Origin of the sequence: Pseudomonas sp. 14A, from assembly GCF_018132745.1 — a bacterium.
GTDB classification, from domain to species: Bacteria; Pseudomonadota; Gammaproteobacteria; order Pseudomonadales; family Pseudomonadaceae; genus Aquipseudomonas; species Aquipseudomonas mercuritolerans.
In genome coordinates, this window is the sequence record NZ_JAGRQJ010000010.1 from 401469 (window position 1) to 459139 (window position 57671).

Sequence of the window (57671 nt, forward strand, 5' to 3'; positions counted from 1 at the left end):
TGACGCAAATGGCGTCGACCAGCTCCGGCGGCGCTTCGGTGCTGACCCTGCGTTTCAGCCTCGACATCAACATGGACGTCGCCGAACAGCAGGTGCAGGCCGCGATCAACGCTGCGACCAACCTGCTGCCCACCGACCTGCCGGCGCCGCCGGTGTACAACAAGGTCAACCCGGCGGACACCCCGGTGCTGACCCTGGCCATCACTTCGAAAACCATGCTGCTGCCCAAGCTCAATGACTTGGTCGATACGCGCATGGCGCAGAAGATCGCCCAAATCAGCGGCGTCGGCATGGTCAGTATCGCTGGTGGCCAGCGTCAGGCGGTACGAATCAAGGTCAACCCCGAAGCGCTGGCGGCCAACAGCCTCAACCTGTCGGACGTGCGCACGCTGATCGGTGCCTCCAACGTCAACCAGCCGAAAGGCAACTTCGATGGCCCGACCCGGGTGTCGATGCTCGATGCCAACGATCAACTGACCTCGCCCGAGGACTACGCGAATCTGATCCTGACCTACAAGAACGGCGCGCCGTTGCGGCTCAAGGACGTCGCGGAAATCGTCGATGGCGCCGAGAACGAGCGTCTGGCCGCGTGGGCCAACCAGAATCAGGCGGTGTTGCTGAACATCCAGCGTCAGCCGGGCGCCAACGTTATCGAAGTGGTCGACCGCATCAAGGCCTTGCTGCCAAGTATCACCGACAACCTCCCGGCCGGCCTCGACGTCACTGTGCTCACAGACCGCACCCAGACCATCCGTGCCTCGGTCACCGACGTGCAACACGAACTGCTGATCGCTATCGCGCTGGTGGTCATGGTCACGTTCCTGTTTCTGCGCCGCGCCAGTGCGACGATCATTCCCTCGGTGGCCGTGCCGCTGTCGCTGATCGGCACCTTTGGCGTGATGTACCTCGCCGGGTTCTCGGTGAACAACCTGACGTTGATGGCGCTGACCATTGCCACCGGTTTCGTGGTGGACGATGCCATCGTCATGCTCGAGAACATTTCGCGCTTCATCGAAGAGGGTGACAGCCCGATGCAGGCCGCGCTCAAGGGCGCCAAGCAGATCGGCTTCACCCTGATTTCCCTGACGCTGTCGCTGATCGCCGTACTGATTCCGCTACTGTTCATGGCCGACGTGGTGGGGCGCCTGTTCCGCGAATTCGCCATCACCCTGGCGGTGGCGATCCTGATTTCCCTGGTGGTGTCGCTGACCCTGACGCCGATGATGTGCGCGCGCCTGCTCAAGCGTGAACCGCAGGAACACGAGCAAGGCCGTTTCTACCGCGCCAGCGGTGCGTTCATCGACTGGATGATCAAGGAATACGGGCGGATGCTGCGCTGGGTGCTCAAGCATCAGCCGCTGACCTTGCTGGTCGCCATCGGCACGCTGGCGTTGACCGTATTCCTTTACGTCATCGTGCCGAAGGGTTTCTTTCCGGTGCAGGACACCGGCGTGATTCAGGGTATTTCCGAAGCGCCGCAGTCGATCTCCTTCGCGGCGATGGGCGAGCGGCAGCAGCAACTGGCGAAGATCATTCTTGAAGATCCGGCGGTGCAGAGCCTGTCGTCCTACATTGGCGTCGACGGAGACAACGCCACGCTCAACAGCGGCCGCTTGCTGATCAACCTCAAGCCCCACGGCGAGCGCGATCTGACGGCCAGCGAAGTGATCGCACGCCTGCAACCACAACTGGACAAACTGGTCGGCATTCGGCTGTTCATGCAGCCGGTGCAGGACCTGACCATCGAGGATCGGGTCAGCCGCACCCAGTACCAGTTCAGCATGTCCTCGCCGGACTCGGAATTGCTCAGCCAGTGGAGTGGCCGTCTGGTCGAAGCCCTGGCGCAGCGTCCGGAGTTGACCGACGTGGCCAGTGACTTACAGGACAAAGGCTTGCAGGTTTATCTGGTGATCGACCGCGACGCCGCATCGCGCCTCGGCGTGTCGGTGGCGAATATCACCGATGCGCTGTACGACGCCTTCGGCCAGCGGCAGATTTCGACCATTTACACCCAGGCCAGCCAGTACCGCGTGGTGCTGCAAGCCCAGGCCGGGGAGAAGATCGGCCCGCAGGCGCTGGATCAGATTCACGTCAAGACCACCGACGGCGCGCAGGTACGCCTGTCGAGTCTGGCGCATGTCGAAGAACGTCAGGCGCAATTGGCGATCACCCACATCGGCCAGTTCCCGGCGGTGATGATGTCGTTCAACCTCGCGCCGGGCGTGGCGTTGGGGCATGCCGTGGACATCATCGAGCAGGTGCAGCAGGACATCGGCATGCCGGTCGGCGTGCAGACTCAGTTCCAGGGCGCGGCGCAAGCGTTCCAGGCTTCGCTGTCGAGTACCTTGCTGCTGATTCTGGCGGCGGTGGTGACCATGTACATCGTGCTGGGCGTGCTCTACGAGAGCTACATCCACCCGATCACCATTCTCTCGACCTTGCCGTCGGCAGCGGTCGGTGCCTTGCTGGCGTTGCTGCTCAGTGGCAACGACTTGGGCATGATCGCGATCATCGGCATCATCCTGCTGATCGGTATCGTCAAGAAGAACGCGATCATGATGATCGACTTCGCCCTCGACGCCGAACGCACCCAGGGCATGGCCCCGGCAGAGGCGATCTATCAAGCGGCGCTGCTGCGCTTCAGGCCGATTCTGATGACCACACTGGCCGCGTTGTTCGGCGCGGTGCCGCTGATGCTGGCCACGGGGTCTGGCGCGGAACTGCGTCAGCCGTTGGGTCTGGTGATGGTCGGCGGTTTGCTGGTGAGCCAGGTGTTGACGCTGTTCACCACGCCGGTGATTTACCTGGCTTTTGATCGGTTGGGGCGGCGTTGGACCAAGCCTGTCGCGGGAGAGGTGGTGTGAGCGGCGTGGTGAAAGCAGCTGCAAGCTGCAAGCTTCAAGCTGCAAGAAAACAGCAGCCTGCGCGCGCAGGAACAGCTTGTAGCTCGCAGCTTGCAGCTTGGAGCTCGACGCTATGAACCTCTCCGGCCCTTTCATCAAACGCCCCGTGGCAACCATGCTGCTCTCCCTGGCAATCATGTTGCTCGGCGGGGTCAGCTTCGGTCTGTTGCCGGTATCGCCGCTGCCGCAGATGGACTTCCCGGTGATCGTCGTCCAGGCCAGTCTGCCGGGCGCCAGTCCCGAGGTGATGGCTTCGACGGTGGCGACGCCGCTGGAGCGGTCGTTCGGTGCAATTGCCGGCGTCAATACCATGAGCAGCCGTTCCAGTCAGGGTTCGACGCGGGTGATTCTGCAATTTGACCTCGACCGCGACATCAACGGCGCGGCGCGGGAAGTGCAGGCGGCGATCAACGCCTCGCGCAATCTGCTGCCAAGCGGGATGCGCAGCATGCCGACCTATAAAAAGGTCAACCCGTCGCAGGCGCCGATCATGGTGCTGTCGCTGACTTCGGATGTGCTGGAAAAAGGCCAGCTCTACGACTTGGCCTCGACCATCCTCTCGCAAAGCCTGTCGCAAGTGCAGGGCGTCGGTGAAGTGCAGATCGGTGGCAGTTCGCTGCCGGCGGTGCGCATCGAGCTCGAACCGCAGGCGCTGAACCAATACGGCGTGGCCCTCGACGATGTGCGCAAGACCATTGCCGACGCCAACGTGCGCCGCCCCAAGGGTTCGGTCGAGGACGGCGAGCGCTTGTGGCAGATCCAGGCCAACGACCAGTTGGAGAAAGCCAAGGATTATGAGTCGCTGATCATTCACTACGCCGACGGCGCCGCATTGCGTCTCAAGGACGTGGCGAAAGTCAGCGATGGCGTCGAAGACCGTTACAACAGCGGTTTCTTCAACGACGATGCGGCGGTGCTGCTGGTGATCAACCGTCAGGCCGGCGCCAACATCATCGAGACGGTCAACGAGATCAAGGCGCAGTTGCCCGCGCTGCAAGCGGTGCTGCCGGCCAGCGTCAAACTCAATCTGGCCATGGATCGCTCGCCAGTGATCAAGGCTACGCTGCATGAAGCCGAGATGACCTTGCTGATCGCCGTCGCCCTGGTGGTGCTGGTGGTGTACCTGTTTCTGGGTAACTTCCGCGCCTCGCTGATCCCGACCCTGGCGGTGCCGGTGTCGCTGGTCGGTACCTTTGCGGTGATGTACCTCTACGGGTTCTCGCTGAACAACCTGTCGCTGATGGCGCTGATTCTCGCCACAGGTCTGGTGGTGGACGACGCCATCGTGGTGCTGGAAAACATTTCCCGGCACATCGACGAAGGCGTCAAGCCGATGCAGGCCGCGTACCTCGGGGCCAAGGAAGTCGGCTTTACCCTGCTGTCGATGAACGTCTCGCTGGTGGCGGTGTTCCTGTCGATCCTGTTCATGGGCGGGTTGGTCGAAAGCCTGTTCCGCGAATTTTCCATCACCCTGGCGGCGGCAATCGTGGTGTCGCTGGTGGTTTCCCTGACGCTGACACCGATGCTCTGCGCGCGCTGGCTCAAGCCGCACACGCCGGGCCAGGAAAACCGCCTGCAACGCTGGAGCCACAAGACCAACGACTGGATGGTCGGCAAATACGCCACCAGCCTCGACTGGGTATTGCGTCATCGCCGTCTGACCTTGTTCAGTCTGCTGCTCACCGTTGGCGTCAACATTGCGCTCTATGTGGTGGTGCCGAAAACCTTCCTGCCGCAACAGGACACCGGCCAGTTGATCGGTTTCGTGCGTGGCGACGACGGTCTGTCGTTCAACGTCATGCAGCCGAAAATGGAAACCTTCCGCCGCGCCGTGCTCAAGGACGAAGCGGTGGAAAGCGTGGCCGGGTTCATCGGCGGCAACAACGGCACCAACAACGCCTTCATGATCGTGCGCCTGAAGCCGATCAAGGAGCGCCAGCTTTCAGCACAGAAGGTCATAGAACGCCTGCGCAAGGAAATGCCCAAGGTGCCCGGGGCGCAGTTGATGCTGATGGCCGACCAGGACCTGCAATTTGGCGGCGGCCGCGAGCAGACCAGTTCGCAATACACCTACATTCTGCAAAGCGGCGATCTTGCCGAGCTACGCAAGTGGTTCCCGAAAGTGGTCACCGCGCTGCGTGCGTTGCCCGAGCTGACTGCCATCGATGCCCGCGAAGGTGCCGGGGCGCAGCAGGTGACGCTGATTGTCGACCGGGATCAGGCCAAACGCCTGGGGGTCGACATGAACATGGTTACCGCCGTGCTCAACAACGCCTATAGCCAGCGGCAGATTTCGACGATCTACGACAGCCTCAACCAGTACCAGGTGGTGATGGAGGTCAATCCGAAATACGCCCAGGATCCGGTGACGCTCAAGCAGGTCGAAGTGATCACCGCTGACGGTGCGCGGGTGCCGCTGTCGACGTTCGCCCATTACGAAAACAGCCTGGAAAACGACCGGGTCAGCCATGAAGGCCAGTTCGCATCCGAAAGCATTTCCTTTGACATGGCCGAAGGCGTGACCGTAGAGCAGGGCAGTGCCGCCATTGAACGGGCGATCGCCAAGGTCGGCCTGCCGGAGGATGTGATTGCGAAAATGGCCGGCACCGCTGATGCTTTCGCGGCCACGCAGAAGAGCCAGCCGTTCATGATCCTCGGTGCGTTGCTCGCGGTGTATCTGGTGCTCGGTGTGCTGTATGAAAGCTACATTCACCCACTGACCATTCTTTCGACCTTGCCCTCGGCCGGGGTTGGCGCGTTGCTGTCGATCTATGCGCTGGGCGGCGAGTTCAGCCTGATTTCCCTGCTGGGGATCTTCTTGCTGATTGGCGTGGTGAAGAAAAACGCCATTCTGATGATTGATCTGGCGCTGCAACTGGAGCGGCATGAGGGCCTGTCGCCGCTGGAGTCGATCCGCAGCGCCTGCCTGCAACGCCTGCGGCCGATTCTGATGACCACGCTGGCGGCGATCCTCGGCGCTTTGCCGTTGCTGCTCGGCCGCGCCGAGGGTGCGGAAATGCGCCAGCCGCTGGGCCTGACCATCATTGGCGGCCTGGTGTTCAGCCAGGTCCTGACCCTTTACACCACCCCGGTGGTTTACCTCTATCTCGACAAGCTGCGCCATCGTTTCAATAAATGGCGTGGCGTGCGCACTGACGCCGCTCTGGAAACTCCGCTATGACTGACCGTTCGCTTATCCAATTGGCCACCGTCCGCGGCTCGCGCCTGTTGAGCCTGTCACTGTGTGTGGCGCTACTCAGCGCCTGCGCCGTCGGCCCGGACTACCAGCGGCCGCAAACTGCCGAAATCGCTCAGTTCAAGGAAGCCGAAGGCTGGCGTCAGGCCAACCCCAGCGACTCGCTGGCTCGTGGCGCCTGGTGGGAGTTGTACGGCGACCAACAGCTCAACGCCTTGATCGAAAAACTCAACAGCTCCAACCAGACCGTCGCCCAGTCCGAAGCGCAGTTTCGTCAGGCGCAGGCTTTGGTGCGCAGCGCGCGTGGGGCGTTTTACCCCAGCGTCGACCTGAGTCTGGGCAAGACCCGCTCGAGTCAGGGCACCGGCAGCAGCAGTTCGAGCCTGAGCAGTTCCTCAAGCGGCATCCGCGACACCTACAACGCGCAACTGGGCGTCAGTTGGGAAGCGGACGTGTGGGGCAAGCTGCGCCGTGGACTGGAGGCGGATGAGGCCAACGCCCAGGCGAGTTTTGCCGATCTGGCGGCGATGCGCTTGAGCCAGCAGTCGGAGCTGGTGCAGAACTACTTGCAACTGCGGGTCATCGATCAGCAGAAGCGTTTGCTCGAGGCCACCGTTGCCGCTTATGAACGCTCGCTGAAAATGACCCAGAACCAGTACCGCGCCGGAGTTTCCGGGCGTGATGCGGTGGCGCAGGCGCAAACCCAGTTGAAAAGCACCCAGGCCGATCTGGTCGACCTGATCTGGCAGCGTGCACAGTTTGAAAACGCCATCGCCGTACTGACCGGCGAAGCACCGACCAACTTCAGCATTGCCGAAAGCCAGAGCATCCCGAATCTGCCGCAGGTACCGCTGAGCTTGCCTTCACAACTGCTGGAACGCCGTCCGGACATCGCTTCGGCCGAGCGCTCGGTGATCGCCGCCAACGCCAACATCGGCGTGGCGAAAGCCGCCTATTACCCGGACCTGACCCTGAGCCTGAGCGGCGGCTACAGCAGCAGTACCTCGAAAAACCTGATCAGCCTGCCGAACCGTTTCTGGTCGGTCGGCCCACAGCTGTCGTTGCCGCTGTTCGACGGTGGCATCCGTTCGGCCGAGGTCGACCGCAGCGAGGCGGCCTACGACGAAACCGTAGCCCGCTACCGGCAGACCGTGCTCGACGGATTCCGCGAGGTGGAAAACTACCTGGTCCAGCTCAAGGTCTATGAAGACGAAGCGGCGGTACGCCAGGAAGCGCTGGATGCCGCCCGCGATTCCCTGCGCCTGACGGAAAACCAGTACAAGGCCGGGCTGATTGCCTATATCGACGTGGTGGTGGTGCAGGCCACGGCGCTGAGTAACGAACGTAGTGTGCTTAATATTCTGCAGAGTCGATTGATTGCCAGCGTGCAACTGATCGCCGCACTGGGCGGCGGCTGGGATGGGCAACTGGACGTCAGTGATAATCGCTGAACCTGTGGGAGCGCGCTTGCTCGCGAAAGCGGTGGGTCAGTCGAGCGAGATGTTGAATGTGCCGACGCATTCGCGAGCAAGCTCGCTCCCACAGGGATTCGCGTTCGAAGGGTGAAGTGTGGCTGGACGCTGAAAATTGTGCGAGCGAGCCTGCTCGCGAAAGCGGTGGGGCAGGCAACTACGATGGTGGCTGTGCCGGCGCCTTCGCGAGCAGGCTCGCTCCCACAGGGATTCGCGTTCGTATGATGAAGGGTGGCTGGACGCTGAAAATTGTGGGAGCGAGCCTGCTCGCGAAAGCGGTGGGTCAGGCAACTCGATGGTGGCTGTGCCGACGCCTTCGCGAGCAGGCTCGCTCCCACAGGGATTCGCGTTCGAAGGGTGAAGGGTGGCTGGACGCTGAAAATTGTGGGAGCGAGCTTGCTCGCGAAAGCGGTGGGTCAGGCAACTAAGATGGTGGCTGTACCTGCGCCTTCGCGAGCAGGCTCGCTCCCACAGGGATTCGCGTTCGTATGATGAAGGGTGGCTGGACGCTGAAAATAGTGGGAGCGAGCCTGCTCGCGAAAGCGGTGGGTCAGGCAACTCGATGGTGGCTGTGCCGGCGCCTTCGCGAGCAGGCTCGCTCCCACAGGGATTCGCGTTCGAAGGGTGAAGGGTGGCTGGACGCTGAAAATTGTGGGAGCGAGCCTGCTCGCGAAAGCGGCGGGTCAGGCAACTACGATGGTGGCTGTACCTGCGCCTTCGCGAGCAGGCTCGCTCCCACAGGGATTCGCGTTCGACGGGTGAAGTGTGGCTGGACGCTGAAAATTGTGGGAGCGAGCTTGCTCGCGAAAGCGGTGGGTCAGGCAACTACGATGGTGGCTGTGCCGACGCCTTCGCGAGCAGGCTCGCTCCCACAGGGATTTGTGTCTGGCGTGAGACACTTTCACAAGGTGTGCTTAAAGCCCACCGCAGAGCCTTGTAGGACGATCGAACAAGCGTTTCATCGGCTTGATGGCAATTTGGTTACTTTGTCAGTGCGTTCTTCCGCGCAATCAGTACAATCGCCGCATTTGCCCGACCGAGAATGGAAGCAGTACGGTTTCGGCTTGTCACGAGAACGTCCATGCTCATCGGCAGCTATTCCTTCACTTTGGTTTTCATCTCGTTGTGCGTGGCCATTCTGGCTTCCTACACGGCACTCGACCTGACCGGGCGCATCGCCACGGCGAAAGGCCGGGCCGTGCATTTCTGGACGGCGGGCGGGGCGTTGGCGATGGGCGTTGGCGTCTGGTCGATGCATTTCATCGGCATGCTTGCCTTCAAATTGCCGATCGACCTGGGCTATGACTTCGCCCTGACCGCGTTGTCATTGCTGATCGCGGTGCTGTCCTGCGGTTTCGCCTTGTGGCTGGTCAGCCAGCCGAAGCTGCCCCTGGCGCAACTGGCCTTCGGTGCGCTGATCATGGGGGCGGGCATCAGCGCCATGCATTACACCGGCATGGCCGCGCTGCGCATGACCCCGGGCATCGATTACGACCCGACCCTGTTCAGCGCCTCCCTGCTCATCGCCGTCGGCGCTTCGGCAGCGGCATTGTGGATTGCCTTTCGCCTGCGCCAGCAATCGCCCTATGTGCGACTGATTCGTGCCGGCGCGGCGGTGATCATGGGTGTGGCGATTGTCGGCATGCATTACACCGGCATGGCGGCGGCGCAGTTTCCTGACGGCAGTTTCTGCGGCGCGACACTCAATGGCTTGAAGGGCAATGGCCTCGACAGTCTGGTCGTGGTCACCACGCTGGCGGTGCTGTCGATTGCCCTGTTGACCTCGATTCTCGATGCCCGCCTCGAAGCGCGCACCGCTGATCTGGCGCACTCGTTGACGGTGGCCAATCGCGAACTCACCCAACTGGCCCTGCACGATCCGCTGACCAGCCTGCCCAATCGCATGTTGCTCGACGACCGCATCAATCAGGCAATCAGAAAAGTTGAAGAGCAGGGCGGCTGCTTCGCCTTGATGTTCATCGACCTCGACGGCTTCAAACCGGTCAACGACGCATTCGGCCATCACATGGGCGACCAATTGCTGCGCGAGGTCGGCGCGCGTCTGCGTGAAGACTTGCGCAGCCAGGACACCCTGGCGCGGATCGGTGGTGATGAGTTCGTTCTGCTGGTGCGTTTGAGCGAGCCCAACGATGCCTTGAGCCTGGCCGCGCGTCAGGTCGGCCTGATCGGTCGCACGTTCCGCGTCGCCGAGCATGACCTGCAGATTTCCGCCAGCGTCGGCATCGCCCTGTATCCAGGCAACGGCGCCAACGCCCAGGAACTGCTGATGAACGCCGACGCCGCGATGTACCACGCCAAGGGCGGCGGCAAGAACGGCTACAGCTTCTTCGATGCATCGATGAACACCAACGCGCGCAAGCAATTGCAACTGTTGCAGGACCTGCGCGCGGCCATCGAGCACAACCAGTTCTGCCTGCATTACCAGCCCAAATTCGACGCCGCCAATGGCCGTCCGGTCGGTGCCGAAGCGCTGCTGCGTTGGAAGCATCCGCTGCATGGCATGTTGATGCCGGACAAGTTCATTGATCTGGCGGAGAAAACCGGGCTGATCATTCCGATGGGTGAATGGGTCCTGAACGAAGCCTGCCGGCAGATGCGCGAATGGTACGTGCTCGGTTACACCGACTGGCGCATTGCCGTAAACCTCTCGGCGTTGCAGTTTTGCCATGCCGGGCTGGTGCAAAGCGTGGCCAAGGCGCTGGCCACCCACCATTTGCCGGCCAACAGCCTGACTCTGGAAATCACTGAAACCACAGCCATGAGCGACGCCGACGCGAGCATGACCGTGCTGCAAGAGTTGTCGGACATGGGCGTCGACCTGTCGATCGACGACTTCGGCACCGGTTATTCCAGCCTGATGTACCTCAAGCGCCTGCCGGCCAATGAGCTGAAGATCGACCGCGGTTTCGTCCGTGATCTGGAGCACGACAGCGATGATGCGGCGATCGTCTCGGCGATTGTTGCGCTGGGGCAGGCCCTGGATCTGCGGATTGTCGCCGAGGGTGTCGAGACCGGCGCGCAACAGGATTTCCTCACCAAACTGGGCTGTGATTCGCTGCAGGGCTATCTGCTCGGCCACCCGATGCCGGCGGAGCGCTTCATGCAGGACATCGTGCGTGGCCAGCGGCTGGCGGTGGTCTGAGGGATCGAGTCATCGTTCTTCGCGAGCAGGCTCGCTCCCACAGGGGATGGCGGCAACACCATAGAACTCATGCAAAAGCCCTGAATGGCGGTTATTCTTGGCCCCGACTGTTACGTGTGCACGTGGGGGAAGGCCAGCATGGATAAAGTCATTGTCATCACCGGTGGCGGGCGCGGAATCGGCGCGGCTACGGCATTGTTGGCAGCCGAACAGGGCTACCGGATCTGCATCAACTACCAGTCGGATGAGCAGGCCGCACACAGCGTACTCGAACAGGTTCGCGCCTTGGGCGCCCAAGCCATCGCGGTTCGCGCCGATGTCAGTATCGAAGACGAAGTGATCGCGATGTTTCAGCGCGTCGACGCCGAACTGGGCCGGGTTACCGCCCTGGTCAACAACGCCGGCACCGTCGGGCAGAAGTCGCGGGTCGATGAAATGTCCGAATTCCGCATCCTCAAAATCATGAAAACCAACGTGCTGGCGCCGATCCTCTGCGCCAAGCATGCGATCCTGCGCATGTCGCCCAAACACGGCGGGCAGGGCGGCAGCATCGTCAACGTCTCCTCGGTCGCGGCACGCCTCGGTTCGCCGAACGAGTACGTTGATTACGCCGCATCCAAAGGCGCGCTCGACACCTTCACTATCGGTCTGTCGAAAGAAGTGGCGGGCGAGGGCATTCGCGTCAATGCCGTGCGTCCGGGTTACATCTACACCGACTTCCATGCCCTGAGCGGCGACCCGGATCGGGTCAGCAAGCTCGAATCGGCGATTCCCATGGCCCGGGGCGGTCGGCCGGATGAAGTGGCGGAGGCGATTGTCTGGTTGCTGTCGGACAAGGCGTCGTATGCGACCGGGACGTTTGTTGATTTGGGGGGTGGGCGGTAAACCGGTGGATTTGCAGTGTTAAAGCCGGCCTCTTCGCGAGCAGGCTCGCTCCCACATTGGTTCTGTATTCACAAATCAACTGTGGGAGCGAGCCTGCTCGCGAAGGGGCCAGCCCAGACAACACCTATCCGTCAAAACGACCGCACAATCCGCCCCAACGTCTCCATGGCCTTTTCCGATTCCTCGGTCCATGGGCTGCCGTAATTCAAGCGAATGCAATTTCTGAAACGCTGGGTCGGTGAGAAAATCGGCCCCGGCGCGATGCTGATGCCTTGCGCCAGGGCCATCTGAAACTGAGACGTTTGTGAATTTGGAAGGGGCGGTAGCTCTAAAAAGTGAAGCCAATACACGGTAGCACCTAAAGAATTAGCTCTATCCTATAGACGCATGCCGCTTGCTGGTCGCGCTGGAGGGGCGCTAAGTCCTCACTCATACCCATTAATGTGATTAGACTTATAGATCAAATTTAATATCTCAGCGATTCTTTTCTCGAGGTCGAGCACATCCATGTCCGTTTTTCGAAGGCTGATTGCGTGAGCGATTTTCACTTTGTCTACTTTGTTGTGAATTTGTTTATCTTGTTTCTCAAAAGGTAGCACATGGTCGAATTGCCCTGTAGCCAACTGCTTAGAGAAAGAACTGTAAACCTCTCTGAGCGCTACTTCCATTTTTGGTTGGGGGATGTAATTTTCTATTTCTCGACCAGTAGTGATCCAACAAATTCCGTCATGTTTCTTGATTTCCTCTTCAATGCGGAGTTTGGTTTTGTTTATTGAGTCGGTGAAGGCGGTTTTATCACTATCAATAACAAAGGCTATATTTTGATTAAGTTTGCGAACTGCGATCAGCGCTTTTACGTCATCATTGATATCATCATCGCGATCACTATGTAGATGACTCAGGAGACGGCCGCCATAGAACATAATTGAATAGTGAACTCCTTCGATGAGTTTGTTGTCTTTTTCGGTTATCCAATGATTAAGATATAGACGGTCTGATGGCCCTTCCACCCATAGTATGCAGTTTGTTTGAAGTAAGTCGGAAGCTTTGTATCCAAGGTCCTGTAGTAGGCCGTGTTTCGATGAATTGCAATTTGTTTTGGCTATTCTTGTTGTGCCGTCAATGTTTGTTACATGAAAAATTGCTGCGTCCGGGGTGTCGATGATTGATGCAGAATGTGTTGCGATAAAGTACTGGTTCGACGTTTCAGTTTGCAGGTAATTGATCAGGCGTCTCTGCAAAGCAGGGTGTAGATGAATTTCTGGTTCTTCAATACAAAGGATTTGGTGTTCCAGAAGTGTGCAAAATGTAGCGAGCATCACAACCTCATGAATTCCTGTTCCGAGAGCGGCCAATGGGAAAGCTCGATCATCTATGTGGACCAATATTTCACTTCGATCATGAGGTATTTCAATTTTTGCATCATTTTTTCCAAGAACGCTTCTCAGAAAGTCATTGATCTTATCAAATTCATGATGTCGATTTTTTCCGTGTTTTGCTGGGTTCTGTAGCTGAGCTATTTTTTCAATCAGTCCTTTGCCCGAGTAATCATCAAACTCTGCTCCGCTCGGTGATACTTGGCGAATCGCTGGAATGATGTTTGCTTTGGGAAGATTGATTTTTGAGCGTGAGAATAGCCTTTGAATAATAAAGGAGAACTGATGTTCGCGGAGTTGTGCTTGGTTGCCACCAAAATGTCCGGTGATAAATCTCAAGGTTTCACCGTGTTTTTGGATGTGTTCAATGTCGCTGAGGGAAATGTCTATGTCTGTAAAAAGATTTTGAGCTTTTGATGTTGTGGTTCCTTTTAGCCAAATCAGCTGTTCATCGGCTATTAGTTTTTCTGTTATGGCATTGATAATCTCCATTGTGGCATTATCTTGTGATAAGGCAGGGTTTTCAATCACGGCTTCAATAAATTGGGTCTTTGTTATACCTAAGTTTGACTTGATTGCTGATGGGTTGCAGTCTATGTTTAACTCGTTTCCAGCCGAATTAAACGAAATGTCAGGGCTGCTTCCGAAGTTTATCTTTGTGAAAGAATGAACGTGTCGGGAAATGAAATCTAGGATCGTTGATTTCCCAGAGTTATTAGCTCCTATGAAGAAATTGAAACGTTGGAAAGGAGCGATCGTTTGCAGTTCCTCTCCTAAGCCCTTGAACCCCGACAATTGGAGCCCCTTAAGGTAAATACTGTCTGTCTTGGTTTCCGATCGCATCCTGCTTTCCATCTTTGGATATAAGGGAGCTCAATACATGAGTGACTGAGATGATGGCTATATGGTATCGGTCAGCGCAGGTCTATGCTAGGCAGAGCTTTAAGAGAAACCATCAAAACGACCGCACAATCCGCCCCAACGTCTCCATGGCCTTTTCCGATTCCTCGGTCCACGGGCTGCCGTAATTCAAGCGAATGCAATTTCTGAAACGCTGGGTCGGCGAGAAAATCGGCCCTGGCGCGATGCTGATGCCTTGTGCCAGCGCCATCTGGAACAGCTTCAGCGAATCCATCTGCTCCGGCAACTCCAGCCACAGAAAGTAGCCCCCCGCCGGCTGGCTGACGCGGGTCTGCGCCGGAAAGTAACGGGCAATCGCCGCGAGCATTGCGCTCTGCTGTTCTTCCAGGGCATAACGCAGTTTGCGCAGATGCCGATCGTAGCCGCCGTGTTGCAGATAATCGGCAATCGCCGCTTGCGCCGGCATCGAAGCGCACAGCGAGGTCATCAGCTTGAGCCGTTCGATCTTCTGCGCGAAACGCCCGGCCGCCACCCAGCCGATGCGATAACCGGGGGCGAGACTTTTGGCGAACGAGCCGCAATGCATGACCAATCCTTCGGTATCAAAAGCCTTGGCCGGTTTTGGCGCCTGTTGCCCGTAATAAAGCTCGGCGTAGACGTCGTCCTCGATCAACGGCACTTGATGCTGGCGCAGCAGTTCGACCAGTTCCTGTTTCTTCGCCTCGGGCACGGTCGCGCCCATCGGGTTCTGGAAACTGGTCATGCACCAGCAGGCCTTGATCGGATGGCGTTCCAGAGTTTGCGCGAGCACGCCGAGGTCGATGCCGTCACGCGGGTGCACGGGGATTTCCACGGCTTTGAGCTTCAGGCGCTCCAGCACTTGCAGGCAGGCATAAAACGCCGGGGCCTCGATGGCCACCAGGTCACCGGGCTCGGTCACCGCTTGCAGGCACAGGTTCAGCGCTTCGAGGGCGCCGTTGGTGATCAGTAGCTCTTCCATCGGCAGCATCAGCCCGCCGACCATGTAGCGCAGGGCAATCTGTCGGCGCAGTTGCGGGTTGCCCGGCGACATGTCGGTAACGACCATGCGCGGATCCATCTCCCGCGCGGCGCTGGCCAGCGAGCGCGACAGGCGTTGCAGCGGGAACAGGGTCGGGCTGGGGAAGGCCGAGCCGAACGGTACGGTGTTGGGGTCCTTGATCGAGTCGAGTACCGAGAATACCAGCTCGCTGACGTCGACTTCGGTGGATTCGTTGACCTGGCTGCTGATCACCGGCTCGGAAAATGTGCTCGGTGTATGGGCGTTGACGAAGTAACCGGAGCGCGGCCGGGCGCGGATCAGGCCGCGGCGTTCGAGCAGGTAATAGGCCTGGAACACCGTGGACGGGCTGACGCCGTAGGTCTGGCTGGCGTACCGCACCGACGGCACCCGCTGGCCGGGGCCGAGGACGCCGGAGCGGATCAGTTCAGCGATGTCGTCGGCGAATTTTTCGTAGCGTTTCATCGGTGGGCCTTGGTGGACGTGATTTTGTGGGGTGTCAGGGAAGGAGCCCTCACCCTAGCCCTCTCCCAGAGGGAGAGGGGACTGATTGGAGGATGCTGATGAAATATGCCGACCTGACAGTGCTTTGCCGAATCCACAATCGACTCGGTCTTTCACGTCGATGCATAGCGACAGACACCTCGGTCGGCTCCCTCTCCCTCCGGGAGAGGGCTGGGGTGAGGGCAGCAGTGCCAGTTCCTCAACGATTCATCGGCGCCACAAACCGGCTGTTCGCCACGCTGTATACCTGCGGCTCGTCACTGTCTTCAATCCTGAAACTCAACGTCTGCGAACTGCTCGCCGGCCGCTCGGTGGTCATCGCCACCGACACCGGCACATCGACAATCTCCCCGGGCGCCAGGCTCAATGCCGTTTTGCCCTGCAACGCAAACCCGTCGCCATCAACCAGACTCAACCGGTAATCCTGCCGTTGCTGAGTCTTGTTGATCACTTTCAGCGAATAAATATTCTCGATCTGGCCTTGAGCGTTCTCGCGGAACAACCCGCGATCCTTGGTCACGTCCAGCGACACCATCGGTCGCTCGATCAATGCCAGCGCCAACGCGCCGATCATCAACAACAACACCGCCGTGTAGCCAATCAAACGCGGACGCAGCAGGTTGGTCTTGCCGCCCTGCAATTCGCGCTCGGAACTGTAGCGGATCAGGCCGCGCGGGTAATGCATTTTGTCCATGATCGAATCGCAGGCGTCGATGCATGCTGCGCAGCCGATGCATTCCATTTGCAAGCCATCGCGGATGTCGATGCCTGTCGGGCAGACCTGCACGCACAACTGGCAGTCGATGCAATCACCCAGGCCGGCTTCGACCGGGCGCACGTCACGCCTGCGCGGACCCCGGTTTTCGCCGCGTGCGGCGTCGTAGGCAATGGTCAGCGTGTCCTTGTCGAACATCACACTCTGGAACCGCGCATACGGGCACATGTGCATGCACACCGCCTCACGCAGCCAACCGGCGTTGATGTAGGTGGCGGCGGCGAAGAACAGCACCCAGAACAGACTGACGCCACCGATCTGCAGGGTCAGCAGCTCTTCGGCCAGCGGCCGGATCGGGGTGAAATAGCCGACGAAGGTCAGGCCGGTCATCACGCTAATTGCCAGCCACAACGTGTGTTTGGCGGCACGCCGCGCCAGTTTGTTCAGGCTCCATGGCGCCGCTTGCAGTTTGATGCGCTGGTTGCGCTCGCCTTCGGTGATCTTCTCGCACCACATGAAGATCCACGTCCACGAACTCTGCGGGCAGGTGTAACCGCACCAGACGCGACCGGCAAACACGGTGATGGCGAAGAGTCCGAACGCAGCAATGATCAGCAGGGCCGAGAGCAGAATGAAATCCTGCGGCCAGAACGTCGCGCCAAAGATGTGGAATTTGCTTTCCGCCAGATCCCAAAGTACGGCCTGCCGACCGCCCCAGTTCAGCCACACGGTGCCGAAGAACAGCACAAACAGAAGTCCGGCACCGCTCATACGCAGGTTGCGGAACAGGCCGGTGAAACTGCGAGTGTGGATCTGCTTGTCGGTGGATCCGGCGGTCGCTTTCAGTGGGCGCGCGGGTACGCTTTTTATCGTTGGCGATGCTTCTACGGTTCGGACGGGGATTTGCTCGCTCATGTTCGTTCGCTCATCAGCCTCCATCAGGCCGATGCACTATGAGCGGCGATCTGTTTGCAGAACAGACTCAGGTTTGGCAATAAAAAGCGGATCAGATGAGGTTTGACGCAATGCCTGCGACAACTTGAAGCAACCTGCCAGGCAAGGCGCAAACGCCTATTGCAGGCGTCTGCGACGGGTGTTGATCGAGATCAATCAAACCACCGAATCACTGTCATCGGCCTTCAGATGTTTGCGCCCGTCCTTGGCCCCGGCGACGGTCAAGGCATCGGCTTCTGCTTCGGTGATGTAGGTACGTTTGCCTTCGATTTCCACGAACGACATGGCTTTGTCGCTATCGGTCAGGACTTCGAGTGTGTCGCAGATGCGAATTTCCTCACCATGCTCGACGGTAAAAAAACACACTTTCTGCTCGGGGTTGGATTCATCGATTCGAACGGGCATGGCGGCAGTCCTTGTTCCAGGGAGGTCTGCATATTAGGAAGCGCAGCGCGCGGATCGTTCTGCGCAACCGATTAATGGTCGCTGTTGTCCATCGCTTATCAAGCCAATAACAAGGGAGGCACGATGGAAGACTGGTGGGATGAAGTGTGGTCAACCTTGCAGGCCGAATTTGCCGACATCGGCGACGCCTCGCAAATGACCCGAATCACCGTACGCCTGGTGATGGCGGCGATTCTTGGCGGGATTCTCGGTTTCGAGCGCGAACATAAAGGCAAGGCTGCCGGGGTGCGCACGCACATGCTGGTGGCATTGGGTGCTGCGCTATTCGTTTTGGTGCCGCAGACCTCGGGCGCGGAGTCCGATGCGATGAGTCGGGTATTGCAGGGCGTGATTGCCGGGATCGGTTTTCTCGGCGCCGGGACCATTCTGAAAAATCAGCAGGGCGACGAGGCGCATGTCAAAGGCCTGACCACGGCGGCGGGCTTATGGATGACGGCGGCGATCGGCGTGGCAGCCGGGCTGGGCAAGGAAGCGACGGCATTGCTCAGTACCATTCTGGCGCTGGCGATTTTCAGCGTGATGCCCTACGTGGTGAGAGTGTTCGAAAAGGATGTCGACAAGAACGACCACCTCTAGCTAATCACTCGGTCCCGTGTAGGAGCTGCCGAAGGCTGCGATCTTTTGATTTGCATTGCCGCGCGGCAAAGAGATCGCAGCCTTCGGCAGCTCCTACAGGGATGGCACGCAGACATGCCAATGTCAGACGATCACCGGCGGCATCGTGCTCGGTGGCTCTTCCTTCGGTGGTGGCGTGGTGCCTGGCGGCTCTTGCTCGGGCACCGGCGGCGGCTCGGTGTCCGGCAGGGTGGGTTTGTCGATGTTCGGATCGGGCGTTTCCGCCGGGATCGGGATGCTCATCAGGTGACCTCCGTATGGCACATGGCGTGGGACGTGCTTAAGTGAGTTGACCCGGCCACGGCAAATTCGATCCGCAGGTTTGTCTTGTTAATTTCATCTGAACTTTTCCCCGCGCCGGTTGCTCGGAACCTAAGTGAGTTCATGACAGGGCCGGCGCTTTGTCGCGAATACTGTTCCGGCACAAGAGCGTCCTTGGGGCGTTAAGGAGAGATGCTCAATGACTGCTGAAAGACCTTCAGAGCTGAGTTACAACCCGCACATGCCGCTGTCGCAGGCGTTACTGCTGCCACGTATCGTCATCGAAAACACCATGCCGACTCTCGACGGCGGCCAGTTCGCCGCCAAATCGATTGCCGGGCGCGAAGTGGTGGTGACCAGCAAAGTGTTTGCCGACGGCCATGACAAGCTCGCCGTGCGCATCCGCTGGCGCGAGGAAGGCCAGGAAACCTGGCAGACCGAGGTCATGTCCGATCAGGGCAACAACACCTGGCAAGGTCAGTTCCGCCCCGAGGAGCAGGGCCGCTACCTGTATTGCATCGAAGCGTGGATCGACCATTTCGCCAGCTTCCAGTACGAACTGGAAAAGAAGCACAGCGCGGCGGTGCCGGTTTCTCTGGAGCTGCAGGAAGGCCGCACGATGGTGCAACAGGCCGCCGAACGCAGCGAAGGGCAGCTCAGCGAGCAGCTCGCGGCGCTGCACCATGAATTGTCGGGCCTGCTCGAAACCGAGCAGGTCGCCCTGTTTCTGCACTCGCGCAGTGCAGAGCTGATGGCTCAGGCCGATCACCGTGCCTATCTGAGCATCAGCGCCGAATTCCCTATGGACGTCGAGCGCGAACTCGCCGAGTTCGCCAGTTGGTACGAGCTGTTTCCGCGCTCGATCACCGACGATCCCCAGCGTCACGGCACTTTTAACGACGTGCACTCGCGTCTGCCGATGATTCAGGACATGGGCTTCGACGTGCTGTATTTCACGCCGATTCACCCGATCGGCCGCGCCCACCGCAAGGGCCGCAACAATTCCCTGACCGCTGGCCCGGACGATCCCGGCAGTCCGTACGCGATCGGCAGCGAGGAGGGTGGCCACGAAGCGATTCACTCGCAACTCGGCACCCGTGAAGATTTCCGCCGTTTGGTGGCCGCCGCCGCCGACCATGGCCTGGAAATCGCTCTCGACTTCGCCATCCAGTGTTCCCAAGACCACCCGTGGCTCAAGGAACATCCGGGCTGGTTCAACTGGCGCCCGGACGGCACGATCAAATACGCCGAAAACCCGCCGAAGAAATACCAGGACATCGTTAACGTCGACTTCTATGCACCGGACGCGATTCCGAGCCTGTGGGTCGAGTTGCGCGACATCGTCGTTGGCTGGGTCAAGGAAGGCGTGAAAATCTTCCGCGTTGACAACCCGCACACCAAACCGCTGCCGTTCTGGCAATGGCTGATCGCCGATGTGCGCACGCTGTATCCGGAAGTGATTTTCCTCGCCGAGGCCTTCACCACGCCGGCGATGATGGCGCGTCTGGGCAAGGTCGGGTATTCGCAGAGCTACACCTATTTCACCTGGCGCAATACCAAGGCCGAGCTGGCGGAATATTTCACCGAACTGAATCAGTCGCCGTGGCGCGAATGCTACCGGCCGAATTTCTTCGTCAATACCCCGGACATCAACCCGGCGTTTTTGCATGAGTCGGGGCGTCCCGGTTTCCTCATTCGCGCGGCGCTCGCGACTATGGGCTCGGGGCTGTGGGGCATGTATTCCGGTTTCGAATTGTGCGAATCGGCGCCGGTGCCGGGCAAAGAGGAATACCTCGACTCGGAGAAATACGAGATTCGTGTCCGCGATTTCACCGCGCCCGGCAACATCATTGCCGAGATCGCCCAGCTCAACCGCATCCGCCGGCAGAACCCGGCGCTGCACACCCATCTGGGGCTGAAAATCTACAACGCCTGGAACGACAACATTCTGTACTTCGGCAAGCGCAGCGCCGATGGCAGCAATTTCATTCTGGTCGCGGTCAGCCTCGATCCGCATAACGTGCAGGAAGCGAATTTCGAACTGCCGCTGTGGGAAATGGGCCTGCCGGATGATGCCACCACCCATGGCGAAGATTTGATGAACGGCCATCGCTGGGACTGGCACGGCAAATATCAGTTCATGCGTATTGACCCGGCGTATCAGCCGTTCGGGATTTGGCGGATTACAGCTTCGTAACATTTGCACCGCACTTGTGGAGAGGGGATTTATCCCCGCCGGGGCGCGCAGCAGCCCCTTTTTTCAAGCTGCACCGCGTTAACAATTTGCGACTGCTGCGCAGCCGAACGGGGATAAATCCCCTCGCCACAGGGGCTCATCACTGCGAGTCCCTCGGTGTATCAGAGAATTTTTCAGGAGTTCCACATGGCGAAGAAACCCAAGGCAGCCGCCTTCATCAAAGACCCGCTCTGGTACAAGGACGCGGTGATCTATCAGGTTCACGTCAAATCGTTTTTCGACTCCAACAATGACGGGATCGGCGACTTTCCCGGGCTTATCGCCAAACTCGATTACATTGCCGACCTCGGCGTCAACACCATCTGGCTGCTGCCGTTCTATCCCTCGCCACGTCGCGACGACGGTTACGACATCGCCGAATACCGTGGCGTGCACAGCGACTACGGGACCATGGCCGACGCCAAGCGCTTCATTGCCGAAGCGCACAAGCGCGGGCTGCGGGTAATCACCGAGCTGGTCATCAATCACACCTCCGACCAGCACCCGTGGTTCCAGCGTGCGCGTAAAGCCAAGCCGGGTTCGGCGGCGCGGGATTTCTACGTCTGGTCCGATGACGACCAGAAATACGACGGCACGCGGATCATCTTCCTCGACACCGAGAAGTCCAACTGGACCTGGGACCCGGTCGCCGGTCAGTACTTCTGGCACCGCTTCTATTCGCACCAGCCGGATTTGAACTTCGATAACCCGCAAGTGATGAAAGCCGTGTTGTCGGTGATGCGCTACTGGCTGGACATGGGCATCGACGGCCTGCGCCTCGACGCGATTCCGTACCTGATCGAGCGCGACGGCACCAACAACGAAAACCTGCCCGAGACTCACGACGTCCTCAAGCAGATCCGTGCCGAGATTGACGCCAACTACCCCGACCGGATGCTGCTGGCCGAGGCCAATCAGTGGCCGGAAGACACTCAGCTGTATTTCGGCGATACCGATGCCGCAGGGGTCAATGGTGATGAATGCCACATGGCCTTCCATTTCCCGCTGATGCCGCGCATGTACATGGCGCTGGCGCAGGAAGATCGCTTCCCGATTACCGACATTCTCCGGCAGACCCCGGAAATTCCGGCGAATTGCCAGTGGGCAATTTTTCTGCGCAACCACGATGAGCTGACCCTGGAAATGGTCACCGACCGTGAGCGCGATTACCTGTGGAATTATTACGCCGCTGACCGTCGCGCGCGGATCAACCTCGGTATTCGCCGTCGTCTCGCACCGTTGATGGAACGCGACCGTCGCCGCATCGAACTGCTCAACAGCCTGCTGCTGTCGATGCCCGGCACGCCGACCCTGTATTACGGCGACGAAATCGGCATGGGCGACAATATCTACCTCGGCGACCGCGACGGCGTGCGTACGCCGATGCAGTGGTCGATCGACCGCAACGGCGGTTTCTCCCGCGCCGATCCGGCCAGTCTGGTACTGCCGCCGATCATGGATCCGCAGTATGGCTATCAGTCGGTCAACGTCGAAACCCAGTCCGGCGATCCGCATTCGCTGTTGAACTGGACGCGGCGCCTGCTGGCCGTGCGCAAGCAATCGAAAGCCTTCGGCCGTGGCACGTTGAAAATGCTCTCGCCGGCCAACCGTCGCGTGCTGGCTTATACCCGCGAATACACCGATGTCGATGGCAAGCACGAAATCATCCTGTGTGTGGCCAACGTTTCGCGCAGTGCGCAAGCGGTCGAGCTGGACCTGTCGGCGTACGTCGGCATGGTGCCGGTGGAAATGCTCGGCGGTAATGCGTTCCCGCCGATTGGCCAGTTGAATTTCCTTCTGACCCTGGCGCCTTATGGCTTCTATTGGTTCGCACTCGCGGCGGAAAACCAGATGCCGAGCTGGCACGTCGAACCGGCGCAGAGCCTGCCGGACTTCACCACGCTGGTGCTGAAAAAACGCATGGAAGAACTGCTCGAAGCGCCGTCGCGCAACACGCTGGAGCAAAGCATTCTGCCGAGCTGGCTGCAGAACCGTCGCTGGTTCGCCGGCAAGGATGCGGCGATCGAGAAGGTCAATCTGGCTTATGGCGTGCGTTTCGGTGATGCCCAGCATCCAGTGCTGCTCAGTGAAATCGAAGTCACCAGCGCTGGCCAGACCAACCGTTATCAACTGCCGTTCGGCTTCATTGCCGAAGACCATGTCGGCCCGCCGTTGCCGCAGCAATTGGCGCTATCGCGTGTACGCCGTGTGCGTCAGGTCGGCCTGATTACCGATGCATTCAGTCTGGAAACCTTCGTCCGCGCCGTTCTGCAAGGCATGCAGAACAACACCGTACTGGAGTCGATCGAAGGCGAAATCCGCTTCGAACAGACAGATCATCTGGAAAAACTCGGCCTCGGTGCCGAGTCGGATGTGCGCTACCTGTCGGCCGAGCAATCGAACAGCTCCGTGGTTGTCGGCAACAGCCTGGTGCTTAAGCTGATACGTAAAGTGGCTTCTGGCGTACACCCGGAACTGGAGATGAGCGCTTACCTGACCGAGGCCGGGTTTGCCAATATCTCTCCACTGCTCGGTTCGGTGATTCGCCGTGATGCGCAGGGCGAAGATAACTTGCTGATGATCGCCCAAGGCTATCTGAGCAATCAGGGCGATGCATGGGAATGGACGCAGAACAACCTCGAACGGGCGTTGCGCGATGAACTGGCCGACGCGATGTCCGAGCAGGAGCAGCATTACAACGCGCTCGGCGAGCTGAGGGACTTCGCCGGCATGCTCGGCCAGCGTCTGGGCGAGATGCATCAGGTGCTCGCTGCGCCAACCGACAACGCCGACTTTGCGCCGCAAGTGTCGTCGAGCAAGGACATGGCCGCGACAGCCAAGGATGTCACCGCCCAAGTCGAACATGCCTTGAAACTGCTCAAGCAGCATCAAGGCGAGTTGAACGCGGCGGACCAGAAACTGGTCAAGCGTCTGCTCGACGAGAAGAAAACCATCCTGGCCCATGTGCAGGATCTGGCGAAGAAAGCCACCGGCGGTTTGCGCATCCGGGTGCATGGCGACTTGCATTTGGGTCAGGTGCTGGTAATCAAGGGCGATGCCTACTTGATTGACTTCGAGGGCGAACCGGCGCGGCCGTTGAGTGAGCGTCGCGGCAAGCACAGCCCGTACAAGGACGTCAGCGGCGTACTGCGTTCGTTCGATTATGCAGCGGCGATGACCATCAATGTGCATAACGTGGACAACAGCGTCGAAGCCGAAGCGGCGCGCAAACGGGTCGCCGAGCGTTATCTGCGCGAAGCACGCGAGGCATTTGTCCAGGCATACCGCGAGGCAGCAGCTAGTCTTGAGCATGCCTGGCAGGATCCTCAGGGCGCCGACGCCGCTCTGGCGTTGTTCGGCCTGGAAAAAGCCGCTTATGAAGTGGCCTACGAGGCGGAAAACCGCCCAACGTGGCTGCCCGTGCCATTGCACGGCTTGTATGGATTATTGACAGGGCTTAAACCCTTTTCCGATCTTGGTGGAGAGTAGTCATGAGTTTCTCGAACAAGGAACAGGGTGTGGTAAAGGAAGCATTATTACCCTCGGCGCGCGACATCGATGCGTTGGTGCGCGCTGAACATCAGGACCCGTTTTCCATTCTCGGCCCGCACGGCGATGGCGCTGGCGGACAATTCATCCGCGCTTATCTGCCGGGTGCGCTGAGTGTCGCGGTGCTGGACAAGGACAGCGGCGAAGAGCTTGGCCCGCTGGAGATGACCGAGACGCCGGGGCTGTTTGTCGGCCATTTCGATCAGGCGCGACCGTACCTGTTGCGCACGCGCTGGGCCGGTGGCGAGCAGGTCGCCGAAGATCCATATAGCTTCGGTCAGTTGCTCGGCGAAATGGACCTGTATCTGTTTGCCGAAGGCAATCACCGCGACCTCAGCGCTTGCCTCGGTGCCCAGCTGAAAACCGTCGATGGTGTCGACGGTGTGCGCTTTGCCGTGTGGGCACCGAATGCCCGCCGTGTCTCGGTGGTTGGCGATTTCAACGTCTGGGACGGTCGTCGTCACCCGATGCGTCTGCGCCATCCTTCCGGCGTCTGGGAATTGTTCATCCCACGGCTGCAAGCGGGGGAGTTGTACAAGTACGAAATCCTCGGCGCCCACGGCATTCTGCCGCTCAAGGCCGACCCGATGGCGCTGGCCACCAGTCTGCCACCGGACACCGCCTCGAAAGTCGCCTCGCCGTTGCAAATCGACTGGCAGGATCACGAGTGGATGAATTCTCGTCAGGATCGCCAGCAGCGCTCCAAACCTTTGTCGATCTACGAGTTGCACGCCGGTTCCTGGCAGTGCGAGCTGGATGATCTCGGCGAGGTTGCGCGCCAGTACACCTGGCCGGAACTGGCCGAGCGGCTGATTCCTTATGTCAAAGAGCTGGGTTTCACCCACATCGAATTGATGCCGATCATGGAGCACCCGTTCGGTGGTTCCTGGGGTTATCAGTTGCTTTCGCAGTTCGCGCCGAGTGCGCGTTACGGCACCCCGGATCAGTTCGCCGCGTTCGTCAACGCCTGTCACCAGGCCGACATCGGTGTGATTCTCGATTGGGTGCCGGCGCATTTCCCCACCGATACCCATGGTCTGGCGCAGTTCGACGGCACCGCGCTGTACGAATACGGCAATCCGCTGGAAGGCTTCCATCAGGATTGGGACACGCTGATCTACAACCTCGGTCGCACCGAAGTGCACGGTTACATGCTGGCCTCGGCGCTGCACTGGCTGAAACACTTCCATATCGATGGCCTGCGTGTCGATGCCGTGGCGTCGATGCTGTATCGCGACTATTCGCGCAAGGCTGGCGAATGGGTGCCTAACCGCCACGGCGGTCGGGAGAACCTGGAGGCCATCGACTTCCTGCGTCATTTGAACGACGTGGTTGAACTGGAAGCGCCGGGTGCGCTGGTGATTGCCGAAGAATCCACCGCATGGCCGGGCGTCAGTCAGAGCACCCAGCAGGGCGGCTTGGGCTTTTCCTATAAGTGGAACATGGGCTGGATGCACGACTCGCTGCATTACATTCAGCAGGACCCGGTGTACCGCGCCCATCACCACAACGAGCTGAGCTTTGGTCTGGTCTACGCATGGTCCGAGCGCTTCATCCTGCCGATTTCCCACGACGAAGTGGTGCACGGCAAGCACTCGCTGATCGACAAGATGCCCGGCGACCGCTGGCAGAAGTTCGCCAACCTGCGCGCCTATCTGAGCTTCATGTGGACGCATCCGGGCAAGAAGCTGCTGTTCATGGGCTGCGAGTTTGGCCAGTGGCGCGAGTGGAACCACGATCAGCAGCTGGACTGGTACCTGCTGCAGTATTCCGAGCACAAAGGCGTGCAGAAACTGGTTGGCGATCTCAACCGGCTGTATCGCGAAGAGCCGGCGCTGCACGACCAGGACGACGCACCGCAAGGCTTCCAGTGGTTGATTGGCGATGATGCGATCAACAGCGTTTACGCATGGTTGCGCTGGAGCAAGGACGGCTCGCCAGTGCTGGTTGTTGCCAACTTCACGCCGGTACCGCGCCAGTCGTATCGAGTGGGAGTGCCGTTCGCCGGACGCTGGACCGAGCTGTTCAACAGTGACGCCGACATTTACGCCGGCTCCAACTATGGCAATGGTGGCGGGGCATTGACCGATGAAGTGCCGAGTCATGGTCAATCGTTGTCGCTGGAACTGAATCTTCCCCCGTTGGCGGTGTTGATTCTCAAGCCGCAGGGCTAGCAGCTGTGGGAGCGAGCCTGCTCGCGAAGGCGTCATGTCAGTCAACGATGATGTTGAAGGTGATACCGTTTTCGCGAGCAGGCTCGCTCCCACAAGGTTCTTCAGCGTTCAGCAGATCACCAACGCATCCGCACGCCGAGGCTGCCGATGATGCCGTTCAGGTCATTGTCATCCACATCGCTGCTGTAATCGGCGCTCATGTACAGGCTTACCGCCGGTGTGACCCGCGCAACCAGGCCCAAACCCAATTCCACTGTTGAAGACTTGCGGCTGCTGCTGATCTTGTCGACCTGATCGAGCGTCACCGTGCTGCCGGTGTAAACGGTGTGCCAAAGGTTGGTGCGCACGTAGGGTTCGACAGGCAACCCGTTCAAGTCATAACTGCCTTTCAACCGCGCACCGACGCGGCCACTCCACGCGGTCAGGTCGGTGGAAGAGGCATTGCCCGAGCCGGCGTACGGAGCGTCGAGACTGATGCGCTGGTTGATCAGTTGTGCCTGCGGCTCGACCACCCAGTTTTCACTCAAGCCGATCGGGTAACCGCCTTCGACGGAAAAGGTCATCGCGTTGCCTTCGGTGGCTTGCCGATTACCTTGCGCAGTTCGACTGAATCCGCTGACCCGACCGCCGCTGGCCGACAGGTCGACGTGCCAGCCTTGCGCACCCACCAGACTGTAATAGGCGCCGAGGCTCTGGCCTTGCAGGTTGAGGCTGTCAGTGTTGCGGTCGGCGAGAGCACGGCGGGTCAGCGCACCATCGGCATTCAGCTGGACCTGATTATCACCACCTATAAGACCAAGGGTCTGGGTAGTCCCGTTAGCGCTTTTCAACGTGACCACGGCCGGACCTTTGAACTCGCCAGCGGCCATCGCATAACCGGATGAAAGTGCGTCGGTCTGTGCTTGCCGAGCGCTTTTGCCGTACAGCTCGTCCCAAGCAGATGGGGCAAGATCCTCAGTGATCAGGCGCGAACTCTGCTGACTCAATGGCAGTGGTCCGGGTGTTATCACGGTTACTGGCAAGGTCAGCACCGGTACGTCGGCGTGATACCACGCGGGTTCGTCCGCCGCAGATCCCGCATGCGCCTCCATGGACGAGCACAGCAGCAGTGAACCTGACACTGTGCAAAGAGTGATTTTCAGTTCGTGTGGGGTCAGTGAAGTTTTCATGGAGGTCTACCTTGCAAGCGCATGCGTCATCTCGTGTTTGGCGTCTCTCCTACCCCGAATGAGGGGCGACCGAATAGAGCGGGGCGAACCGCGGCTGCTCGATTTCGCGAGTGCCGGAAGGTCAGCCCCAGTAGTGATTCCGGGGGTAGTAAGGTAGAGATAAGAAGAGCGATGACCGCGCGTCAAGAAAATGCACGATGAATGGCGCGCTTAAATCAGCCTTTGCAAGCGTTTGTTTTTCTGCACATAACTAAGTGTTTGTTTGCATGGAAAAACGCTTGCGCAGCAGGTGGCTGACGGTTTTTTGCCGCCGACGAAAGGTCCTTCCGAGCCTTAGTCGCCGGGAAGGCCTGTCATTTAATTGCTGTCAAAAATGCACTTACAGATGCACTTCGACCGCCAGCGGGAGGTGATCGGAAAGATGCGTCCACGGCTTGTTGCCGAGAATTCGGGGATCGTGGCTACTGGCATTGCGCAAGTAGATCCGGTCAAGCCTCAGTAAGGGAAACCGCGCGGGATAGGTTTTCGCCGGGCGCCCATGATGGCGCTCAAAGGCTTCATGCAGATAATCGCGACGGGCGAGGGCTGCGTTGCCTTGCAACTGCCAGTCATTGAAATCGCCGGCGATGATCACCGGCGCATCGTCGGGCAGCGACTCAAGCAACTGGCAGAGCAGTTGCAACTGCAATTGCCGATGGCTTTCCAGCAGACTCAAATGCACACAGATTGCATGCACCTCGGCATGCCCGGGCACATCAAGAATGCAGTGCAACAGCCCGCGCCGTTCAGGCCCGGTGATCGACACGTCGAGGTTGCGATATTCGCGGATCGGGTATTTCGACAGCAGCGCGTTGCCGTGGTGGCCATCCGGGTAAACGGCGTTGCGCCCGTAGGCAAAATCGCTCCACATACTGTCGGCGAGAAATTCGTACTGCGAGGTCTGCGGCCAGTCGTTGTAACGACTGGAATGGCGTTCGTGCTCACCCACCACTTCCTGCAGAAACACCAGATCGGCGGAGGTGCTGCGCATCGCTTCACGCAGCTCCGGGAGAACGAACCGCCGATTCAATGCGGTGAAGCCCTTGTGGGTGTTGACCGTGAGTACCCGCAGGCGATGAATGACTGGCGCGTCGACCGCTTGACGCTTGGGATCGCTGGACACGTTCACTCCTCTGAATTGGGCCATGCCTGTTCATGCGACTGGTTTGAGGGGGTGGCAGTTCCTTCCGATGATTCACTGCTGGGCTAATGTGGGAGCGAGCCTGCTCGCGAAGACTTCATCACATTCAATACATCTGACACATGACACACCGCTTTCGCGAGCAGGCTCGCTCCCACAGGTATGTTGAGCTTCCGCCGTTCAGAAGAAGACAATTTCATACGGCAAGCGCATCCGCTCCAGCAGCACCGGTGGCAGCAGCGGGGCGATGCCGATGGCCGGTTCGCCCTTGAGCTGGCTGGCGTAAGCGTGGGTGGCGTGGCTCTTGCGCGCGACCGTCCAGGTATCAAGGCGCAGCTTGCGCGCGCGTTCCCACGGAATCATGCGCTGCTCGCGCTCCGGCCAGTGCCAGGCCCACACCGGCACATCGTGAAAGGTCGCCCCGGCCTTTTGCGCCGCGTCGAAACTGGCCCGGCCAACCACTTCATGATCCGGCGGGCCATCCTTGCGCCAGGTACTGAACACCACATCGCCCGGGCGTAGATAACGACCAATGAATTCTGTCAGTTGGCTTTGTTGATCACTCAGGGCGTTGTCGGTAAAGCCGCCGCGCACCCATTTCAGGCTGTGCATCGGCAGGCCGAGGCGGCGCAGGGCTTCGACGCTTTCCTGCGGGCGGAACACGCTCAGACGTTGTTCCGACCACTGGCGCGAGCCGGGGTGGCTGGCGCTACCGTCGGTAATCGAGAGCAATTGCAGGGGATGGCCAAGGCTGGAGAGCAATTGCAGCAGACCGCCGCAAGTGACCACTTCGTCGCCCGGATGCGGGGCGATGACCACGGCGCGGGCGCCGGCGGGTACCAGGCTGTGGGTGTTGATGACGGGAATATTGTCGAGTTGCGGCGCGCTGTTCCAGATCTGTGCCGGCAGGCCGTGTTCGTTGAGCAATGACGATTTCATGAGTGCGACGTCCTTGTGGTATCTCGCCCTCAGTCGTGAGCAGCCAACGCTGATCGCGGCCCGTGAAGGCAAATGAATAGCAACGGTGCAGTGCTCCAACCCTTGGATTACTGCGAGGCAGAGTATTGCTCAAGACAGCCGATTCGTCGCGTCACAGATCCATCTGATCCGTAATTTTTTTTTCCAGCTGTGCCAGATTGCGCAGAAAGTCACCGAACCCGCCCTTGGCCCGACTGTCGAGACGGGCGCTGGTGTGCACTTGCGGACGGTGACTCCAGGCGATATTCGCACCGCTGCGCTCCAGTGCACGCACCAGTTGCACGTCCTCGTCACAGGTCAGCGGCTTGAAACCGCCGGCCAGGCGATAAGCCTCGGCACTCACGCCGAGGTTGGCGCCGTGAATATGCCGATGGCCATCGCGGGCCTGGTAGTGGCGGTGATAGCGAATCTGCGCCGCCTCATCGATCGATTCGTGCCAGTGCTCGACGGTGACGGTGCCGCACACAGCATCAGCCTCCAGCCCCAGTTGCGCCGCCAGCCAGTCATCGGCGACGCGGCTGTCGGCGTCGGTGCAGGCGATCCAGCGGGCACCGCGCTCGAGCAACAGGCGCGCACCGGCGGCGCGGGCTTCGCCAACGTTGCGCGCATCGATCTGCAAGCTCAACACCGGATAAGCGCTGACGATCCGCGCCGAGCCATCGCTGCAACTGTCGAGCACGACCAGTATTTCCACCGGCTCGCCGGCCAGTTGTGCATGCTCGCTGGCGCGCAACGCTGCGCGCAGGCATTCATCAAGCAGCGCCTCTTCGTTGTGCGCGGGAATCACGATACCGATCAACGCAAGCCCTCCAGGGCCGCCACCGAGCGTGGCTCGCGGCTCCACAGTTCGAGAATGAAATCCGCTTCCTGATGCAGCACCAGACGCGGCAAAGCCAATTGATCGTGAATCTGATCGTGGACCTGACGCGCATTCAGCGGGCAGCCCTCGATCGGCGGGCGCCAGTGGCAGGCCAGCAATTGGCCGTCGGCGGTCAGCGATTCACTGATCCGGCGGATCATTTCTGTCAGATCTTTTTCGTCGAGGTAGTAGCCGATTTCGCTGAATACGATCAGGTCGAATTTTTCCTCGGGCCAGTCAGCCGGAAGGCGGCCCTGACGGACTTCGGCATGCTCGAACACGCTCAAGCGCGTACGCGCCAGCTTCACCGCCGCGCTCGCCGTGTCGCAGCACAACAGGCGGTCGCAGCGCGGAGCCAGCTCTGCACTCAGTTCGCCGTTGGCGCAGCCCGGTTCGAACACCGACCTGTAGCGCGGACGGGGCAGGGCGGCGAGGGTGATCGCGCGCTTGCGCTGTTCATACCAGCGCTGGCGAAACGCCCACGGGTCTTCATTGCCCGCGAACAGGCCGTCGAAATAGCGGTCATCGACGCTCACAGGAACACCACTTCAAAAGGTTGCAGCAAACGATCGAGCACATAGGGCGCGAGCACCGGCCCGAGGCCGACGTCGCGGTCGCCTTCCAACTGGCTGGCGAACGCGTGCGCTGCGTGGCGTTTTCGTGCGATGTGCGTCGGTGAAAGGAGGATCTTGCGCGCACGCTCCCATGGCACTGTGGCGTCTTCCGGGGTTGCCCAGTGCCAGGTCCAGACCGGAAGTTCATGGCAGGTCGCACCAACGCGTCGCGCCGCTTCGACACTGGCGCGGCCGACGGCCTCGTGATCGCTGTGGCCGTCCTGGCGCCAGGTAGTGAAAACCACATCACTGGCGTGCAGATACCCGGCGATGAATTCGCTCAATTCGGTTTCCTGCGCCGCCACTTGGGTGTCGGTAAAACCGCCGCGCAGCCATTTCAGGCTATGCATCGGCAGACCGAGGCGCCGCAAGGCTTCGGCAGACTCCTGCGGACGCACCACACTCAAACGCTCGACTGTCCAGCGCTGCGAGCCGGGGTGACTGGCGCTGCCATCGGTGACCGAGATCAACTGCAATGGACGTCCGGCTGCCGCCAGCAACTGCATGATGCCGCCGCAACCGAGCACTTCGTCATCCGGGTGCGGCGCGATGATCACCGCTCGCGAACCCAGCGGTACCAAGTCAAGAATATCGATGGCCGGCAGCTCGGCCAGACGCCGCGAAGCCTGCCATTGCTGCAATGAAGTGCCCTGGCCAACGATCGGGTTGGCTTTCATAACGCCCAGACCTCGCAGGACTGACCGGCAATCTGCTGGCCCAATGCAGCAAGGTCGCGTTCAGCGTGACTTTGGCGCAGAAACACCGGCAGGTCGGCGCTCAACCGGGCGAAATGCCGATCCTGACAAAACGGCCCGGCACCCAGCGCGCGACCTACTTCGCGCATCACCTGTTCAGCAGACTGTTCAACCACGGCGCGGGCGCGGCGGGCGAGCAATTCAGCGTCGGCCTCGGGCTGCGCATCGATTTGCAGCGCGCTGAAGCGCAACACATCGGCTGCCGCTTGCAGTGCTGTGTCAGTCGCACCGAGATGGGCGAGGGCGTGCGGTTCATCGCGTTGCGCGCAATGCTGACGCAGCCCTTCGGCAATCCGTCGTGAAGCGCCATACCAGCAAGCGGCGATACCGATCCCGCCCTGCCAGAACCCCGGCCGGTGCAGATAATCACCGGGGTTGCCAATGGCCTGCGCTTCGGCGTTGTCGAACAGCACTTCAACGCTGCCGGTCGCCGCCATGCCCACCGCTTGCCAGCCTTGATCGGTGATGGTCACGCCAGGTTGATCGAGTGCGACTGCAACCAATTGCTGCTGACCGTCCGCGTCCCACGCGGTGAGCAAGGCGTGGCTGAGCACCGCAGCGCCAGAGCACCAGGCCTTGCGCCCGTTCAGCGCCACCATGTGCCCGGCCGGCGTGACTTTCACCCGTGCCTGCGGCGGTTCGGCGGCCCACATGCCCCACGTGCTGCCGGGCGTTGGCGTACCGCCCAATTGCTCGATGATCGCCAGCGCATCCGTGTGGCCTTCATAGAGTTTGCACAGGCCTAAATCATGTCCGCCGACTTCCGAAAGACGCTGAAAGCGCTCTAGGGTGTGACCGCTGCCGGGCAACGGCAAGCGGTCGAGGCCGGCCTCGACCATTGCCCGCAGGCAACGGCCGAGGGCGTTGGTGTCGGCGTAATCTGGCGGACGGCGGGCCAGATAATGTTGAAAGTCCATATCAATCTTCTTCGTCACGTTGCAGTTCGAACAGCAGCAACGAACGCCCGGTCACCGAATATTCATGGCCGAAGTCGAAGCGTTCCTGACCGCGAATCGACGGCTGATTGGTGTCGATCATGCAGGTCCAGAAGCCGCCATCCGGCACTTCCGGCAGGGTAAAGTTGACGATGTCGTGATGGGCGTTGACCACCAGCAACAGCGTCGCGTCGGCACCTTTGCGGCGGATGCCGGTTTCCTGCGCGCGTCCGTCGAGCAGCATGCCGAGGCAGCGGTTGTGCGCATCGTGCCAGTGCTCGGTGGTCATCTCGGTAGCGTCCGGTGCCAGCCAGGTCACGTCCTTGACGCCGATGTCTTCGTTGTACTCGCCGACCAGGAAGCGTCCGCGACGCAGGATCGGATAAGTCAGGCGCAGCTTGATCAGGCGTTTGACGAACTTGAGCAGGGCCTTGCCGTCCTCGCTCAGGTCCCAGTTGACCCAGCCGATTTCGCTGTCCTGGCAATAGGCGTTGTTGTTGCCGTCCTGGGTGCGGGCGAATTCGTCACCGGCAACGATCATCGGTGTGCCCTGGGCCAGCAGCAGCGTGGCGAAGAAGTTGCGCATCTGCCGATGGCGCAAAGCGTTGATTTCCGGATCGTCGGTCGGGCCTTCGACGCCGTGGTTCCACGACAGGTTGTTGTTACTGCCGTCCTGGTTGTTCTCGTCGTTGGCTTCGTTGTGCTTGTCGTTGTACGAGACCAGATCGTTGAGGGTGAAACCGTCGTGGGCGGTGATGAAGTTCACCGACGAATACGGCCGGCGCCCGCGCTGGTTGAACATCTCGCCGGAAGCGGTCATGCGGCTGGCGAAATCGGCGAGCTGGGCGTCGTCACCTTTCCAGAACGCACGCACGGTGTCGCGGAACTTGTCGTTCCACTCCACCCAGCCCGGTGGAAAGTTGCCGACCTGATAACCGCCGGGGCCGCAGTCCCACGGTTCGGCGATCATTTTCACCTGACGCAGCACCGGGTCCTGACGGCAGGCGACGAGGAAGCTGTGGCGCTCGTCGAAACCGTCGTGATAGCGGCCAAGAATGGTTGCCAGGTCGAAGCGGAAGCCATCGACGTGCATCTCACTGGCCCAGTAGCGCAGAGAGTCAGTGACCATTTGCAGCACGCACGGGTGGCTCAGGTCCAGCGTGTTACCGGTGCCGGAATCGTTGATGTAGTAGCGCTTGTCGTCGGGCATCAAGCGGTAGTAGGAGGCGTTGTCGATACCGCGCATCGACAGGGTCGGACCTTGCTCGTTGCCTTCGGCGGTGTGGTTGTAGACCACGTCGAGAATGACTTCGAGGTTCGCATCGTGCAGGTGCGCGACCATTTCCTTGAATTCGGCAATCTTGCCACTGGCCAGATAACGCGGGTCCGGGGCGAAGAACGCGATGCTGTTGTAGCCCCAATAGTTGGTCATGCCTTTTTGCAGCAGATGCTGATCGTTGACGAAAGCATGGATCGGCAGCAGTTCGACAGAAGACACGCCGAGCTTGCGAATGTGCTCGAGCACATCGTCGACCATCAGACCGCCGAAGGTGCCACGCAGGTTTTCCGGCACCGACGGGTGACGCATGCTGATGCCGCGCACGTGGGTTTCATAGATGATGGTCTTGTCCCACGGCACGCTGACGCGATGGTCGTTGCCCCAGGTGTGCGCCGGGTCGATGACCTTGCACTTGGGCACGAATGGCGCGCTGTCACGCTCGTCGAAACTGAGGTCGGCGTCGGGGTGGCCGATGGTGTAGCCGAACAGCGCCTCCGACCATTTCAGCTCGCCGACCAATTGCTTGGCGTACGGGTCGATCAGCAGTTTGTTGTGGTTGAAGCGGTGACCATTGGCCGGGTCATAAGGACCATAAACGCGGTAGCCGTAGATCAAGCCAGGATGCGCATCGGGCAGGTAGCCGTGGTAAATCTCATCGGTGTATTCCGGCAGCTCGATGCGTTCGAGCTCGACCTCGCCGGCATCGTCGAAAATGCACAGCTCGACCTTGGTGGCGTTGGCGGAAAACAGAGCAAAGTTCACCCCCAGACCATCCCAGGTCGCACCGAGCGGGAAGGGCAGGCCTTCACGGATTCTCGACGGCTCGGCGTGCGCAGCGGGTTCGGCTTTCTTTGGACGGGTCATGATTGCTCCTGCAAAAAAACGGGACAGTTCGGGCAATGAGATTTCCTGGTGGGAGCGAGCCTGCTCGCGAAAGCGTCGGTACATTCGACATTTTCACCAACTGACCTAGCGCTTTCGCGAGCAGGCTCGCTCCCACAGGGTTGTGTGTTTTTCCCAATAAGGGACTTTCTTCAGGGCGCAAGAACCCCTTGTGGCGAGCATGCTCGCCATACAGTCATTCAGTTCAAAAATGGATCGGGTCAGTTCGCCGGAGGCTTCTTCGCTGCTCGCGGCTTTTTCTCGGCAGCCTTTTCGCCCGGCGGGACTACTTTGGGCGTGGCCGCCGGCTTGGCTTTCGCTGCCGCTTTGGCTTTGGCGGTTGCCGGAGTCTTGCCGTCGGTGCTTTTCGCTGCCGCGGCTGTCGTCTTGCCAGCCACTTTGCTGCCCGCCGCTTTCGGTGGCTTTTTGGGTGCCAGCGCTTCGGCCTCGGCCAGCTTGCGCGCCATTTCCCAATGACGTTCTTCGTGGCCTTCAGGTTTCCCTTCCGACTCCCAGATCTGATAGGCGAATTCGCGAATGCGTTTATCGTCGGTGCTCATCGCAATGCTCCTGAACTGAACTCATGCTTGTGTTAAGTGTTGGATAAAGAGATTGACCGGGACATCCCCCAGCGCTTCGCTGACATTCAGCTCCCTGTTTTGTGTGACTACACTGCTGGCAAAAAGTCCCTTCAGGTTTGCATCCGAAGCGGCAGACGGCAAAACCACCCGCGTATCGCCCCAGCGCAGCGCATCGACCTGCGGTATGGCACTGTTTTCCAGCAACGTTGCGCAGCGCACCGGCACCACCACAATGGCCCGCACGCCTTCGTGTTCACGCGCGAATGCCAAGACGTTGTGCGCCTGACTGCCCAGCACTTCCAATTGCTGGTAATCGCCTCGACGGAACAGCTCGCTGTGTTCCTTGCGCAGGTTCAACACCTCACTGATCAGCGCCTGTTTGATGCGCCCGTCACGCCAGTCCTTGAGCAGTTCGGTACCCGGCACGGATGCCTGCAACGCTTGCTCGCGGGCGGCGTAATCCACCGGGCGGCGGTTGTCCGGATCGACCAGACTGAAATCCCAGTACTCGTTGCCCTGGTACAGATCCGGCACCCCCGGCACGGTCATGCGCAGCAAGGTTTGCGCCAGCCCGTTGAGCGCGCCGGCAGCGGCGATGCTGTTGACGGTCTTGCTCAGCGCCGCACGCAGCAACTCACCTTCTTCGCCGGTCAGCAGCTTTTCCGTGAAAGCCTGTGCTGCATTTTCATAGGTTTCGTTTGGCGCGCTCCAGCTGCTTTGCAGCTTGGCTTCGCGCAGGGCTTTCTGCTGCCATTGCCAGATGCGCTTGGCGTACTCGGCGAAACCAGCCTTGTCATCGTCCTGCAGGTCCAGCGGCCAACTGCCGAGCAATGCCTGATAGAGGATCAGTTCGTCGCCAGCGGAAGGCGCGTCATCTTCGATGCGCACGGGGCGGGCGAGGGCGCGCCACAGTTCGACCTGATCGGCGTACCAATGGCTGCGCTCGCTGAGTACGGCCAACCGGGCGCGGGTGTCTTCGCCGCGCTTATGGTCATGGGTAGCAGTCGCGAGCAGGTTGTCAGGAAACTCGGCCATGCGCTGTTGATTGACTTCATGGAACTCGCTGACCGGCGCGCTGAATTGCTCGGTGTTGTAACCGACATCATTGCGCGACAGCAGCACGGCCGAGCGATACAGCGCGGTGTCTTCCACGGCTTTGGCAGCTGCCGGCGAAGTCAGTTGCTGGAAACGCACGCAGGCATGCTTGAGGATCTTGCGCGAGCGCCCCCGTGGCTTGCGGCGCCAAGGCGTGCCGCCGAGCCAGCTGGCGACCGAGTCGAGCACTGGCCAGTCGGCTTCGCTGAGGGTTTGCCGCGCACCGTCCATGGCGTGCTGGAAAATCGCTTCGTCCTGCTCGGAACGGCCCATGGCGCTGATGTAAGTGCGATAAACCGGGAAGTGCACGATCAATGCGTGGAGCACGCGGCGAATGGCGCCCAAGGTCAGGTCGCGGGTCATCAAGTCATCCCGCGCGACTTGATGCAGGGCCTGAGCGACACTTTCGAAGTCGCTGGCCAGCGAGCCGTTGAGGATCTGCTGGCGGGCCAGTTGCGCTTCTTCCATGAACGCAGCCGGGCGCTCGGTGCGACGCTGCCAGAGTTCGCCGAGCACGTGTTCGCCGTCCGGGTCGTGTTGCAGCAGCGACAGCTGGTTCATGAACTCGTAACCGGTGGTGCCGTCGACGCTCCAGTCGCGGCGCAGGGTTTCGCCCTCGCCGAGGATCTTCTCGACATAGATGGGCAGGTGACGTCCCGGCGCCAAGTGATCAAGGCGACGGCGCAATTTGCGGCAGTAGCCACGCGGGTCGGCGAGGCCGTCGATGTGGTCGATGCGCAAGCCGTCGACCAGACCTTCTTCGACTAATTGGAAGATTTTGCCGTGGGTCGCTTCGAACACCGCCGGACGCTCGACGCGCAGGCCGCCAAGCTCGTTGATGTCGAAGAAGCGCCGCCAGTTGATGTCGTCCGCCGCCGTGCGCCAACTGGCCAGGCGATAGCTTTGCCGCTCGAGCAACTCGTGGAGCTTGTGGAAGCCTTCCTCAGTGGTGGAATCGTACTGTGCGAGGTTGCCTTCGATAGTCGCCAGAACACGCGGATCGCTCGCCAGCTCGCGCAACTCTTGCTTGAGCGGCATCGCCAGCGAATGTGCGTCGGTCTGGTAGCTGAGTGTGCTGAAGCGATCTGCCAGAGACTTCAGCGTGTCGTCGGACTTGAGCAGTTCGCCATAGTTGTTCGGGCAGATCGGGAAGTGGTGGTCGTAGTGCTCGACGTAAAAAGTCCCGGTCTGCGCGTTGAATTTCAGCTTCAGCGTGCCTTCCTGCAACGCCACTCCGTAGTCGCTGCCAAGGAACGGCAGCAGCAACTGGCCTTCCATCAACGGGTCCGGCGAGTGCCACTGAATGTCGAAGAATTCGCCGTACGGGCTCAGGCGTCCCCATTCCAGCAAGTCCAGCCACCACGGGTTGTCGTTGCCACCCACGGCCATGTGGTTGGAAACGATGTCGAGGATCAGGCCCATGTTGTGTTCGCGCAGGGTGCTGACCAGTTGGCGCAATGCCGGCTCGCCGCCCAGTTCCGGATTGACCTGGGTCGGGTCGACCACGTCGTAGCCATGCATGGAACCGGCGCGGGCTGCCAGCAGGGGCGAGGCATAGATATGGCTGATGCCGAGGCGGGCAAAGTACGGCACCAGTGGCACCGCTTGTTCGAGGGTAAAACCCTTATGAAATTGCAGGCGCAAGGTGGCGCGCAGCGGCTGGATTTGCTGTTGATTCATTGGTCACGCTCAGAGGCTTGAAGGCGCGCGCAGGCCAGCAGTTCCAGGCGGCGGGCGGCATCGGGGCCGTCCAGCAACGCTTCGCTGGGACCGGGCAAGCGTCGCGACCAGTTCGGATGTGAATCGGTGGTGCCAGGCAGATTCGGCTGTTCATCGATACCCAAGGCATCCTCCAGCGGCAGCAGGACCAGCGGCGCGCGGGTATGGCCGAGGAAACGCACACTGGCATCGACCACTTGATCGGCTTCGTGGGACTCTTCGCGGAAGTTCTGCGGATCCTGACGCAGCGCATCGCGCAGGCCTTCGCGTTCACGCTCACGATGCCGACGCCAGTCGATTTCGCCGTTGGCATCGACCAGACCCAGACGCGCATTCCAGTCGATGTCACGACCATGCCACCAACCATTAAGTGTCGGCAGGTCATGGGTGCTGGTGGTCGCCAGGGCATCATCCGGCCAGTCGAGAATCGGTTTGAAACGGGTGTTGTCCTGTTCGAACAACAGCACGCGCATGCCCAGAATCGAACGTGCGGCGAGTTTTTCCCGCAGGCCTTCCGGCACGGTGCCGAGGTCTTCGCCGAGCACGATGGCCTGATGCCGATGGGATTCCAGGGTCAGCAGACGCAACATGTCGTCGAACGGGTAATACAGATAGGCGCCATCGGCCGGGGCGGCACCGTTGGGAATCACCCACAGGCGTTGCAGGCCCATGACATGGTCGATACGCAGGCCGCCGGCGTGGGCGAAGTTGGCGCGCAGCATGTCGATGAAGGCACGGAAACCGTTGCGGATCAGCCCTTCCGGCGAGAACGCGGAAATGCCCCAGCCCTGGCCGCTGCGATTGAGGATGTCCGGCGGCGCGCCGACGGTCAGCGAGGCGAGCAATTCATCCTGAAAACTCCAGGCCTGACTGCCTGCACCGTCAGCACCGACGGCGAGGTCGGCGATCAGACCGATGCCCATGCCGGCACTGCGCGCAGCAGTTTGGGCGCGTTCGAGGCAGCGATGGATCAGCCATTGGCAGAAGGCGAAATAGCCGATGCGCTCGGCGTATTCCTCGGCAAACGCGCCCAGCGCCGCGCCGCGCGGGTCATGCCAGTGCTCCGGCCATTCGCGCCAGTCGAGGCTTTCGCCACGGGCGGCGCGCATTTCCTGAATCGCTTCGAAGCGGCAATGGTTTTCCAGCGCTTCGCCACCTGAATGACGGAAACTGGCGAAGTCGGCGTGCAGCGGATGCTCGCCAGCAACGAAGCCGTCATATAAAGCTTGCAGCAGTTTCTGCTTGGCTTCGGCGGCAGTCGGCCAGTCGATCAGCTTGAGATTTTCCAGCTGCTCGAACTGCGCGGCCAGGCCACAGGCATCGATCGCGTCACGCAACGCGCGTTCGCCAAGAATCGTGCCCGGTGCTGCGTACAGTGAATTGAGAAACAAACGACTGGACGGCGAATAAGGGCTGTAGCGGCCATTGTCGGCGCTGAACATCGCGTGCATCGGGCTGATCGCCAGCGCATCGGCGCCACGTTCACCCGCGACACGAACCAGTTCCTCCAGCGCCTGGGTGTCGCCAAAACCACCGTCACCCGGACGGCGCAGCGAATACAACTGGGCGCTCAGACCCCAGGCGCGCGGGATCGGGCTATCGACCGCATCGGCGACGCTGAAGCAGCGTTCAGGCGCCACGGCGAGCGTGAAATACTGATCGGCGATATGCACTTGCTGGTAACCGACCGGAATCAAGCCGGGCAACATGGCTTCGTTGTCCAGCTTCAGGTTCATCTGCGAGCCGTCTTCAAGATGGATTTCGCAGGGGGTTTCCGGTGAGAAGTAGCGACTCAGATCGAGGGCAACGCCCACGTCGCAGGTCAGCAGGGGCGGCAAATGGCGGTCTTGCTGGACTTCTTGCAATTCCAGCAGGCTGGCATCGATTTCTTGCGCGGTGCTGGCGGGGTGGCCGAGTCCGATCAGGACATTGCGCAACACAGCAGGAGCGACTTTTTGCTGACGCCCGTTGGCGTCGATCCAGTCGACGGCAAGGCCGGCTCGACTGGCGAGTATTTCCAGTTGCGCATCGCTCATAGGCGCTCTCCATCCAGGGGGTGCAAAAGGGGTGCGGCCGTGAGGCTGACGAGCGCGGTGTACGCCGGCAGTTGGTTCGGGTCCGACAGTTCGACTGCGGCTGGCTGTTGAAACAACCACTCGGTATCAGTCTGTGCAGGGTTGACCACTGGCGTGTCACTGAGGTTCAGGTCAATTCGCAGCTCACTGCCGTTGCCCAGCCGCCAGCGTGCGCTGACCGCGCCATGGCCGAGCATTTGCGCGCCCAACGCTTGAGTTCCGGAGAGGTGGGGAATGATGTACTGGTGACGCAACTTCAGCAGTTGCCGGTAGAGCTCTTGCGTCTCCTGTTGTAACGGCGTGCCACTGCCAACCAGTCGTGGCTGCGAGGCGCGGAAGGTTTCTTCGGCATTCGGATCGGGGATCTGCTCGCGCTTGTGCGGATCGGTAAAGGCACTGAACGCGGCGAACTCATTGCGCCGGCCTTCTCGCACCAGCTCTGCCAGTTCACCGTGGTGACTGGTGAAAAACAGGAACGGCTGCTCGGCGGCATACTCGTCGCCCATGAACATCAGCGGGATCATCGGCGACAGCAGCAACAACACCGTCGCCGCTTGTACCGCACGCGGGTCGGCGAGCTGATGCAGGCGTTCGCCAAACGCGCGGTTGCCGATCTGGTCATGGTTCTGCAGGAACAGCACGAACGCAGTGGATGGCAGATGTTCGCTCGGCTCGCCGCGAGGTTCGCCATGGCGAGTGATGTGGCCCTGGAATACGAAGCCCTGACTCAGGCAGCGCACCAATTGCTCGGTGGGTTGCGCGGCGTAGTCGGCGTAATAGGCGTCGGTTTCGCCGGTCAGCAGCACGTGCAAAGCGTTATGGCCGTCATCGTTCCACTGCGCGTCGTAGTCGGTCTCAAGCAGGCTCGACTGGTTCAGCTCGTTCTCGACAGTCAGCCAGACGTGCCGGGTCGGGTCGATCTGCTGGCGAATGCGCCGGGCCAGATCGCTGAGGAAGTCCGGGTCTTCAATTGCGTGTACCGCGTCGAGGCGCAGGCCGTCGAAACGGTATTCGAGCAGCCACATCAGCGCGTTTTCAATGAAGAACTCGCGCACTTCCGGGCGACGGAAGTCGATCGCCGCGCCCCAGGGCGTGTGCTTGTCCTCGCGGAAAAAACCCTTGGCGTAACGATGCAGATAGTTGCCGTCGGGGCCGAAGTGGTTGTAGACGACGTCGAGAATCACCGCCAGGCCATGGCCGTGGGCGGTGTCGATCAGGTGTTTGAGTTGTTCCGGTGTGCCGTAGGAGGCTTGCGGTGCATAGGGCAGTACGCCGTCATAGCCCCAGTTGCGATCACCGGGAAATTGCGCCAGCGGCATCAATTCGATGGCGGTGATGCCCAGCGCCACCAGCCGCGCCAGATGCTGTTCGACTTCGGCAAAACCACCGAGCGCACCGACGTGCAGCTCGTAAATCACCGCTTCACTCCACGGCCGACCATTCCAGGTCGTGTGCCGCCATTGGTAGGCATGGGGATTGACCACCACACTGTGGCGGTCGAGGTCACCATCCTGCGCTCTGGAGGCCGGGTCCGGCACCTCCAGTTCGCCATCGATGCAGTAACGGTAGCGACTGCCCGCCGGGCAATTGGCCTTGATTACAAACCAACCGTCGCCCTGAGGCAGCATGGGCAACGATTTTCCATCTTCCAGTTCCACACTGACGTAGAACGCGTCAGGCGCCCACAGCGCAAATTGCGTGTGCTCGGCATCCAGCATGATCGCGCCGTGGGGCCAGGTTTCTTGGGTCCTTGACGGCATTTTCTGCAACTCCCTGGTTATTTGTGGCTGGCTTTACCCAACGCCTTGGCGACCAGTTGTTCGTAAAGTTCGGCGTACGGTTCAACCGCTTTGCTCCAGTTGAACGGTGCAGCCATGGCGCGGCAGCGCATGGCATTGAGCAATTCCGGGAAGGCGAAGACCTTGAACGCGCGGCTCAGGGCTTCTTTATAGCTATCAACGGTGGACTCATCGAAAAGGAAACCGGTGACGCCGTTTTCAATGGTGTCGGCCAGGCCGCCGGTATTGCGCGCGACCGGCAACGAGCCGAAACGCTGGGCGTACATCTGGCTCAAGCCGCAAGGCTCGTAACGCGAAGGCATCAGGAGGAAATCGCTGCCGGCGAACATGCGTCGGGCATCGGTTTCGTTGAAGCCGATGCGTACGCCGATCTGGCCAGGAAAGCGCAGGGCCAGTTCACGCATGGCTTGCTCTTCTTCCGGCTCACCACGGCCGATGATCGCGATCTGGCCACCGTTCTGCACGATGTACTCGGACACCGCTTCGGTGAGGTCGAGACCTTTCTGATACACGAGACGCGAAACCACGGCGAACAACGGGCCAGTCGAATCGTTCAAGCCAAACAGCTCACGGACGTGCGCCGCGTTGATCGCTTTGCCTTCCCAGTCGCCGATGGCGAACGGGGCAAACAGGTGCGGGTCGGTCGCCGAATCCCAGCTCTCGTCGATGCCGTTCGGGATGCCGCTGAGCAGGCCTTGCTGGGTCTTGGCGGCAAGGAAACCGTCGAGGCCACAGCCGAAGTCCGGGGTGGTGATCTCTTGCGCATACGTCGCGCTGACGGTGGTGATGTGGCTCGAATAGGCCATGCCGGCCTTGAGGAACGACATCTTGCCGTAGAACTCCATACCTTCCTGTTGCAGGGCATGAGTGGGAATCCCCAGCTCCGGGCAGGAACCAAGGCTGGTCACGCCTTGATAGGCAAGGTTGTGAATGGTGAACAGCGTTGGCGTGCGCTGCCCGCGCCAGTGCATGTAAGCGGGCGCGAGGCCAGCCGGCCAGTCATGGGCGTGCACCAGATCCGGGCGCCAATGGATTTGCGCAAGATTGGCGGCGATGTCGGCAGCGGCCAGGCCGAGACGGGCGAAGCGGATATGGTTGTCCGGCCAGTCGCGACCGTTGTTGGCGCCGTAAGGGCCACCCTCACGCTCGTAGAGTTCAGGGCAGATCAGCACGTAGATCACCAGGCCATCGGGCATGTCCATGCGCCCGATCTTGCAAGGTGGCAGCGCGGCGTGGCCACCCAGCTCGCCGATGATGTGAATCGGGTTTTCGCTGTGCACCACCTGCGGATAACCGGGAATCAGCACCCGCACATCATGCAGATGAGCCATGGCCCGGGGCAGGGCGGCAGAGACGTCACCGAGGCCGCCGGTCTTGACCAGATCGGCGATTTCCGAAGTCACGAACAACACTTTTTTCTTGTTGGGATTCTGGCTTGCTACCGGAGCAAGCGTCTTGGTGCCGGGTACGTTGATCTGTCGGCTGCCGGGAACACTGATGGTGCTCGATTCTCCAAGCGACTGGTGAGCACGCTCTCCCTGAATATCCAATGCCGCACTGATCATATGTATCTCCCGTGTGTGATCTGATTCTTGTCTCGAACAAGCTGTTTCGTGGCCAAGTCCTGTGGCCGGGCGCAAAGGCGCCACGCATCGGTGAGCAAATGCTGACCCAACACGCGCAAGCAGAATGGGTGGTGAGGCCGTTGCAAGGATTACACCAGTCGCTTTCGCCCAGTTGTTCTGATGACCTGTGGCGTGAAGCAAAAGTTTCGACTTTTTTTCGTCGGTATGACCGAGTGGTTTGGCCACTGAAAAATCAGTCTAGGCCAGATCCTAGAGCGGGTAAGGGCAAATGGGTAAATTGTTCGACAATCGGTTGTGTCGGGATGTTAGAGAGGGTTGAGGAGGGGAAACGCTCCGACGAAGGGCATGTTTTTCGGTCGGAGTGGGCCAAAACGGTGACTGAGCGGTCACGATTTTGTGCTAAGGGATGGGCGGGTTGCACCGTTGTGGTGCGAGGGTATTTCAGCGTGGTATCTGAGATGACCCCTTCGCGAGCTGGCTCGCTCCCACATTGGGACGCGTACAACCTGTGGGAGCGAGCCTGCTCGCGAAGAGGCCTGTTGCAGCAACTCAACTTTAAAGTGATGGACTCAATTCAACAGACGCACCGGCTCCCCAGCTGCCCAACTCTGAATATCCTCGATCATCTGCCGGAAGAACTGCTCGTAATTCTGCCGACTGACATATCCCACATGGGGGGTGGCGAGGACATTGTCCAGCGTGCGAAATGGGTGCAGGGCCGGCAAAGGCTCTTGCTCGAACACATCCAGCGCTGCCCCGGCAATCCGCCGTTTCTGTAGCGCCTTGATCAACGCCGCTTCATCGACGATCGGCCCGCGAGCAGTGTTGACCAGCAGCGCGCTCGGTTTCATCCACTCCAGCGCTTGGGCATCGACCAGACCGCGACTGCGTTCGCTGAGCACCAGATGCACCGACAGCACGTCGGCCTGCTCGAACAGTTGCTGCTTGCTGACGTACGTCACGCCGGCCTGTTCCGCGCGTTCGGCGGTGAGGTTCTCGCTCCAGGCAATCACCCGCATGCCGAATACCTGGCCGAACTGCGCGACGCGCTGGCCGATGCTGCCCAAACCCAGGATTCCCAAGGTCTTGCCATGCAGGTCGCCGCCGAGTCCTTGTTGCCACAGGCCGGCGCGCAGGGCATTTGCTTCCTTCACCAGATCCCGGGTGGCAGCCATGATCAGCGCCCAGGTCAGTTCCGGCGCGGCGTGTTTATAGCTGTCGGTGCCGCAGACCTTGATGCCCAGCGCTGCTGCAGCCGGCATGTCCAGCGCGGCATTGCGCATGCCGCCGGTGACCAGCAACTTCAGATTGGGCAAGCGCCCGAGCAAATCGGCGTCGAAGCGCGTGCGTTCGCGCATGACGCAGATCACCTCGTACTTGCCGAGGCGCTCGCCCAGTGTCGCGTTGTCGGCCGGGTAATCATGCACGAAGGTCACTTCACCGATGCTCTCCAGCACGGACCAGTCGACCACGTCGCGTGCCACGTTCTGCCAGTCATCGATCACTGCAATCTGCACCGTCATCGCCTTACCTCATCAAGGAACGGAAGGAGTCTTGCCCAGCCAGCCGAGCAACGCCTGATGGAATTTCTCCGGTTCTTCCATCTGTGGCGCGTGGCCCATGCCCGGGAATTCGATCAGCGTCGACTGCGGAATCAGCTTGGCGACCTGTTTGCCGAGCACCTCGTAATGACCGATTTTCGCTTTCACTTCCGGCGGTGCGAGGTCCTTGCCGATGGCCGTGGTGTCGGAGGTGCCGATCAGCAACAGGGTCGGCATCTTCAGATCCTTGAACTCGTAGTACACCGGCTGGGTGAAGATCATGTCGTAGATCAGCGCCGAGTTCCACGCGACCTGGGTCTTGCCCGGACCTTTGCTCAGACCTGCGAGCATGTCGACCCAACGATCGAATTCCGGCTTCCAGCGGCCATCGTAATAGGTGGTGCGCTCATAGTCGCGAATGCCCTTGGCCGTGACCTTCAACTCACGCTGATACCACTGATCGACGGTGCGATAGGGAACGCCGAGGGCTTTCCAGTCTTCCAGACCGATCGGGTTGACCATCGCCAATTGATCGACCTGCTCCGGGAACAGCAGCGCATAACGGGTGGCGAGCATGCCGCCGGTAGAGTGGCCGAGCAGGGTGGCTTTCTGGATACCCAGGGCTTTGAGCAGTTGCTGGGTGTTGGTGGCCAGTTGCTGGAAGCTGTACTGATAGTGCTCAGGTTTGCTGGAGGTGCAGAAGCCGATCTGGTCCGGCGCAATAACGCGGTAGCCGGCATCGCTCAAGGCCTTGATCGAGCTGTCCCAGGTCGCTGCGCAGAAATTCTTGCCGTGCATCAGCACCACGGTGCGGCCGTTGGCCTTGCCATTGGCGGCGACGTCCATGTAACCCATTTGCAGTTTCTGACCCTGGGATTCGAAGGCGAAGTGTTTAAGCGTGTAGGGATATTGGAAGCCTTGTAGCTCCGGGCCATAGGCAGGCCCTTCGGCGGGGGCGGTTTCAGTGGCTGCGTGCGCCATTAATGGCAGGGCAGCGCTGAGGACGAGGCCGGGCAGCCAGCGGGAAAGCGTGACGGACATAAGCACAAACTCCTTGAAAATTGGCCGACTGTGGAAGGCGGGGATTACGCCGACGTTAAACAAAGGCAATCACACTGAGGGTTGGTTCAACCGAGCCAGCCCATTGTCAGCAAGGCCAGCACGCCATAGCGCGCGCCTTTGGCCAGTGTGACGATCAACAGAAAGCGCCCGAGCGGTTCGCGCATGACGCCGGCTATCAAGGTCAGCGGATCGCCGATCACCGGCAGCCAACTGAGCAGCAGCGACCAATGCCCATAGCGCTCGTAGTGCTTGCGCGCCTTGGCCATGTGCTTGGGACTGACCGGGAACCAGCGTCGATCCTGAAACCGCTCGATGCCCCGGCCCAGCCACCAGTTGGCCAGCGAACCGAGCACGTTGCCCAGCGTCGCTACCGCGAGCAAACCCCACAGCCAGTAACGCTCGCTGACGATCAGACCGACCAGCAGCGCTTCGGATTGCAATGGCAACAAAGTTGCCGCACCAAACGCAGCAAAGAACAGGCCGAAGTAGGCTGCCCCCATCAACGGGCCGGGTAGTCCGCCACTACCACGTCAGCGCCGTCCTTCTTCAGGCCGATCACTTGGTACGCATCGCTCATGCCGTCCATTTCCATGCCCGGCGAGCCCATTGGCATGCCCGGCGCAGCCACACCCAGCAGATCGTCGCGCTTGCTCAACGCAAGCACCTGATCGGCCGGCACATGGCCTTCGACGAATTTGCCATTGATGATCGCCGTGTGGCAGGACGCCAGACGCGGTGGTACGCCGTGCTGCTGTTTAAAGCTGCTCATGTCGCTTTCGACGTGGTCTTCGACTTTGAAGCCATTGGCTTCGAGATGGCTGATCCACTTTTTGCAGCAGCCGCAATTGGCATCGCGGTGCACTTCGATCGGGATCAGTTCGGCGGCTTGCGCCAGGGAGGAGATGAACAGGGCGCTCAGGGCGAGCAGACGCAGTTGGCTTCGCATGGGAATGGGCTCTCGACTCGGTGAAGGTCAGCAAGAACGCATTTTGACCGGTTTTTCCATCCCGGCATCAACTGAGTGTTTCCAGTTGCTACAAGACACCCGAACCAATGTGGAAGCGAGCCTGCTCGCGAATGCGGTTGACCAGCCGCAGCTACAGTGACTGAAAAATCGCTTTCGCGAGCAGGCTCGCTCCCACAGGGGATTGGCGTAAAGGCCAAAATCCCCGTGGTCGCGGTTGGCTTAACTGACCTTGAACCGCCCCATGATCGCGCTCACGCGGCTATTGGCTTCCAGCAATTGGCGGGTATTCAGCTCGCTGGCCTGGCCGCTCTGCACCAGTTCATCGACCATGTGGCGGATCTGCACCATGCTGCGGTTGATCTCTTCGGTCACTGCGCTTTGTTGTTCGGCGGCGGTGGCGATCTGCGTGCTGAGGCTGTTGATGTGGCTGACCGAACCGGCCATTTCGTCCAGCCCCGAGTTGACTCGGGCGGTGGCGTCAGCGGCGGACTGGCAACTGGCCTGGGTGTTTTCCATGGCGCTGACCGACGAACTCACGCCTTGGGTCAGACGGGTCAACATTTCGTTGATTTCCGAAGTGCTGGCCTGGGTACGGGCGGCGAGGGCGCGGACTTCATCCGCCACCACCGCAAAACCGCGACCCTGTTCCCCGGCACGCGCCGCTTCAATCGCGGCGTTGAGGGCGAGCAGGTTGGTCTGCCCGGCAATCGCACCGATCACGCCGAGGATTTCGGTGATGCGCTGGGCGTCCTGCTGCATGTTTTCAACTTTGTGTGTAGCGCTGGCAACCTCGTCGATCAGCGCAACCACGCTGTTGGTCGCTTCACCCACCACGACGCGCGAGCGATCGGCGTTTTCATTGGCGCGCTGGGTGAACGCAGCGGTTTCAGCGGCATTCTGCGCCACGCTTTCAGCGGTGGAACTCATTTCGGTAATGGCGGTGACGGTCTGGTCGGTTTCCGAGGCGTGACGCAGCAGAATCTGGCTGGTGTGCGCCGAGGTGCGTTGCAGATTGTCGAGGCTGGAAGCCATGGCGCCGGTGGCCTGGGTGACTTCGCCGATCATGTTCTGCAGGTAGACGATGAAGGTGTTGACCGAATGGCCGATGGCACCCAGTTCGTCTTCGGCGCGAATGGTGATGCGGCGAGTCAGGTCGGCGTCGCCGCTGGACAGCGAATCGATGTTGGCTTTTAGAGCCTTCATGCGCTGTACCAGTTTGCGAATCGCGTAAACCTGCAACAGCACCAGCAGGATCACCAGTGGAATCTGGATCAGGCTGAGACTGTTGAGCACATCGTCACGCTGGGCGGTGAGCATCTTGGTCGGCAGGGCAGTGGCGAGGAACCACGGTGTGCCCTCGATAGGGCGCATGAAGAATGTGGCGTCTTCACCGTTGTTGTCGAACTCGACGCGTTGCGCTTTATCGCGGTTCTGCAGGCCGGTCTTGATCTGATTGATGAAGGTCGAGCTGGCTGCCAGTTCGCTGATGTTCTTCAACACGATCGGGCCGCTGATGCGCGAACTGTTGCTGATGATCTTGCCGTCAGCCTCGACGATAAGCATCTCGGCGTTGAGGTCTTTTTCCTTGCGCGCCACCAGGTCGTTGAAAAAGCCCAGGGTCACGTCGATGGTCGAGACGCCCCAGGCGCTGCCGTTCTTGTAGATCGCCATGGCGCAGTTGGTGCGCGGCTCGGCACTGGCGTCGTCCTTATAGGCAGCGGCCCACGCGCATTGGCCGCGCGGGGTGGCCATGCCGCCCTTGTGCCAGCTCTGGTCGTAGTAGTTGGGTGCGGCGTCGCTGTTCCAGAACGTATTGACCTTGAGCTGCCCCGAGGCATCGCGGTGCCAGAAGGTGCTGAACTTGTTGCGCCCGGCCTCGCGCTGGCCGGGCAACGGCCAGATACCGCCGCCAAAGACTTTCAGTTCGCCGTACTGATCCACCAGCCCGGGCAACACCACATCGATGGCGGCGCTGTCGAGCAGGGGGATGGTCTGGGTGATGCTGCGTTGCTGCGCCTGCACCTTGTTCAACTCGCCCTGAATCTGCACGGCGACTTCGGCGATGCGGTTGAGTACCACCTTCTCTTCGGTATCGCGCAGGGTCGGTGCGACCAACTGGCTGATGCCGACCACGGTCAGCACGGACAACAGCAGAATGAACAGAACCAGAAACAGCGTGTATCGAGCCTGAATAGTGCGCAGTGCGGGCATGGAACTGATCCTTGAGCGGCGTTTTTTATTGGAAGGCAGGGCTAAAACAGGGCGGGTATCACAGCGTATCGACGCAGCAGGCAGAAGCTTTAGGTACTTGCGTGCCTAAAGAACACAGGGCGATGACCGGTTGGTATCGGGATTGGTACATCCCAAGCAATCGCCACAGTTGTTACATCCTGATGACGGCGTGAAGCAATGTTTGCGGGCCTTAAGCTCGGTGTCATGAATGTACGAGATTTGTAAAAAAGCGCACAAAAGGGTTGGTTGGATCAGGCGAAGCGGCCGATACTCGCGCCCATTCAAATCGTTGGACAAGGACATTTCATGCTCACTGCACAAGGAGTACTCGCATGACGATCGGCTATACCGGCGCCTGGGAAAGCAAGGCGGGCGTTCTGGTCCGTGATACCGGCGCGAAGAAGCAGGTTTCGCAGAGCGTCAAAGTGCAGCAGATGTTGACCCTGGTCGGTAACGATCCGAATGCACTGAATGTCGCGGAGATGGACAAACAGGGCTTGCGCAAGCAGATCAAGGGTTTTGACCCCGCCAACGTCTCCGTCAAGCAACTGGGCAACCTGAGCGAGTTTCTGCGCGGGCGCGGCCTGATTTCCGAGATCACCTCGATTACCTTGCTCAATGCCGGCGACAAGTTCGACCGGTTCGGCGTGCAGAAGGACCCGGAAGCTAAGTTCAACGCGCTGGAATATTTCGCCACGCAGCTCGATGCTATCCAGACCAACAGTCTCAATGGCAATTACTACGGCAAGAGCCTGATTCCCGAATTCAAGAAAGCCATTTACGTCCTGCAGAATCTCAAGACCTATGGTGAAGGCAACGCTGCCGTGCCATCCGACAAGGGCCTGACGGCCAAGGCATAAACCCGCGCGCAGTTGAGCGGGCTCATGTCGTTTACTGGCGCTCGTTCAAACCGGCGGCAAATCACCACTGCCGATTTGCCGTCGTATCTGATCATGCAGCGTCTGCATGTGCGGGCAATGTAATGCCAGTTTGCGCGGACGGTAACCGCGATGGAACAACGCCAGCCATCCCCCGCAATTGTCATGCGCCGGCGCCAGGCCGGTGAAAGCGAAACCGATGGCGTTCAGGCTGTGCAGGTCCCCGGCAAAGTGTCGCGACAGCTGCAGATGAATCGAAATCAGCCAATGCCTGGGTAATGCTCTGAGCTGGCTGAGCAGTTCCGGGTCGAGTTTCTCCAGCAGCATTTCATGGCGATTGCCATGTTGTTCGACCTGGACCGAGGCCCCGCGCCAGCGTGTAGCGCCGGCCCCGACACCGAATACGTCCGCCAGTCTGTGCATGAACGTACGGCAGCTGGGGGGCCACACCTGCGCTGGCAGTGGTCGCTGATAACCATCGATGGCGCGAACGCCCACCACGATCGACTCTGGCATCTTGCAGCCGAAAGGTGAGCGGACGTAATCCGGGAGCAGTCCGGTGTTATGGAAACCGAGGTTGAGGGCCATGCGTTGGGTGTAAGGGTGATGGGTCACCTGTTTGATCGAAACGCTGCGACAGCCCAACGCCTGCGCGTGAGTGAGCAGTTGCTCGCCCAGCCGCGTGGCAATGTTCTGCCCGCGTGTGTCGGGATGTACGGCGCTCAACGCCAACTCGGCGTCGTGCGCCTTTTCGCTTTGCCGATACAAGGTCGCATGACCCCGGATCCGCTCGCCCTCGACTGCCACCAGTGAATGCCAGCGTTTATCCGCATGGTTTTGGTTGATCAGACAGGGCAGATACACGTCGATCTTCAGGTAACGGTCGCCATAAACCTCGCGAAACAGTTCGCTGACAGCAACCGCGTCGCTGTCACGGTAATTGCGCAGGACCAAAGATTCCATCAGACACCTCCCTGTCATTCCGGTCATAGCAGCGCAGATCAATCACCCGCAGTCGTTTGCCTGCGCGAGGATGACGTGCGAGATCCTCGAATTGGCAGCTTTGAATACGCAACTCCAGTAACCCTGCGGCCTGCAGGGGCAATATCCCGGGGTAGAGTTCGATCAGTCGCGCTTCAAGCTGGCCGAGCCTGCAGATCGAGCGTTCGTTGATCACGCATTTGAAGGTCAACACATCGCTGCCGTCGGCCTGCTCGATCAACAGCTGCCAGTCGTTGCTGCCCGTGATGCATCGCACGGTTTCGCCGATTTCATCGGTTATCAGCGACAGAATGCCGACCCGCACACGCTGGCTGCTGGCGCTGCGGCCTTTCAAGGCGAATTTGCGTTGCGCGGTTCCAGCCGGTTCGCGCCAGCACGCCAGATCACCCACGGGATAGCGGATCAGCGGCATCAGGCGCCGATGCAGATTGGTCAACACCAGCAGACCTGTTTGCTCGCAGGCCTCGATCGTTGCGCCGGTGTGCTGATCGACAATCTCCAGCAGGACGTGGCCGTCGGGCGTGCGATGTTCGCCTTCCATGCAGTCACGATGACTGGCACCGATAAATCCACCGTCGACGCTGGCGTAACCGATCGAGGCAATGCGCGCGTTGGGCAGCACTTGCTCAAGGAGTTGGCGCTGTGAGGCAAACAGGCTCTCCCCGCCGTAAAGCACGGTATCAACCAACGGTAACGCAAGGTTGCGTTGCTTGAGCCAACTGGCGAAGGTCAATAGTTGCGCAGGCACGCCAGCCAGCACGTTGATCCGGTGCTGGGCGATGGCATCGGCCAACTTCAGCGGATCGACCTCACCGGTAAACGGAAACTCGGTGATCGCTGTTTCAACATGGGCCAGCGAATCATGGATAAATAGAAAACTGGCGTAGAGGTCGCCAGCGAAAAACAGATTGGCGACACGGTCGCCAGGGCTGAATTGCCCGCTCAGACTGCGGCCGAAATCTTCGACCGTGCGTTGCCATTCAGTGCGGGTATAGACCGAAAGCCTGCCGCCGCCGGTAGAGCCACCGGTCTTGAAGACCAAGGCGTGTTCAATGGGAGCTGTCAGTACCGGCCAGTGCGCCAGATCCGCACTGTCTTTCCAGAAGTCTGCCGGATCAAGCAACGGTAATTCGCACAGCGAGTTTATTGCCTCGGGAACATCGGCGAGGCTGTTCTTGTAGTAGGGCGAATGCTCACGGGCATAACCCGTCAATTCGCTAATCGGGTCGGTTGTTTTCACGATGTATTCTTCTTGATTCGAATGAGCTGGCTCACGCTCGAACGTCAGCGGCGTGAGTCGATGACCAGCGGCGTTTTGCCGCTGTGTCTGTTTTGAATGAAATTCGCGGGCGAGCACTGCTCGATGCGCAGGACCAGCAGTCCGCTGTCGATGACGGTCATCAATGTCAGGTAATCGGCGAGACGGGTTTCAGCGATGTCGGCTGCGAGTTCGCAGCGCAGTTGCATGCGCTCGACGCCGTCAGCGCTGTGGTCCAGCTGCAACTGAAACGGAACTTGCAGCCGCGACGCCAATTCGCTCAGGGAGATAAAGTCAGTGCCGATACGCAGCAACCTGCCGTGGCGTTGCAACAGTTCGAAGCGAGGGGACTTCAGCCCACAGGCGCAGGCGCCCGGCAGCCAGCGCCCGGTGTCGCCAATCTCATAACGCTGCACGCGTTGGCCACCGTCGCGGGCGAGCGAGGTCACCAGCAGCCGCCCCACCTGATCACCCGCAACCGGCACATCTTCTTCGAACGCAACGATTTCCAACTGCTGGATATCGCTCATCAAATGGAAAATCCCATCGGCCGAAGCCTGGCAGGCATGGCCAAGCGGGCCGGCATCGACGCTGCCGTAGATCGCCGAACGAATCGTCGATACGCCGCAGCTGCGCAGCAATGCCCGGTTCTGCTCGCTCAGGTGCTCGCCACCCAAAAAGACTTTTTCGACACCGCCATAAATGCGCAGACATTCCTGCTCGTTGAGAAACAGGCGATGCAGCGTGGCTGGCATACCCACCAGCACGTTGACCCGCTGATCGATGATCAGCTGGGCAATCTCACGATAATCGTCATCTGTAGGAGCGGCCATGGGCAGGTGCGTCACCTCAAGCAGTTCCAGCGCTTTGCTGAAGCTGAGAAAACCGCCATACAGCCCGCCGCAGAAGAACAGGTTCATGACCCGATCCCGCGCCGGATCAAGGCCGGCGGCGAACAGACCGTCTGCGGTTGCGCGCATTTGCCGATTGAAGTCGCGATAGCTGTAGCCGGCCAGAGCAGGGGTGCCGCTGCTGCCTCCAGAACGGAAATACAACTGCGCCTGATCGTTGATGGGCTGGGCGACGAAGGCCTGTTTGTCCATGATCGCAGTGCATGGCTTCGCTGGTAACGGCGCTGAATCGAGACTGGCCTGATTCGACAGATGCGTGGCCTCCAGACACACCGATACGCGTCGACTCAGGCGTTGCAGCGCGTAGACGCCGTCATGGGGTTCGCCTGCGTAACCGTCGTGAATGCCGCTGATCGGTGCGATCCGCGTGACCCCGGCAGCGATCAGCGCATGGCAAAGCTCGACAATGCGCGGTTGAGCACACGCCAACGCACAACTTTGCAGCACATTGCGCCACGGCAGCAGGGTGGCGCTCAGCAGCGCCTGCGGCACTGGATGCAGCAGTACGCTGCGAAACAGCGGTGAAGGCGCAAGCTGCCGGTCGTGCGCCCAGATCACCCGCCAGCCCGCGCCGTTCCAGACTTGCCCGGTGTGACCGGCGAAACTCTGGCCGAGGCGGGCCATCTGCGTGTGCGTGGTAATTTGCGAGGCCTCCTGGATTGTCGGTACCAGTGCCGGCCATTGCGCGGCGCGTCGTTGCAGCGCCTGCGCCAGGCGTTCGCCGATATCGCGCAACACCTGCGGATCATCGCTGTCGACCAACAGCCATTGCGGGCTCGAGCAGGCCTGCTGATCCAGTCGGCAGACTTCGTCGGCGACGGCATCGAGGGTTTGCGGCGTCGCAGTTTCTGCACAGAGATACACAAAGCTGATGCGATGCCCCCAATCGATCCAGCGACAACCCGGCGCCAGCTGTTGCCGAATCGCTTGCAACGCCGCTTCGCCACCCCATGCCGCAACACCGTTGGCGTGCTTGCACAATTGGCCGATCTGTTCGGTATCAGCCGGGACGACTGCGACGTAACCGGCCAGGTGTCCGCTCGGATCACAGTCCACCAATGCGCTGAGCAGTCGTGCCGTCAGGCCCTGATCGCTGCGGCTGGGGCGCAGCCAGTTGATGTTGCCGGCGAGCAGACTCTCGACCACCGCGCAAAAGGCCAGCAACGGCGCGTTGGCGGGAGTGATGTGCACCACCAGCCCGAGTGGGCGCCACGCTTCGAAGCGCGGCTGGCGATAATCGATGCGACGCAGAGAGTCGGGATCGGCGCCAAGTTCGCGCTCGCGTTTAGAGATCAAGGCCTCGGGCCGGCAGAAATCCATCAGGGCCTGACGCTGCTCGTTGTCGAGGGGCAGATTCGTCGGTGCGCTACGCAGTCGGTCGGTAAACCTCGCCACTGCCTTGATGACCTGGCTGCTGTCGATTGCCGTCGCCAAGAGCTGCGGCAACTTTTGTTGCAACTCTTGCAGAGCTTGGTCGAGTTGGTAAACGTCGTGCAGTTGTCCATTGATCAAATACATATCAGTGACTTCCCAATAATTCGGCGGCGGCCATTGCACAGCTCCTGCCCGCCGTGGTGCCGGCGCGGCCGTGCAGTTCGAACCAGTCGCTGGTCAGTCCGCAGCCGCAGCTTGCGCCCGGGTGCAGCGTGGCCAGGTCGCTCATGACCACGGCGTGGGCCGGGCTGGAGGTGATATAGGGCGAGACGAAGCCGAACAGGCCTGGTTGGCCATGGGGCAGCAGGGAAAAATCTACCGGGTCGCGAATCAGCACCCGCGAATACACCGGCACATGAAAGCGGTGCCGGGCGCATTCGATGTAAGGCACCGCGTGTTCGACAGCGCCATAACCGTCGCGGCAGCGGCCGGGTTCGATGCCCAGTTGCCGATGGATATGTGCGTAGAACTGCTGTTTGGGAATTTCCTGCGTGGTCTGGTTTTTCCAGCCACCGCCAAAAAACGCCAGTGAACCGGCGGGCAGTTGCAGGTCCTGCACAGCGGTAGCCTGCATGCGTTGCAGCGCCTGCCAGAGAAACGCCGGGAAGCCGAAAATCCTTACCGGCAAACCTTCTTCAGCGAATGACTGCAACGCGGCGATGACGCCGAACACGTCGAACTGATGGCCGCTACTGGTGCTGCGCAAGGCATAAACCACGCGATTGGCCGGGGCGAACTGACAGAGAAACTGGTCGGTGAACGACGTTCCCAGGGTAATGCGCCCCTCAGGCTCATAGCTGAGCAACAGGTAATTGCACGGCGTATCGGGAGTGTCCCAGCCGTAGTGGCGAAATATCTGCGCAACCATGAACTGCGCCCGAGCAAGACTGCGTTCGTCGTAACGCATGCGGCTTTTCTGCCCGCTGGTGCCTGATGAAGTCAGTTCGAGGGCGTCCGTCCCCGTGCTGCTCAGCAGCAGGTGTTGCTTGAAGAAACTGGCAAAGATCGGCGGCAGACGCGACCAGTCATCAAGGCTGTCGAGATCCTTCGGCGCCAGTCCATGAACGCTGAGCCAGTGGGCGTAACCCGGGGTGTGATCGCAGTGAAAGCGGCTGATTTCAGCCATCGCCCGATCAAACAGGTCAGCCGGGGCGGAATCAGCGCAATAGGGGGCCGTCAACGCGCAGAGCGCGTCGGCAAAGGGCAAGTCGATCATCAATGTTCCTTATTGAGGCGAGGCGACATCTGGCGTGGTGGTTTGCAGGAGTCGGTACACCATGGGCAGACACATCAACCCGCCGAACGCGGCCCAGAGAGCGAAGTATTCAAGACGGCTGCCGCCACCGATGGCCGCGATCAGCGAACCGCCAAGTCCCATGACGGCGATCGAGATCATGCCTGTCAGCGCCGACACCAGGCCTTTGCTGTCATCGCTGGAAAACAGCGCAATCCGATACACCGCCGCGTTGCTCATGCCCAGCCCGACGGCGTACAGCGCCAGGCTGGCGACCACCGGCCCAAGCCCCACGCCGAGCAAGGCGCATGCCGCCAACAGCAGCAGGCCCAGACAGAACGGCCAGAGCGCCAGTTGAATCAATTGCTGCAATGTATGGGTGCGCAGCACGCGGTCGAGAAGCAGGTTGCCGGCAATAACCGCGGCGAACACCGGAATCTGCCACAGGCCATATTCCAGCGGCGTCAGCTCCAGAACCCGTACCAACAGCAACGGTGCCAGGCCAATCCAGGCAATCAGCGGCAGACTCATAAGGCCCAGCGCCAGACTGGCGCAGAGAAAGCGCGGATTGCCCAACAGCGTGCCGTAGCGTTGCGCAGTGAGACGCCAGGAGAAAGACACTGTCGGGTTTCGATGCCCGTCGCGGCGCTCGACGCCCACGGTTTCCGGCATCCACAGCAACAGGCCGAGCCAGACCAGCGCCGCTGCGAAACCAAGCAGCAGAAAGATCTCCCGCCAGTTCAGCCATTCCAGCAGCAGGATGCCAAGCAGCGGCCCGAGCAGCGGCGACAACAAGGCGATATTCCCCAGCAGGGCCATGAGCCTGACCGCGTCGGCTTCGCAGAACACTTCCTGAAGCGCCGGATAACTCACCGCGACGACAAACCCCAGGCCCATGCCCTGCAATACACGTAACAGGTTGAAGGCTTCAATGCTGTCGCTGAAAAATGCTGCCACACATGAACTACCGAACAGCGCGCTGCCGCTCAATAACAGTGGCCGGCGCCCGAATTGATCGGACAAAGGCCCGAGTAACCATTGCAGGCAAACACCGCCCAACAGATACAGATTGAACGCATTGGGCACGTGCCGCGCGTGCGCCTCAAGTTCGCTCGTGACATCCAGCATTGCCGGCATGATCACGTCACTGCCCATATACGTGAGAAGTTCGAAAGTGGTCAGCGCCAGACAGAAACCTGCAGTCTGGCGGGGGCTGATGTTTATAAGTGTGCTCTGCATGAACATCCCTGTTTTAACAGCTGTGGAAAGTTCGCAGAG

The 57671-nt window shown here is 60.3% G+C and carries 38 protein-coding genes and 1 pseudogene (1 of these 39 only partly in view); 10 read left to right on the forward strand and 29 right to left on the reverse strand.

Annotated features, from left to right (window positions below; genetic code table 11):
- The 5 genes from PS14A_RS11910 to PS14A_RS11930 form a co-directional block, all read left to right on the forward strand.
- On the forward strand, positions 1 to 2864 hold the 3' portion of the coding sequence (locus tag PS14A_RS11910) for an MdtB/MuxB family multidrug efflux RND transporter permease subunit (protein WP_041481000.1). It extends 229 nt beyond the left edge of the window; the window shows 2864 of its 3093 coding nt (coding positions 230-3093); its start codon lies beyond the left edge, outside the window; the stop codon is at positions 2862 to 2864.
- A 112-nt stretch (positions 2865 to 2976) separates the two neighbouring features.
- Complete coding sequence (locus PS14A_RS11915; protein ID WP_041480999.1) at positions 2977 to 6084, forward strand: efflux RND transporter permease subunit; 3108 nt, start codon at positions 2977 to 2979, stop codon at positions 6082 to 6084.
- Entirely contained in the window at positions 6081 to 7550 is a 1470-nt protein-coding gene (locus PS14A_RS11920) for an efflux transporter outer membrane subunit (RefSeq protein ID WP_212616254.1), read from the forward strand. Before PS14A_RS11915 ends, PS14A_RS11920 begins: the two co-directional genes overlap by 4 nt.
- A gap of 1102 nt (positions 7551 to 8652) precedes the next feature.
- Positions 8653 to 10734, forward strand: a complete 2082-nt coding sequence (locus tag PS14A_RS11925; protein ID WP_197892166.1) for an EAL domain-containing protein — start codon at positions 8653 to 8655, stop codon at positions 10732 to 10734.
- Positions 10735 to 10872: 138 nt separating this feature from the next.
- On the forward strand, positions 10873 to 11619 hold the full coding sequence (locus PS14A_RS11930; RefSeq protein WP_024012870.1) for an SDR family oxidoreductase: 747 nt from the start codon (positions 10873 to 10875) through the stop codon (positions 11617 to 11619).
- A 131-nt stretch (positions 11620 to 11750) separates the two neighbouring features.
- Here PS14A_RS11930 and PS14A_RS11935 read toward each other — a convergent pair.
- The 5 genes and pseudogenes from PS14A_RS11935 to PS14A_RS11955 all read right to left on the reverse strand — a co-directional run.
- Positions 11751 to 11966, reverse strand: a pseudogene (locus tag PS14A_RS11935) (PLP-dependent aminotransferase family protein); the annotation flags it as partial.
- A gap of 78 nt (positions 11967 to 12044) precedes the next feature.
- Positions 12045 to 13838 carry an AAA family ATPase gene (locus tag PS14A_RS11940; protein WP_212616255.1) on the reverse strand — a complete coding sequence of 598 codons (1794 nt, stop codon included), beginning with the start codon at positions 13836 to 13838 and terminating at the stop codon, positions 12045 to 12047.
- 112 nt (positions 13839 to 13950) lie between these two features.
- Positions 13951 to 15360 (reverse strand): GntR family transcriptional regulator MpaR, encoded by a 1410-nt coding sequence (gene mapR, locus PS14A_RS11945; protein ID WP_125916197.1) that lies wholly within the window; start codon positions 15358 to 15360, stop codon positions 13951 to 13953.
- A gap of 238 nt (positions 15361 to 15598) precedes the next feature.
- On the reverse strand, positions 15599 to 17029 hold the full coding sequence (gene ccoG, locus PS14A_RS11950; protein WP_212616256.1) for a cytochrome c oxidase accessory protein CcoG: 1431 nt from the start codon (positions 17027 to 17029) through the stop codon (positions 15599 to 15601).
- A gap of 195 nt (positions 17030 to 17224) precedes the next feature.
- The gene (locus tag PS14A_RS11955) at positions 17225 to 17473 is read right to left on the reverse strand and encodes a DUF3203 family protein (protein ID WP_016774630.1); all 249 of its coding nucleotides are present in this window, start codon (positions 17471 to 17473) and stop codon (positions 17225 to 17227) included.
- Positions 17474 to 17596: 123 nt separating this feature from the next.
- On the opposite strand from PS14A_RS11955, the gene PS14A_RS11960 reads away from it, so the two are divergent.
- Entirely contained in the window at positions 17597 to 18109 is a 513-nt protein-coding gene (locus PS14A_RS11960; RefSeq protein ID WP_130912943.1) for an MgtC/SapB family protein, read from the forward strand.
- A gap of 123 nt (positions 18110 to 18232) precedes the next feature.
- Here PS14A_RS11960 and PS14A_RS11965 read toward each other — a convergent pair whose 3' ends face one another.
- A complete protein-coding gene (locus PS14A_RS11965; RefSeq protein WP_163012245.1) occupies positions 18233 to 18391 on the reverse strand; it encodes a hypothetical protein in 159 nt (52 codons plus the stop codon).
- 217 nt (positions 18392 to 18608) lie between these two features.
- On the opposite strand from PS14A_RS11965, the gene PS14A_RS11970 reads away from it, so the two are divergent.
- The 3 genes from PS14A_RS11970 (at position 18609) to glgB (ending at position 26368) form a co-directional block, all read left to right on the forward strand.
- Positions 18609 to 20606, forward strand: coding sequence for an alpha-1,4-glucan--maltose-1-phosphate maltosyltransferase (locus PS14A_RS11970; protein WP_122507282.1), 1998 nt, complete (start codon positions 18609 to 18611; stop codon positions 20604 to 20606).
- 186 nt (positions 20607 to 20792) lie between these two features.
- The gene (gene treS / locus PS14A_RS11975) at positions 20793 to 24134 is read left to right on the forward strand and encodes a maltose alpha-D-glucosyltransferase (RefSeq protein ID WP_212616257.1); all 3342 of its coding nucleotides are present in this window, start codon (positions 20793 to 20795) and stop codon (positions 24132 to 24134) included.
- A gap of 2 nt (positions 24135 to 24136) precedes the next feature.
- Positions 24137 to 26368 (forward strand): 1,4-alpha-glucan branching protein GlgB, encoded by a 2232-nt coding sequence (gene glgB, locus PS14A_RS11980; RefSeq protein ID WP_016774635.1) that lies wholly within the window; start codon positions 24137 to 24139, stop codon positions 26366 to 26368.
- 116 nt (positions 26369 to 26484) lie between these two features.
- On the opposite strand, the gene PS14A_RS11985 is transcribed toward glgB, so the two are convergent.
- The 18 genes from PS14A_RS11985 to PS14A_RS12070 all read right to left on the reverse strand — a co-directional run bounded on the left by PS14A_RS11985 (position 26485) and on the right by PS14A_RS12070 (position 49655).
- Complete coding sequence (locus PS14A_RS11985; protein WP_212616258.1) at positions 26485 to 27537, reverse strand: autotransporter outer membrane beta-barrel domain-containing protein; 1053 nt, start codon at positions 27535 to 27537, stop codon at positions 26485 to 26487.
- Positions 27538 to 27916: 379 nt separating this feature from the next.
- Positions 27917 to 28699 (reverse strand): endonuclease/exonuclease/phosphatase family protein, encoded by a 783-nt coding sequence (locus PS14A_RS11990; protein WP_016774637.1) that lies wholly within the window; start codon positions 28697 to 28699, stop codon positions 27917 to 27919.
- A gap of 198 nt (positions 28700 to 28897) precedes the next feature.
- Positions 28898 to 29656 carry a PIG-L family deacetylase gene (locus PS14A_RS11995; protein ID WP_212616259.1) on the reverse strand — a complete coding sequence of 253 codons (759 nt, stop codon included), beginning with the start codon at positions 29654 to 29656 and terminating at the stop codon, positions 28898 to 28900.
- Between the two features lie 151 nt (positions 29657 to 29807).
- Positions 29808 to 30494, reverse strand: coding sequence for a glycosyltransferase (locus tag PS14A_RS12000; RefSeq protein WP_212616260.1), 687 nt, complete (start codon positions 30492 to 30494; stop codon positions 29808 to 29810).
- Positions 30491 to 31090 (reverse strand): SAM-dependent methyltransferase, encoded by a 600-nt coding sequence (locus PS14A_RS12005; protein ID WP_212616261.1) that lies wholly within the window; start codon positions 31088 to 31090, stop codon positions 30491 to 30493. The genes PS14A_RS12000 and PS14A_RS12005 overlap by 4 nt, the downstream gene beginning before the upstream one ends.
- Positions 31087 to 31845: a PIG-L family deacetylase gene (locus PS14A_RS12010; protein ID WP_137213525.1), complete on the reverse strand. Its 759-nt coding sequence runs from the start codon at positions 31843 to 31845 to the stop codon at positions 31087 to 31089. The genes PS14A_RS12005 and PS14A_RS12010 overlap by 4 nt, the downstream gene beginning before the upstream one ends.
- Complete coding sequence (locus PS14A_RS12015; RefSeq protein WP_137213526.1) at positions 31842 to 32840, reverse strand: acyl-CoA dehydrogenase; 999 nt, start codon at positions 32838 to 32840, stop codon at positions 31842 to 31844. The genes PS14A_RS12010 and PS14A_RS12015 overlap by 4 nt, the downstream gene beginning before the upstream one ends.
- Before the next feature lies 1 nt (position 32841).
- A complete protein-coding gene (glgX, locus tag PS14A_RS12020) occupies positions 32842 to 35001 on the reverse strand; it encodes a glycogen debranching protein GlgX (protein ID WP_024012878.1) in 2160 nt (719 codons plus the stop codon).
- A 239-nt stretch (positions 35002 to 35240) separates the two neighbouring features.
- On the reverse strand, positions 35241 to 35579 hold the full coding sequence (locus PS14A_RS12025) for a DUF2934 domain-containing protein (RefSeq protein WP_212616262.1): 339 nt from the start codon (positions 35577 to 35579) through the stop codon (positions 35241 to 35243).
- Between the two features lie 21 nt (positions 35580 to 35600).
- A complete protein-coding gene (locus PS14A_RS12030; protein ID WP_212616263.1) occupies positions 35601 to 38375 on the reverse strand; it encodes a malto-oligosyltrehalose synthase in 2775 nt (924 codons plus the stop codon).
- The gene (malQ, locus tag PS14A_RS12035; RefSeq protein WP_212616264.1) at positions 38372 to 40450 is read right to left on the reverse strand and encodes a 4-alpha-glucanotransferase; all 2079 of its coding nucleotides are present in this window, start codon (positions 40448 to 40450) and stop codon (positions 38372 to 38374) included. Before malQ ends, PS14A_RS12030 begins: the two co-directional genes overlap by 4 nt.
- Positions 40447 to 42249 carry a malto-oligosyltrehalose trehalohydrolase gene (gene treZ, locus PS14A_RS12040; protein WP_212616265.1) on the reverse strand — a complete coding sequence of 601 codons (1803 nt, stop codon included), beginning with the start codon at positions 42247 to 42249 and terminating at the stop codon, positions 40447 to 40449. Before treZ ends, malQ begins: the two co-directional genes overlap by 4 nt.
- A gap of 17 nt (positions 42250 to 42266) precedes the next feature.
- A complete protein-coding gene (glgA, locus tag PS14A_RS12045; protein ID WP_137213532.1) occupies positions 42267 to 43853 on the reverse strand; it encodes a glycogen synthase GlgA in 1587 nt (528 codons plus the stop codon).
- Positions 43854 to 44443: 590 nt separating this feature from the next.
- Complete coding sequence (locus PS14A_RS12050; protein ID WP_212616266.1) at positions 44444 to 45397, reverse strand: D-2-hydroxyacid dehydrogenase family protein; 954 nt, start codon at positions 45395 to 45397, stop codon at positions 44444 to 44446.
- 12 nt (positions 45398 to 45409) lie between these two features.
- Entirely contained in the window at positions 45410 to 46456 is a 1047-nt protein-coding gene (locus tag PS14A_RS12055) for an alpha/beta hydrolase (protein WP_212616267.1), read from the reverse strand.
- Positions 46457 to 46542: 86 nt separating this feature from the next.
- Complete coding sequence (locus tag PS14A_RS12060; RefSeq protein ID WP_212616268.1) at positions 46543 to 46977, reverse strand: YqaA family protein; 435 nt, start codon at positions 46975 to 46977, stop codon at positions 46543 to 46545.
- Positions 46977 to 47423 carry a DUF411 domain-containing protein gene (locus PS14A_RS12065; RefSeq protein WP_041480975.1) on the reverse strand — a complete coding sequence of 149 codons (447 nt, stop codon included), beginning with the start codon at positions 47421 to 47423 and terminating at the stop codon, positions 46977 to 46979. Before PS14A_RS12065 ends, PS14A_RS12060 begins: the two co-directional genes overlap by 1 nt.
- A 240-nt stretch (positions 47424 to 47663) precedes the next feature.
- Positions 47664 to 49655 carry a methyl-accepting chemotaxis protein gene (locus PS14A_RS12070; RefSeq protein ID WP_130912926.1) on the reverse strand — a complete coding sequence of 664 codons (1992 nt, stop codon included), beginning with the start codon at positions 49653 to 49655 and terminating at the stop codon, positions 47664 to 47666.
- 353 nt (positions 49656 to 50008) lie between these two features.
- Here PS14A_RS12070 and PS14A_RS12075 point away from each other — a divergent pair, with 353 nt between their 5' ends.
- A complete protein-coding gene (locus tag PS14A_RS12075) occupies positions 50009 to 50536 on the forward strand; it encodes a hypothetical protein (protein ID WP_130912925.1) in 528 nt (175 codons plus the stop codon).
- A 45-nt stretch (positions 50537 to 50581) separates the two neighbouring features.
- Here the strand turns inward: PS14A_RS12075 and PS14A_RS12080 are convergent, their stop codons facing one another.
- Genes PS14A_RS12080 through PS14A_RS12100 form a run of 5 tightly spaced genes read right to left on the reverse strand, consistent with a single transcriptional unit; the run spans position 50582 to position 57632 of the window.
- A complete protein-coding gene (locus PS14A_RS12080) occupies positions 50582 to 51517 on the reverse strand; it encodes a GNAT family N-acetyltransferase (protein ID WP_130912924.1) in 936 nt (311 codons plus the stop codon).
- Positions 51486 to 52796 carry a phenylacetate--CoA ligase family protein gene (locus PS14A_RS12085; RefSeq protein WP_212616269.1) on the reverse strand — a complete coding sequence of 437 codons (1311 nt, stop codon included), beginning with the start codon at positions 52794 to 52796 and terminating at the stop codon, positions 51486 to 51488. Before PS14A_RS12085 ends, PS14A_RS12080 begins: the two co-directional genes overlap by 32 nt.
- A gap of 44 nt (positions 52797 to 52840) precedes the next feature.
- Positions 52841 to 55243: an aldehyde dehydrogenase family protein gene (locus PS14A_RS12090; RefSeq protein WP_212616270.1), complete on the reverse strand. Its 2403-nt coding sequence runs from the start codon at positions 55241 to 55243 to the stop codon at positions 52841 to 52843.
- Between the two features lies 1 nt (position 55244).
- Entirely contained in the window at positions 55245 to 56375 is a 1131-nt protein-coding gene (locus PS14A_RS12095) for an acyl-protein synthase (RefSeq protein ID WP_212616271.1), read from the reverse strand.
- A gap of 9 nt (positions 56376 to 56384) precedes the next feature.
- Positions 56385 to 57632: an MFS transporter gene (locus PS14A_RS12100; protein WP_212616272.1), complete on the reverse strand. Its 1248-nt coding sequence runs from the start codon at positions 57630 to 57632 to the stop codon at positions 56385 to 56387.
- Positions 57633 to 57671: the final 39 nt, after the last annotated feature.

Bases quoted from the DNA above. Each gene is read 5' to 3' on its own strand.
- PS14A_RS11915 (WP_041480999.1), top strand. From the start codon at position 2,977: ATGAACCTCTCCGGCCCTTTCATCAAACGCCCCGTGGCAACCATGCTG.
- PS14A_RS11920 (WP_212616254.1), top strand. From the start codon at position 6,081: ATGACTGACCGTTCGCTTATCCAATTGGCCACCGTCCGCGGCTCGCGC.
- PS14A_RS11925 (WP_197892166.1), top strand. From the start codon at position 8,653: ATGCTCATCGGCAGCTATTCCTTCACTTTGGTTTTCATCTCGTTGTGC.
- PS14A_RS11930 (WP_024012870.1), top strand. From the start codon at position 10,873: ATGGATAAAGTCATTGTCATCACCGGTGGCGGGCGCGGAATCGGCGCG.
- PS14A_RS11940 (WP_212616255.1), bottom strand. From the start codon at position 13,838: ATGCGATCGGAAACCAAGACAGACAGTATTTACCTTAAGGGGCTCCAA.
- mapR (WP_125916197.1), bottom strand. From the start codon at position 15,360: ATGAAACGCTACGAAAAATTCGCCGACGACATCGCTGAACTGATCCGC.
- ccoG (WP_212616256.1), bottom strand. From the start codon at position 17,029: ATGAGCGAGCAAATCCCCGTCCGAACCGTAGAAGCATCGCCAACGATA.
- PS14A_RS11955 (WP_016774630.1), bottom strand. From the start codon at position 17,473: ATGCCCGTTCGAATCGATGAATCCAACCCCGAGCAGAAAGTGTGTTTT.
- PS14A_RS11960 (WP_130912943.1), top strand. From the start codon at position 17,597: ATGGAAGACTGGTGGGATGAAGTGTGGTCAACCTTGCAGGCCGAATTT.
- PS14A_RS11965 (WP_163012245.1), bottom strand. From the start codon at position 18,391: ATGAGCATCCCGATCCCGGCGGAAACGCCCGATCCGAACATCGACAAA.
- PS14A_RS11970 (WP_122507282.1), top strand. From the start codon at position 18,609: ATGACTGCTGAAAGACCTTCAGAGCTGAGTTACAACCCGCACATGCCG.
- treS (WP_212616257.1), top strand. From the start codon at position 20,793: ATGGCGAAGAAACCCAAGGCAGCCGCCTTCATCAAAGACCCGCTCTGG.
- glgB (WP_016774635.1), top strand. From the start codon at position 24,137: ATGAGTTTCTCGAACAAGGAACAGGGTGTGGTAAAGGAAGCATTATTA.
- PS14A_RS11985 (WP_212616258.1), bottom strand. From the start codon at position 27,537: ATGAAAACTTCACTGACCCCACACGAACTGAAAATCACTCTTTGCACA.
- PS14A_RS11995 (WP_212616259.1), bottom strand. From the start codon at position 29,656: ATGAAATCGTCATTGCTCAACGAACACGGCCTGCCGGCACAGATCTGG.
- PS14A_RS12010 (WP_137213525.1), bottom strand. From the start codon at position 31,845: ATGAAAGCCAACCCGATCGTTGGCCAGGGCACTTCATTGCAGCAATGG.
- PS14A_RS12015 (WP_137213526.1), bottom strand. From the start codon at position 32,840: ATGGACTTTCAACATTATCTGGCCCGCCGTCCGCCAGATTACGCCGAC.
- glgX (WP_024012878.1), bottom strand. From the start codon at position 35,001: ATGACCCGTCCAAAGAAAGCCGAACCCGCTGCGCACGCCGAGCCGTCG.
- PS14A_RS12025 (WP_212616262.1), bottom strand. From the start codon at position 35,579: ATGAGCACCGACGATAAACGCATTCGCGAATTCGCCTATCAGATCTGG.
- PS14A_RS12030 (WP_212616263.1), bottom strand. From the start codon at position 38,375: ATGAATCAACAGCAAATCCAGCCGCTGCGCGCCACCTTGCGCCTGCAA.
- malQ (WP_212616264.1), bottom strand. From the start codon at position 40,450: ATGAGCGATGCGCAACTGGAAATACTCGCCAGTCGAGCCGGCCTTGCC.
- treZ (WP_212616265.1), bottom strand. From the start codon at position 42,249: ATGCCGTCAAGGACCCAAGAAACCTGGCCCCACGGCGCGATCATGCTG.
- glgA (WP_137213532.1), bottom strand. From the start codon at position 43,853: ATGATCAGTGCGGCATTGGATATTCAGGGAGAGCGTGCTCACCAGTCG.
- PS14A_RS12050 (WP_212616266.1), bottom strand. From the start codon at position 45,397: ATGACGGTGCAGATTGCAGTGATCGATGACTGGCAGAACGTGGCACGC.
- PS14A_RS12055 (WP_212616267.1), bottom strand. From the start codon at position 46,456: ATGTCCGTCACGCTTTCCCGCTGGCTGCCCGGCCTCGTCCTCAGCGCT.
- PS14A_RS12060 (WP_212616268.1), bottom strand. From the start codon at position 46,977: ATGGGGGCAGCCTACTTCGGCCTGTTCTTTGCTGCGTTTGGTGCGGCA.
- PS14A_RS12065 (WP_041480975.1), bottom strand. From the start codon at position 47,423: ATGCGAAGCCAACTGCGTCTGCTCGCCCTGAGCGCCCTGTTCATCTCC.
- PS14A_RS12070 (WP_130912926.1), bottom strand. From the start codon at position 49,655: ATGCCCGCACTGCGCACTATTCAGGCTCGATACACGCTGTTTCTGGTT.
- PS14A_RS12075 (WP_130912925.1), top strand. From the start codon at position 50,009: ATGACGATCGGCTATACCGGCGCCTGGGAAAGCAAGGCGGGCGTTCTG.
- PS14A_RS12080 (WP_130912924.1), bottom strand. From the start codon at position 51,517: ATGGAATCTTTGGTCCTGCGCAATTACCGTGACAGCGACGCGGTTGCT.
- PS14A_RS12090 (WP_212616270.1), bottom strand. From the start codon at position 55,243: ATGTATTTGATCAATGGACAACTGCACGACGTTTACCAACTCGACCAA.
- PS14A_RS12095 (WP_212616271.1), bottom strand. From the start codon at position 56,375: ATGATCGACTTGCCCTTTGCCGACGCGCTCTGCGCGTTGACGGCCCCC.
- PS14A_RS12100 (WP_212616272.1), bottom strand. From the start codon at position 57,632: ATGCAGAGCACACTTATAAACATCAGCCCCCGCCAGACTGCAGGTTTC.